This is a genomic window from Neorhizobium sp. PAMB6630, assembly GCF_058242775.1.
The window spans coordinates 421817-477080 of record NZ_CM177836.1 but is presented as its reverse complement, the minus strand read 5'-3'; the positions used below and the strand labels follow the sequence as shown (position 1 = coordinate 477080).

At 61.5% G+C, this 55264-nt stretch carries 57 protein-coding genes (1 of these 57 only partly in view); 28 read left to right on the top strand and 29 right to left on the bottom strand.

The window, feature by feature from the left end:
• The 5 genes from AC4CWF_RS02195 to AC4CWF_RS02175 all read left to right on the top strand — a co-directional run.
• On the top strand, nt 1–304 hold the 3' end of the coding sequence (locus tag AC4CWF_RS02195) for an SDR family oxidoreductase (protein ID WP_491283508.1). 530 nt of this gene lie to the left of the window's left edge; only the last 304 of its 834 coding nucleotides appear in the window; the start codon falls outside the window, past its left edge; its stop codon occupies nt 302–304.
• Between the two features lie 29 nt (nt 305–333).
• On the top strand, nt 334–531 hold the full coding sequence (locus tag AC4CWF_RS02190; protein WP_491283507.1) for a twin transmembrane helix small protein: 198 nt from the start codon (nt 334–336) through the stop codon (nt 529–531).
• A gap of 5 nt (nt 532–536) precedes the next feature.
• The gene (locus AC4CWF_RS02185) at nt 537–1115 is read left to right on the top strand and encodes a cob(I)yrinic acid a,c-diamide adenosyltransferase (protein ID WP_491283506.1); all 579 of its coding nucleotides are present in this window, start codon (nt 537–539) and stop codon (nt 1113–1115) included.
• A 174-nt stretch (nt 1116–1289) separates the two neighbouring features.
• Nucleotides 1290–2039, top strand: a complete 750-nt coding sequence (locus AC4CWF_RS02180; RefSeq protein ID WP_491283504.1) for an electron transfer flavoprotein subunit beta/FixA family protein — start codon at nt 1290–1292, stop codon at nt 2037–2039.
• Nucleotides 2040–2063: 24 nt separating this feature from the next.
• On the top strand, nt 2064–2993 hold the full coding sequence (locus tag AC4CWF_RS02175) for an electron transfer flavoprotein subunit alpha/FixB family protein (protein WP_491283503.1): 930 nt from the start codon (nt 2064–2066) through the stop codon (nt 2991–2993).
• Nucleotides 2994–3086: 93 nt separating this feature from the next.
• Here the strand turns inward: AC4CWF_RS02175 and AC4CWF_RS02170 are convergent, their stop codons facing one another.
• Entirely contained in the window at nt 3087–5570 is a 2484-nt protein-coding gene (locus AC4CWF_RS02170) for a methyl-accepting chemotaxis protein (protein WP_491283502.1), read from the bottom strand.
• A 284-nt stretch (nt 5571–5854) separates the two neighbouring features.
• Here AC4CWF_RS02170 and AC4CWF_RS02165 point away from each other — a divergent pair, with 284 nt between their 5' ends.
• Nucleotides 5855–6727 carry a 3-hydroxybutyryl-CoA dehydrogenase gene (locus AC4CWF_RS02165; protein WP_491283501.1) on the top strand — a complete coding sequence of 291 codons (873 nt, stop codon included), beginning with the start codon at nt 5855–5857 and terminating at the stop codon, nt 6725–6727.
• A gap of 8 nt (nt 6728–6735) precedes the next feature.
• Here the strand turns inward: AC4CWF_RS02165 and tlpA are convergent, their stop codons facing one another.
• A complete protein-coding gene (tlpA, locus tag AC4CWF_RS02160) occupies nt 6736–7407 on the bottom strand; it encodes a thiol:disulfide interchange protein TlpA (protein ID WP_491283500.1) in 672 nt (223 codons plus the stop codon).
• A 23-nt stretch (nt 7408–7430) separates the two neighbouring features.
• Here tlpA and argH point away from each other — a divergent pair, with 23 nt between their 5' ends.
• The 4 genes from argH (at nt 7431) to AC4CWF_RS02140 (ending at nt 13275) form a co-directional block, all read left to right on the top strand.
• On the top strand, nt 7431–8834 hold the full coding sequence (argH, locus tag AC4CWF_RS02155) for an argininosuccinate lyase (protein WP_491283499.1): 1404 nt from the start codon (nt 7431–7433) through the stop codon (nt 8832–8834).
• 97 nt (nt 8835–8931) lie between these two features.
• Nucleotides 8932–9126, top strand: a complete 195-nt coding sequence (gene lptM / locus AC4CWF_RS02150; RefSeq protein ID WP_491283498.1) for an LPS translocon maturation chaperone LptM — start codon at nt 8932–8934, stop codon at nt 9124–9126.
• Nucleotides 9127–9139: 13 nt separating this feature from the next.
• Nucleotides 9140–10408 carry a diaminopimelate decarboxylase gene (lysA, locus tag AC4CWF_RS02145; protein ID WP_491283497.1) on the top strand — a complete coding sequence of 423 codons (1269 nt, stop codon included), beginning with the start codon at nt 9140–9142 and terminating at the stop codon, nt 10406–10408.
• A 191-nt stretch (nt 10409–10599) separates the two neighbouring features.
• Nucleotides 10600–13275, top strand: a complete 2676-nt coding sequence (locus AC4CWF_RS02140) for a TIGR02302 family protein (RefSeq protein WP_491283496.1) — start codon at nt 10600–10602, stop codon at nt 13273–13275.
• An 82-nt stretch (nt 13276–13357) separates the two neighbouring features.
• On the opposite strand, the gene AC4CWF_RS02135 is transcribed toward AC4CWF_RS02140, so the two are convergent.
• The 3 genes from AC4CWF_RS02135 to AC4CWF_RS02125 all read right to left on the bottom strand — a co-directional run bounded on the left by AC4CWF_RS02135 (nt 13358) and on the right by AC4CWF_RS02125 (nt 15184).
• Complete coding sequence (locus AC4CWF_RS02135) at nt 13358–13729, bottom strand: response regulator (protein ID WP_491283495.1); 372 nt, start codon at nt 13727–13729, stop codon at nt 13358–13360.
• Nucleotides 13730–13863: 134 nt separating this feature from the next.
• On the bottom strand, nt 13864–14412 hold the full coding sequence (hpt, locus tag AC4CWF_RS02130; RefSeq protein ID WP_491283494.1) for a hypoxanthine phosphoribosyltransferase: 549 nt from the start codon (nt 14410–14412) through the stop codon (nt 13864–13866).
• A 43-nt stretch (nt 14413–14455) separates the two neighbouring features.
• A complete protein-coding gene (locus AC4CWF_RS02125; RefSeq protein ID WP_491283493.1) occupies nt 14456–15184 on the bottom strand; it encodes a hypothetical protein in 729 nt (242 codons plus the stop codon).
• 198 nt (nt 15185–15382) lie between these two features.
• On the opposite strand from AC4CWF_RS02125, the gene ftsE reads away from it, so the two are divergent.
• The 4 genes from ftsE (at nt 15383) to AC4CWF_RS02105 (ending at nt 18767) form a co-directional block, all read left to right on the top strand.
• The gene (gene ftsE / locus AC4CWF_RS02120; RefSeq protein ID WP_491283492.1) at nt 15383–16042 is read left to right on the top strand and encodes a cell division ATP-binding protein FtsE; all 660 of its coding nucleotides are present in this window, start codon (nt 15383–15385) and stop codon (nt 16040–16042) included.
• A 133-nt stretch (nt 16043–16175) separates the two neighbouring features.
• Nucleotides 16176–17126, top strand: a complete 951-nt coding sequence (locus AC4CWF_RS02115; RefSeq protein WP_491285156.1) for a cell division protein FtsX — start codon at nt 16176–16178, stop codon at nt 17124–17126.
• A gap of 50 nt (nt 17127–17176) precedes the next feature.
• Nucleotides 17177–17908, top strand: a complete 732-nt coding sequence (locus tag AC4CWF_RS02110) for a YdcF family protein (protein ID WP_491283491.1) — start codon at nt 17177–17179, stop codon at nt 17906–17908.
• 67 nt (nt 17909–17975) lie between these two features.
• On the top strand, nt 17976–18767 hold the full coding sequence (locus AC4CWF_RS02105) for a lysophospholipid acyltransferase family protein (RefSeq protein ID WP_491283490.1): 792 nt from the start codon (nt 17976–17978) through the stop codon (nt 18765–18767).
• Here AC4CWF_RS02105 and AC4CWF_RS02100 read toward each other — a convergent pair.
• Nucleotides 18752–19330: a gamma-glutamylcyclotransferase gene (locus tag AC4CWF_RS02100; protein WP_491283489.1), complete on the bottom strand. Its 579-nt coding sequence runs from the start codon at nt 19328–19330 to the stop codon at nt 18752–18754. The genes AC4CWF_RS02105 and AC4CWF_RS02100 overlap by 16 nt on opposite strands.
• A gap of 11 nt (nt 19331–19341) precedes the next feature.
• On the opposite strand from AC4CWF_RS02100, the gene AC4CWF_RS02095 reads away from it, so the two are divergent.
• Nucleotides 19342–20343 carry a DUF2125 domain-containing protein gene (locus AC4CWF_RS02095; RefSeq protein WP_491283488.1) on the top strand — a complete coding sequence of 334 codons (1002 nt, stop codon included), beginning with the start codon at nt 19342–19344 and terminating at the stop codon, nt 20341–20343.
• Nucleotides 20344–20369: 26 nt separating this feature from the next.
• Here AC4CWF_RS02095 and AC4CWF_RS02090 read toward each other — a convergent pair whose 3' ends face one another.
• The 3 genes from AC4CWF_RS02090 to AC4CWF_RS02080 are packed head-to-tail and all read right to left on the bottom strand — an operon-like array spanning nt 20370 to nt 23218.
• A complete protein-coding gene (locus AC4CWF_RS02090) occupies nt 20370–21296 on the bottom strand; it encodes a prephenate/arogenate dehydrogenase family protein (RefSeq protein ID WP_491283487.1) in 927 nt (308 codons plus the stop codon).
• The gene (hisC, locus tag AC4CWF_RS02085) at nt 21293–22399 is read right to left on the bottom strand and encodes a histidinol-phosphate transaminase (protein WP_491283486.1); all 1107 of its coding nucleotides are present in this window, start codon (nt 22397–22399) and stop codon (nt 21293–21295) included. The genes AC4CWF_RS02090 and hisC overlap by 4 nt, the downstream gene beginning before the upstream one ends.
• A 36-nt stretch (nt 22400–22435) precedes the next feature.
• Nucleotides 22436–23218, bottom strand: coding sequence for a methyltransferase domain-containing protein (locus AC4CWF_RS02080; RefSeq protein WP_491283485.1), 783 nt, complete (start codon nt 23216–23218; stop codon nt 22436–22438).
• Nucleotides 23219–23305: 87 nt separating this feature from the next.
• Between AC4CWF_RS02080 and gloB the strand changes: the two genes are divergently transcribed.
• Together gloB and AC4CWF_RS02070 are read left to right on the top strand one after the other, a co-directional pair.
• Nucleotides 23306–24079 carry a hydroxyacylglutathione hydrolase gene (gene gloB / locus AC4CWF_RS02075; protein WP_491285154.1) on the top strand — a complete coding sequence of 258 codons (774 nt, stop codon included), beginning with the start codon at nt 23306–23308 and terminating at the stop codon, nt 24077–24079.
• On the top strand, nt 24076–24498 hold the full coding sequence (locus AC4CWF_RS02070) for a cupin domain-containing protein (protein WP_491283484.1): 423 nt from the start codon (nt 24076–24078) through the stop codon (nt 24496–24498). Before gloB ends, AC4CWF_RS02070 begins: the two co-directional genes overlap by 4 nt.
• Nucleotides 24499–24502: 4 nt before the next feature.
• Here the strand turns inward: AC4CWF_RS02070 and yddG are convergent, their stop codons facing one another.
• Nucleotides 24503–25393: an aromatic amino acid exporter YddG gene (gene yddG, locus AC4CWF_RS02065; RefSeq protein WP_491283483.1), complete on the bottom strand. Its 891-nt coding sequence runs from the start codon at nt 25391–25393 to the stop codon at nt 24503–24505.
• A 45-nt stretch (nt 25394–25438) separates the two neighbouring features.
• Nucleotides 25439–26212 (bottom strand): DUF3108 domain-containing protein, encoded by a 774-nt coding sequence (locus AC4CWF_RS02060; RefSeq protein ID WP_491283482.1) that lies wholly within the window; start codon nt 26210–26212, stop codon nt 25439–25441.
• A 236-nt stretch (nt 26213–26448) separates the two neighbouring features.
• On the opposite strand from AC4CWF_RS02060, the gene rpmB reads away from it, so the two are divergent.
• Nucleotides 26449–26751 carry a 50S ribosomal protein L28 gene (gene rpmB, locus AC4CWF_RS02055; RefSeq protein WP_491283481.1) on the top strand — a complete coding sequence of 101 codons (303 nt, stop codon included), beginning with the start codon at nt 26449–26451 and terminating at the stop codon, nt 26749–26751.
• Between the two features lie 110 nt (nt 26752–26861).
• Nucleotides 26862–27497 (top strand): queuosine precursor transporter, encoded by a 636-nt coding sequence (locus AC4CWF_RS02050; RefSeq protein WP_491283480.1) that lies wholly within the window; start codon nt 26862–26864, stop codon nt 27495–27497.
• A 19-nt stretch (nt 27498–27516) separates the two neighbouring features.
• Here AC4CWF_RS02050 and AC4CWF_RS02045 read toward each other — a convergent pair whose 3' ends face one another.
• From AC4CWF_RS02045 to AC4CWF_RS02025, 5 genes are all read right to left on the bottom strand, one after another.
• On the bottom strand, nt 27517–28080 hold the full coding sequence (locus AC4CWF_RS02045) for an ATP-binding protein (protein WP_491283479.1): 564 nt from the start codon (nt 28078–28080) through the stop codon (nt 27517–27519).
• Between the two features lie 22 nt (nt 28081–28102).
• Nucleotides 28103–29125 (bottom strand): esterase-like activity of phytase family protein, encoded by a 1023-nt coding sequence (locus AC4CWF_RS02040; protein ID WP_491283478.1) that lies wholly within the window; start codon nt 29123–29125, stop codon nt 28103–28105.
• A gap of 8 nt (nt 29126–29133) precedes the next feature.
• Nucleotides 29134–31035, bottom strand: coding sequence for a cobaltochelatase subunit CobT (cobT, locus tag AC4CWF_RS02035; protein WP_491283477.1), 1902 nt, complete (start codon nt 31033–31035; stop codon nt 29134–29136).
• A gap of 31 nt (nt 31036–31066) precedes the next feature.
• The gene (gene cobS / locus AC4CWF_RS02030; RefSeq protein ID WP_491283476.1) at nt 31067–32059 is read right to left on the bottom strand and encodes a cobaltochelatase subunit CobS; all 993 of its coding nucleotides are present in this window, start codon (nt 32057–32059) and stop codon (nt 31067–31069) included.
• 64 nt (nt 32060–32123) lie between these two features.
• Nucleotides 32124–32684 (bottom strand): J domain-containing protein, encoded by a 561-nt coding sequence (locus AC4CWF_RS02025; RefSeq protein WP_491283475.1) that lies wholly within the window; start codon nt 32682–32684, stop codon nt 32124–32126.
• A 167-nt stretch (nt 32685–32851) separates the two neighbouring features.
• Here AC4CWF_RS02025 and AC4CWF_RS02020 point away from each other — a divergent pair, with 167 nt between their 5' ends.
• Entirely contained in the window at nt 32852–33133 is a 282-nt protein-coding gene (locus AC4CWF_RS02020) for a BolA family protein (RefSeq protein WP_491283474.1), read from the top strand.
• On the opposite strand, the gene AC4CWF_RS02015 is transcribed toward AC4CWF_RS02020, so the two are convergent.
• The 3 genes from AC4CWF_RS02015 to AC4CWF_RS02005 are packed head-to-tail and all read right to left on the bottom strand — an operon-like array spanning nt 33134 to nt 36161.
• Nucleotides 33134–34435 (bottom strand): HlyC/CorC family transporter, encoded by a 1302-nt coding sequence (locus AC4CWF_RS02015; protein ID WP_491283473.1) that lies wholly within the window; start codon nt 34433–34435, stop codon nt 33134–33136.
• Nucleotides 34435–35568 (bottom strand): 3-dehydroquinate synthase, encoded by a 1134-nt coding sequence (gene aroB / locus AC4CWF_RS02010; RefSeq protein WP_491283472.1) that lies wholly within the window; start codon nt 35566–35568, stop codon nt 34435–34437. Before aroB ends, AC4CWF_RS02015 begins: the two co-directional genes overlap by 1 nt.
• Entirely contained in the window at nt 35565–36161 is a 597-nt protein-coding gene (locus AC4CWF_RS02005; protein ID WP_491283471.1) for a shikimate kinase, read from the bottom strand. The genes aroB and AC4CWF_RS02005 overlap by 4 nt, the downstream gene beginning before the upstream one ends.
• 166 nt (nt 36162–36327) lie before the next feature.
• Here AC4CWF_RS02005 and AC4CWF_RS02000 point away from each other — a divergent pair, with 166 nt between their 5' ends.
• From AC4CWF_RS02000 to AC4CWF_RS01980, 5 genes are all read left to right on the top strand, one after another.
• On the top strand, nt 36328–36480 hold the full coding sequence (locus AC4CWF_RS02000; RefSeq protein WP_491283470.1) for a hypothetical protein: 153 nt from the start codon (nt 36328–36330) through the stop codon (nt 36478–36480).
• Between the two features lie 13 nt (nt 36481–36493).
• Entirely contained in the window at nt 36494–37444 is a 951-nt protein-coding gene (xerD, locus tag AC4CWF_RS01995) for a site-specific tyrosine recombinase XerD (RefSeq protein ID WP_491283469.1), read from the top strand.
• Between the two features lie 52 nt (nt 37445–37496).
• Nucleotides 37497–38450, top strand: coding sequence for an acetyl-CoA carboxylase carboxyltransferase subunit alpha (locus AC4CWF_RS01990; protein WP_491283468.1), 954 nt, complete (start codon nt 37497–37499; stop codon nt 38448–38450).
• A 167-nt stretch (nt 38451–38617) separates the two neighbouring features.
• Nucleotides 38618–39958: a L,D-transpeptidase family protein gene (locus tag AC4CWF_RS01985; RefSeq protein WP_491283467.1), complete on the top strand. Its 1341-nt coding sequence runs from the start codon at nt 38618–38620 to the stop codon at nt 39956–39958.
• A 17-nt stretch (nt 39959–39975) separates the two neighbouring features.
• The gene (locus AC4CWF_RS01980; RefSeq protein ID WP_491285151.1) at nt 39976–40236 is read left to right on the top strand and encodes a sulfurtransferase TusA family protein; all 261 of its coding nucleotides are present in this window, start codon (nt 39976–39978) and stop codon (nt 40234–40236) included.
• A gap of 18 nt (nt 40237–40254) precedes the next feature.
• Here AC4CWF_RS01980 and AC4CWF_RS01975 read toward each other — a convergent pair whose 3' ends face one another.
• Nucleotides 40255–41436: a CobW family GTP-binding protein gene (locus tag AC4CWF_RS01975; protein ID WP_491283466.1), complete on the bottom strand. Its 1182-nt coding sequence runs from the start codon at nt 41434–41436 to the stop codon at nt 40255–40257.
• A 59-nt stretch (nt 41437–41495) separates the two neighbouring features.
• Nucleotides 41496–42575: a D-alanyl-D-alanine carboxypeptidase family protein gene (locus tag AC4CWF_RS01970; protein WP_491285149.1), complete on the bottom strand. Its 1080-nt coding sequence runs from the start codon at nt 42573–42575 to the stop codon at nt 41496–41498.
• A 227-nt stretch (nt 42576–42802) separates the two neighbouring features.
• On the opposite strand from AC4CWF_RS01970, the gene AC4CWF_RS01965 reads away from it, so the two are divergent.
• Complete coding sequence (locus AC4CWF_RS01965) at nt 42803–43966, top strand: M20 aminoacylase family protein (RefSeq protein ID WP_491283465.1); 1164 nt, start codon at nt 42803–42805, stop codon at nt 43964–43966.
• A gap of 492 nt (nt 43967–44458) precedes the next feature.
• Here AC4CWF_RS01965 and AC4CWF_RS01960 read toward each other — a convergent pair whose 3' ends face one another.
• From AC4CWF_RS01960 to AC4CWF_RS01950, 3 genes are all read right to left on the bottom strand, one after another.
• Nucleotides 44459–45106, bottom strand: coding sequence for an exopolysaccharide biosynthesis protein (locus tag AC4CWF_RS01960; protein ID WP_491283464.1), 648 nt, complete (start codon nt 45104–45106; stop codon nt 44459–44461).
• 329 nt (nt 45107–45435) lie between these two features.
• Complete coding sequence (locus AC4CWF_RS01955; protein WP_491283463.1) at nt 45436–45783, bottom strand: hypothetical protein; 348 nt, start codon at nt 45781–45783, stop codon at nt 45436–45438.
• A 267-nt stretch (nt 45784–46050) separates the two neighbouring features.
• A complete protein-coding gene (locus AC4CWF_RS01950; protein WP_491283462.1) occupies nt 46051–47268 on the bottom strand; it encodes an FAD-dependent oxidoreductase in 1218 nt (405 codons plus the stop codon).
• A gap of 143 nt (nt 47269–47411) precedes the next feature.
• On the opposite strand from AC4CWF_RS01950, the gene dxr reads away from it, so the two are divergent.
• Both dxr and AC4CWF_RS01940 read left to right on the top strand, forming a co-directional pair.
• Entirely contained in the window at nt 47412–48581 is a 1170-nt protein-coding gene (gene dxr / locus AC4CWF_RS01945) for a 1-deoxy-D-xylulose-5-phosphate reductoisomerase (RefSeq protein ID WP_491283461.1), read from the top strand.
• Between the two features lie 55 nt (nt 48582–48636).
• A complete protein-coding gene (locus AC4CWF_RS01940) occupies nt 48637–49008 on the top strand; it encodes a TIGR03067 domain-containing protein (RefSeq protein WP_491283460.1) in 372 nt (123 codons plus the stop codon).
• 28 nt (nt 49009–49036) lie between these two features.
• Here AC4CWF_RS01940 and scpA read toward each other — a convergent pair whose 3' ends face one another.
• The 5 genes from scpA to yghU all read right to left on the bottom strand — a co-directional run bounded on the left by scpA (nt 49037) and on the right by yghU (nt 55233).
• Nucleotides 49037–51175 (bottom strand): methylmalonyl-CoA mutase, encoded by a 2139-nt coding sequence (scpA, locus tag AC4CWF_RS01935; protein ID WP_491283459.1) that lies wholly within the window; start codon nt 51173–51175, stop codon nt 49037–49039.
• Between the two features lie 105 nt (nt 51176–51280).
• Complete coding sequence (locus AC4CWF_RS01930) at nt 51281–53284, bottom strand: acetyl-CoA carboxylase biotin carboxylase subunit (protein WP_491283458.1); 2004 nt, start codon at nt 53282–53284, stop codon at nt 51281–51283.
• 230 nt (nt 53285–53514) lie between these two features.
• Nucleotides 53515–53928 (bottom strand): hypothetical protein, encoded by a 414-nt coding sequence (locus AC4CWF_RS01925; RefSeq protein WP_491283457.1) that lies wholly within the window; start codon nt 53926–53928, stop codon nt 53515–53517.
• A 4-nt stretch (nt 53929–53932) separates the two neighbouring features.
• The gene (locus AC4CWF_RS01920; protein WP_491283456.1) at nt 53933–54310 is read right to left on the bottom strand and encodes a hypothetical protein; all 378 of its coding nucleotides are present in this window, start codon (nt 54308–54310) and stop codon (nt 53933–53935) included.
• An 11-nt stretch (nt 54311–54321) separates the two neighbouring features.
• Nucleotides 54322–55233: a glutathione-dependent disulfide-bond oxidoreductase gene (gene yghU, locus AC4CWF_RS01915; RefSeq protein WP_491283455.1), complete on the bottom strand. Its 912-nt coding sequence runs from the start codon at nt 55231–55233 to the stop codon at nt 54322–54324.
• Between the last annotated feature and the right edge of the window lie 31 nt (nt 55234–55264).

Genomic DNA, 55264 nt, shown 5'->3' with positions numbered 1-55264 from the left:
GCCCGGCCCGATTGCCTCTCAATTTACTGCCAATGCGCTGGCCGCCGTGCGGGAACATATCGACATTGAAAACTCAGCCCATGCCGCCGAATATACCCGCCAGCTTGCGCGCCTTGATGGCAGCGGGCCGGTGAACCGAAACAAACTGGGGCCCGAGGCGGTTTATACTGTTCTGCATCATGCCTTGACCGCCAAGCGCCCGCGTCCGCATTATCTCGTCACCAAACCGGCAAAACAGGGAGCGTTGCTGAAACGTCTGTTGCCCGCCGATCTGCTTTACCGGCTGCTGCGTAAGCTGGACTGACACATCCCTTAAGAAAAGGCATTCATTCCATGTCCAGTTTCACCACCATACTGGCCCTCGTCGTCATGGGGCTTGTGGTTCTGGTTCTGATCCGCGGGCTCTTCAACATGCTGAAGGGCACGGACGGCAACAAATCCAACAAGCTGATGCAGTTGCGCGTGCTGCTGCAGGCCATCGCCATCGGCCTCATCATGCTCACACTTTGGCTCACTGGCGGAGGGCGCTGAATATCATGGTCAAGCTCAACAAGATCTATACCCGCACAGGCGATGACGGCACAACCGCGCTGGTGACGGGACCACGGCGCCTGAAGCACGATCTGCGTGTCGATTGTTACGGCACGATCGATGAAACCAATTCCGTCATCGGTGTCGCCCGCCTTCATACACACGGAATGAGCCTGCTGGACGGCATGCTGTTTCGCATCCAGAACGATCTTTTCGATCTTGGAGCCGACCTTGCGACGCCCGATACCGGCGAAAAGGTGGAATGGGAACCGCTGCGCATCGTGCAGTCGCAGGTGGACCGGCTGGAAGCCGAGATCGACACGCTGAATGCAGAACTTGATCCCCTCACCTCGTTCGTCCTGCCGGGCGGATCGCCGGCGGCAGCGCATCTGCATGTCGCCCGCACGGTGTCGCGCCGCGCCGAACGACTGATGGTCGACCTGTCGAAGATGGAGGGCGAAGTGGTCGGCGCTCCCGCGCTTAAATATGTAAACCGCCTGTCGGATTTTCTGTTCGTCGCGGCACGCCATGCCAATGACGGCGGCAGAGCCGATATTTTATGGGTGCCCGGCAAGAACCGTTAGGTGACAGGCGAACCTTGTGCCCACCAGGAATGGGGACATGATCAAAAGGCACAATGCGACATGGGAAAAGGTTTTGTATTCGGCCTAAAAATGCGTATCCATGTCGCCCATTGACAATCAGCGGTGCGGGAGAAGCCGCATGTTCCCAATTGGTTCGATCTGAGGAAGGACGTCATGAAAATCCTGGTGCCTGTTAAGCGGGTGGTTGATTACAACGTGAAGATCCGCGTCAAGGCGGATGGCTCTGGCGTGGAACTCGCCAACGTGAAAATGTCGATGAACCCGTTCGACGAAATTTCCGTGGAAGAGGCGCTTCGGCTGAAGGAAGCCGGCAAGGCAGACGAGATCGTCATCGTCTCCATCGGTCCGGCAAAGGCCGAGGAAACCATTCGCACCGCGCTTGCCATGGGCGCCGACCGCGGCATTCTCATCGAAACGGATGAGGCCATCGAGCCGCTGGCCGTTGCAAAGCTTTTGAAGGGCGTTGTCGAAGCGGAAGCCCCCGGCCTCGTCATTCTCGGCAAGCAGGCCATTGACGACGACAGCAACCAGACCGGCCAGATGCTGGCAGCGCTCCTCGGCTGGGGCCAGGCCACATTTGCCTCCAAGGTGGAGATCGGCGAGGGTTCGGCCAAGGTGACCCGCGAAGTGGATGGCGGCTTGCAGACCATCGAGGTCAAGCTTCCGGCCATCGTCACGACGGATCTTCGCCTCAACGAACCGCGTTATGCATCGCTGCCGAACATCATGAAGGCCAAGAAGAAGCCGCTCGACAAGAAGTCGCCGGCCGATTTCGGTGTCGACATGACGCCCCGCCTCAAGGTGATCAAGACCGAGGAGCCGGGTGGCCGCAAGGCCGGCATCAAGGTCGCGTCCGTGGCCGAGCTGGTCGAAAAGCTGAAAACCGAAGCCGGCGTGCTGTAACCGGACGACAGGGAGATAACGACAATGGCTATTCTTCTTCTCGCGGAACATGACGGCGCTGCCGTTTCCGACCAGACCGCCAAGGCTGTAACGGCCGCCGTGCAGATCGGCGGCGATATCCATGTGCTGGTGGCCGGCGCCGGCGTTCAGGCCGCCGCAGAATTCGCAGCGAAGCTCTCGGGCGTCGCCAAGGTTCTCGTGGCCGACGATGCGGGCCTTGCCAATGGGCTTGCCGAACCGCTGGCCGATCTCATCGTTAAGCTGTCAGGCGGCTATGACGTTATTCTTGCCGCAGCCACCGCATCGGCGAAAAACGTCATGCCACGTGTGGCTGCCCTTCTCGATGTGATGCAGGTGTCTGAAATCATCGAGGTGATCTCGGCCGATACGTTCAAGCGTCCGATCTATGCCGGCAACGCCCTGCAGACGGTACAGTCGACCGACGCCAAGAAGGTGATCACCGTGCGCACGGCAGCCTTTGCCGCCGTCGAGGCCACCGGTTCCGCCGCCATCGAAACCGTGGCGGCCGCCGCAAATCCGGGCCTTTCCAGCTTCGTTGGCGATGCCCTGTCGTCGTCGGACCGGCCGGAACTCACCTCCGCCAAGATCATCGTATCCGGTGGGCGCGCGCTTGGGTCCTCGGAAAAGTTCAAGGAAGTCATCCTGCCGCTTGCCGACAAGCTCGGCGCTGCCGTTGGCGCCTCGCGCGCTGCGGTCGATGCCGGTTACGCCCCGAACGACTGGCAGGTTGGCCAAACCGGCAAGGTGGTCGCCCCGGATCTTTACATCGCCTGCGGCATTTCCGGTGCTATCCAGCATCTCGCCGGCATGAAGGATTCGAAGGTCATCGTCGCCATCAACAAGGACGAGGAAGCGCCGATCTTCCAGGTCGCCGATTACGGCCTCGTCGGCGATCTCTTCGAAATCCTGCCGGCGCTCGAAAAGGCGCTCTGAGCCTCAAGAATCCTGTACAAGAAAAGGCCGCGCTTCGATTGGAGCGCGGCCTTTTTCATGGGCGTCTTTCAAGGAGCGGTGCGGCGAAGCCGCTTAGAATTCTTCCCAGTTCTGGCTGGCGCCGGGCGCCGCAGGGGAAGATGCCTGTTGCAGGCCAGCCGTCAGCTTGCCCATCAGGGCCCGCGCCGGGGACGCCACCTGTCGGCTGCTTTCGCCCGCAGGCTTGACGGGTGCGAAGCGGCCGCTGGCAGCCTTTGCGGGGCGCGCCGGCACCGAAACCGGCAGCGGCCTGTCTACCCGGCTTTGCGTGGAAGGTCCCGATGCGTGCAGGGCCGAGGTCGCCATGTCGTTTTCCGACAGGCGGAACTGCGAAACCACCTGCGACAGCGCCCGCGCATCCTCGGTCAGGCGCGCCATGTCGGTATTGGTGCGCTCGGCCATCTGCGAATTCTGCTGGGTGGTGTTTTCCATCTGGCGGATGGCCGTGGAAATTTCCCGCACGCTTTCCGACTGTTCGCCGGAGGCTTCCGCGATGGACGCAATCTGGTCATTGATGCGGGTAACCTGGCTGGCAATATCGCCCAGCGCCGCGCCGGTGTTCTGCACGAGGTCGACGCCGGTCTTCACCGCGTCTCCGGATTTGCCGATCAACTGCTTGATTTCGCGTGCTGCGGTGGCGGACCGCTGCGCCAGTTCCCGCACTTCCTGGGCAACCACCGCAAAACCCTTGCCGGCTTCACCCGCGCGCGCGGCTTCCACCCCGGCGTTCAGCGCCAGAAGATTGGTCTGGAAGGCAATCTCATCGATGACGTTGATGATCTGCGAAATTTCCTGCGAGGCCTGTTCGATACGGCTCATGGCATCCACGGCCGAAGTGACGATCTCGCCTGAGCGATCAGTGGACAGTTTTGTGGCGGCAACCATTTCGCGGGCGCTTGCCGCACGATCCGTCGAGGTGCGGATTGCTTCCATGATCTGCGTGATCACGGCCGACGTTTCCTCGATGGCGGCTGCCTGCTGTTCGGAACGGCGCGACAGGTCGTCGGTCGCCGCCATCATGCCCACTGCCGTGCCGTTGATCGAGGCGGTATTACCGGATACCTGCTGCATGGTGGCAGCAAGGTTGTGGATCGAATCGTTGAAATCCAACCGTAACCGGTCGAGGCCTTCCATGAACGGCGTATCGATGGTGGTGGTGAGATCGCCTGAGGCCAGCCGGCGCAGGCCATCGCCGAGCACCTGAACCGTCTGCTGCAACCGCTGAGTTTCCGCATTGCGGGCCGCCTCGCGGTCGCGCCGTTCGGTCTCGGAAAGCTGCCGATCGCGATCGGCGTCGGACTGGATACGGATCTTTTCCAGGGCCGCATCGCGGAAGACCGCAACGGAGCGAACCATATCGCCAATCTCGTCGCCGCGTCCCTCTCCTTTGAGGGCAATCGACGTGTCGCCGCCGGCAAGACGGCTCATGGCCTCCACCAGATCATGGATCGGACGGGTAATACCGCGCGAGACAAGAATGGCAGCGATGACGGCTAGCAGCAGGATACCGGCAGCAAGCCCGAGAATGGTGTTGCGAAGCCCGACGAGACTTGCCAGCGCCTCGTTCTGCGACATCACGGCAATCACGGCCCAGCGGTGCCCGCCGAAGGCAAGTGGCGAAGCTGCCACGTAATTGGTGGTGTTGCGGTAACCGTCCAGCACGCCGGCGGCGACGTTACCATCCGTTGCGGATTTGACCAGCGGCGAATTGAGGGGCTGCGTCAAAGCTTCGTTGTCAGACGTCAGCGGAGAATCGGTCACCACCATATCGGCGGAGTTGACCAGCAGCGTCTCGCCCGTCTCGCCAAGGCCGGTGCGGTTGGAAAACATCGCATTAAGGCGCGTTGCCGGCACGGCAACGACGATCACGCCGACCTTGATGTCTCCCATGAAAAGAGGCGAGGCAAGAAAGGCAGTCGCCTGCTTTGACGGGCCATAAAGCGTGAAATCGGAAAAGGCGTAAAGCTCGCGGTCCTCGCTTTCGGCAACCTTGCGGAAGACGCTGGCAAGGGCGGTGTCCTTCAGGCCGGCATCGGCGAGGTTGGCGCCATATTCGCCGTTTTTCTGCACCGAATAAAGCACAGTGCCCTTGCCATCGATCAGGAAGATGTCCGCATACCCGTAGCGCTTCAGCGAGGCCCGCAGTGCCGGATGGTAGAGATTGTGGTTGCTGTCATAGGTATCGACACGGGCGGTATCGAAATCGAGCCGCTTGCCGGCAGGGTTCGGGTTGTTGGTGATGTAGCGCTCGGTCAGCGTTTCCTTCGGTTTTTCGCCGAGATAACGCCAGTCGCGGCGGAACTTGTTCAGCGCCTCGCCGGTGGTGGCCGTGCCGGCCAGCGCCCGAAGGTTCGTCACCATGTTTTCGAAATAAAGCTGCGCCTCGTTGCGCCGGCCGTCGGCGGTGGCCTCGAGCTTTTCCATCACCTGCTCGCGCAGAACCTCCCCGCTTTTGACCAGACCGGCAAAACTTGCCGCGCCGATCGACAGGATCGTCACCACGGTCACGAACAAAGGCAGCTTACGGGCAATGCGCATCAGTGGTCATCTCCAAGCCATCGGATCGGTTCATGACGAATGTCTCAATTCGCCAGCCGTCCCTCCGGGGTGCATTTTGCCGCGCTACGCTTAAGATTGGCCTAAAATTAGAGTGTGATGGTTTACGGGGCCGGCCGACGGCTTCGATTAAGACTGGAAAATTTTGGTTGTGGGCATTATCAATTCCGGGCAGGCGCAAGGCCCTGGGCCGGCGATGCGACGACCGGATTGAAGCCGCACTTTCTGTGCAGGCCGGATCACCTCTCGATAGGGAATGGGGCGCTATGATCAAGAATGTCGGAATTGTCGGTGCAGGACAGATGGGCTGCGGCATCGCACATGTGTCGGCGCTGGCCGGCTACACGGTGACGCTCTACGACCTGTCCAGCGAACGCATCGAGGCCGGCCTTGCCACCATCAACGGCAATCTTGCCCGCCAGGTTTCCAATGGCAAGCTGACCGACGAAGAACGCCGCGATACGCTGGCGCGCATTTCCGGCAGCGTCGATGTCAACGATCTGGCCCCGACAGATCTGGTCATCGAGGCGGCAACCGAGGACGAAAGCGTAAAACGCAAGATTTTTGGCAAGATCTGCCCGGTGCTGAAGCCGGAGGCGCTTCTGGCCACCAACACATCCTCACTGTCCATCACCCGCCTTGCCGCCTCCACGGACCGGCCCGAACAGTTCATGGGCATCCACTTCATGAACCCGGTGCCAGTCATGAAGCTGGTGGAACTGGTGCGCGGCATCGCGACCGGCGAAAAGACCTTCAAGACGGCGAAGGACTTTGTTGCCTCGCTCGACAAGACGGTCACCGTTGCGGAAGATTTCCCCGCCTTCATCGTCAACCGCATCCTTCTGCCGATGATCAACGAGGCGATCTATACGCTGTATGAAGGCGTCGGCTCCGTGGATGCCATCGACACAGCCATGAAACTTGGCGCCAACCACCCGATGGGGCCGCTGCAACTGGCCGATTTCATTGGGCTCGATACGTGTCTTTCCATCATGCAGGTGCTGCATGACGGGCTCGCCGACAGCAAATATCGCCCCTGCCCGCTTCTGGTCAAATATGTCGAAGCCGGCTGGCTCGGCCGCAAATCCGGCCGCGGCTTTTACGATTACCGCGGCGACGTGCCGGTTCCGACACGCTGAGATCAGGGTTACAGCGCAGAGACCTTGTCCACCAAGGCCTTCGCCTCGTCGCTATCCCAAGCGGCGGGGCCGTTCATCGAGCCGATGAGGCAGCCCTTTTTGTCGAGCACCAGCGTGACCGGCAGGCCGAAGGCAAGGCCTTCCTTTTTGAGCGCGTTGAACACGCCCATGGAACTGTCGCGGTAATAGGCAAGCTTGTGAACGCCGGTCTCGTCGAGAAAGGCTTTCGGCTTTTCATCGCCGCCGGTATCGATGTTGATCGCCACCACTTCAAAACGGTCGCTGCCCTTGGCCTCCTGCAGCGCGTTCAGCGCCGGCATTTCCTCGCGGCAGGGCACGCACCAGGTGGCCCAGAGGTTCAGAAGCACTGTCTTTCCCTCGAAATTAGTCAGCGAAAGCGGGCCGCCATCCGGTCCCTTGAAGGAAAGCGGCTGCAAGGGGCGCGGCTCGGGCGTTGCAACCAGAGCTGCAATCTGCCCCTTCGCCAGGTCCGAGACGGTCTTGGCCTGTGCGACCGCACCGGCGCATTGCGCATCCGCAACGGCTGCCGCACTCTGCGGGCCATTGCCAGACAGGTCCCCCTTCACGTATACCGCCACGGCGCCGGCGAGAATACCTGCGACGGCCGCAATCATGATCAGGCGGACGGATGGCAGACCGATCGGTCTCTTCTTCGACATTTCATACTCCAGGGCGGATAATCATGGGCAACGGCACAAAGGATCAGGCTTCCTCCAACCAGATGTGGGGCGGACGTTTTGCCTCCGGTCCCGATGCCATTATGGAGGAGATAAATGCCTCCATCGGCTTCGACAAGAAACTTTACGCCCAGGACATCCGTGGATCGATCGCTCACGCCACCATGCTGGCGAAACAGGGCATTATTTCCGTCGAGGATAAAGACAAGATCGTACACGGCCTGAACACGATCCTGTCAGAAATCCAGGAAGGCCGCTTCGAATTCTCGCGCAAGCTCGAAGACATTCACATGAACATCGAGGCACGGCTGGCAACCCTCATCGGTCCTGCTGCCGGTCGCCTGCATACGGCCCGCTCGCGCAACGACCAGGTGGCGCTCGATTTTCGCCTCTGGGTGAAGGAAGAGCTGGCCAAGACCGAAGCCATGCTGAGCGACCTGATCGCCGCCCTTCTCGACAAGGCGGAAGAGCACGCCGACACGGTGATGCCTGGCTTTACCCATCTGCAGACCGCCCAGCCGGTAACGTTTGGCCATCACTGCATGGCCTATGTGGAAATGTTCGGCCGGGACCGCGCCCGCGTGCGCCACGCCATCGACCACATGGACGAAAGCCCGATCGGTGCTGCAGCACTTGCCGGCACCGGCTTTGCCATTGACCGCCACATGACCGCTGAAGCGCTCGGCTTCCGCGAGCCCACCCGCAATTCCATCGACACGGTATCGGATCGCGATTTTGCGCTCGAATTCCTGTCGGTCGCTGCGATCTGCGCCGTTCACCTGTCGCGTTTTGCCGAAGAAATTGTCATCTGGTCGACACCGCAATTCGGCTTCATCCGCCTATCGGATGCATTTTCGACCGGCTCCTCCATCATGCCGCAGAAGAAAAACCCGGATGCCGCCGAACTGGTGCGCGCCAAGACGGGCCGTATCAACGGCTCGCTGGTGGCACTGCTCACCATCATGAAGGGCCTGCCGCTCGCCTATTCCAAGGATATGCAGGAAGACAAGGAACAGGTGTTCGACGCCGCCGAAAACCTGGAACTGGCGATTGCCGCCATGGCCGGCATGGTGCGCGACATGACGATCCGCACCGACCGCATGCGCGCTGCCGCAGGTTCCGGTTATTCGACCGCAACGGATCTTGCCGACTGGCTGGTGCGCGAAGCAGGCCTTCCCTTCCGCGATGCCCACCATGTGACGGGCCGGGCCGTCGCCATGGCAGAAGAAAAAGGCTGCGATCTCTCCGGTCTTTCGCTTGAGGAGCTTCAGTCGATCCATGCATCGATCACGCAAAGCGTGTTTGATGTGCTGTCGGTCGATGCCTCCGTTGCCAGCCGCGTCAGCTTCGGCGGCACGGCACCGAGCGAGGTCCGCCGGCAGATCGCTTGGTGGCGCGCGCGCAACTGATCATCGGCGACCGCCCATCGTTCACGAGAATTGACTGCACAAGCGGGCCGAACTTCGCTATGAACAGGCCTTATCGCTGGCTGACAAAGGAATAGGAATGTCCACCTTGCGCACTCTCGCCCGCATCACGATCGTGCTCTGCATCGCAGGCGTTGCCGTTACCGGCTGCGGACGCAAGGGCAAGCTCGACAAGCCGAGCACGCCTGTCGAGCAGCAGAACATCCGCAAGAGCGGCACGCAAAAACCTGATCCGGTGGCCGAAAAGCCGTTCCTCCTCGACCCGCTTCTCTGACCCGAGCACGCCCGTGAACCATTTTCATTATATCGACGGCGTGCTGCACGCCGAAAACGTTGCCGTGCCTGAGATTGCGCAAGCTGTCGGCACGCCTTTCTACGTTTATTCCACGGCAACGCTGGAGCGCCACTACCGGGTGTTTTCCGAGGCCTTTGCGGGTGTGGATGCCATGGTGTGTTACGCCATGAAGGCCAATTCCAACCAGGCGGTGCTGAAGACGCTGGCAAGGCTTGGCGCAGGCGTCGACGTGGTGTCCGGCGGCGAATTGCACCGGGCGCTGGCCGCTGGCATTCCGGCAAGCCGCATCATGTTTTCCGGCGTCGGCAAGACGCCTGTCGAAATGGATCTGGCGCTGGACGCCGGCATCTACTGCTTCAACGTTGAATCCGAGCCGGAGCTTGAGGTTCTCAACAGCCGCGCGGTGAAGAAGGGCATGAAGGCGCATGTCTCCTTCCGCATCAATCCGGATGTGGATGCGCGCACCCATGCGAAAATCTCCACGGGCAAGAAGGAAAACAAGTTCGGCATTTCCTATGAGCGCGCCCGCGCGGTCTATGCCCATGCGGCAACGCTTCCCGGCATTTCGGTTACCGGCATCGACATGCATATCGGCAGCCAGATCACCGAATTGCAGCCCTTCGAGGATGCCTTCCGGCTGCTGCGCGAACTGGTGGAAAAGCTGCGCGTCGACGGACATAGTATCGAGCATGTGGACATCGGCGGTGGCCTTGGCATTCCCTACCGCGAAGACAACAGCCCGCCGCCACTGCCGGATGCCTATGCCACCATCGTCAAGACGCAGCTGCAAAGCCTGAACTGCCGGATCGTCACGGAGCCTGGCCGCCTCATCGTCGGCAATGCCGGTATTCTGGTGACCGAAGTCATTTATGTGAAGGATGCGGGGAACAAGACTTTTGTCATCGTTGACGGTGCGATGAACGACCTCATCCGCCCGACACTTTACGAGGCCTATCATGGCATTCGCCCGGTGGTGGTTCCCGCAGACGATGCGCCGCGCATCAAGGCCGATGTCGTCGGCCCCGTCTGTGAAACCGGCGATTACCTGGCGCTCGACCGCGAGATGGCAGAGCCAAAGCCCGGCGATCTCTTTGCTGTCGCCTCCGCCGGTGCCTATGGCGCGGTGCAGGCCGGCACCTATAATTCCCGCCTCCTGGTGCCGGAAGTGCTGGTGAAGGGCAATGAATTCCACGTCATCCGCCCGCGCGGCACCTATGACGAATTGATCGCGCTCGACTCCGTACCGGGCTGGCTGAGCTAACCGGCATCGGCCAAAGGCGCCTGAAGCACCCATAGGCCGTTCACAATTCAGCGAAGCGGCCAAAAACAGCGGGCAATCCCAAGGGTTGCCCTCGTCTTCGCCACAAACACTGGTATCTTGTTTGCAACGGGTTCGCGTGCTGCGGTGCCCGACGTCGGTTGACGCCGCCACCCCTGCAGGAGACGGACCGCATGAGCCTTAACCGCAAAGGCGCCTTCGAGGGCCATCCAGACCTGGCGCGCCGCGTTGCGCTGAAACGGTCGTTTGCGCGCATCGTGCTGTTTTGCGAACGGCTTGCACCGCTTCTGCTTTTGCCGCTTTGCATTCTTGCGCTGTTTGTGGCCGGGGCATGGTTCGGCCTGTTTCGCCTGATGCCGGACCTGATGCGCTGGGTGGCGCTCGGTCTATTCGTTTTTGCCTTCCTGATGTCGATCCTGCCGCTCGGCCGCCTGCGTTGGCCAGCACCTGCCGATGCCGATCGCCTGCTCGAAACGCGCAACAACCTGCCCCACCAGCCGGTTGCCGTGCAGGAGGAAGAACCTGCCTTCGACACGCCCTTCGCAAGGGCGCTCTGGAAGGAACACCAGATCCGTATGGCCCGGCGCATTGCAGTGCTGGATGCCGGCCTGCCGCGCCCCGATATTGCACGGCATGACCGCTTTGGCCTGCGCGCCCTGCCCGCCCTGCTGCTGGTGGCCGCCTTCGGTTATTCCTTCTCCAATGGCGGTGGCCGCATGGGCGATGTCGTGGCGCCCTCGGCGCCGGTTGCCAGCATCAACCCGGACCTGCGCATCGATGCCTGGCTGACGCCGCCCTCCTATACCGGGCGTGCGCCGATCTTCCTCACCGGCCGGGAAGCGCCCGTGGCCGATACTGTGCGCATACCCCAATATTCCGATCTGACCATCCGGGTAACAGGCGGCGAGGGCGGAGAGGCCGTTCAGTTTGCGAGCGCCAAGGCAGCAGCAGAGGCCGGCGCACCGCGCAGCCTTATTCCGGAAAGCGCGGAGGCAACGGATGCCGCGACAGCACCGGTCGCTGAGCGGCAGGCATCCGCATCCGGCCAGCCGGTTGCGCCGCGCACCTACAAGATGAAGGTGACCGAAAGCGGCAACCTTACCGTCAACGGCCAGCACTGGCTGTTTGATGTGATCGCCGACCGCGCGCCAGAGATCGCCTTCGACAAGCAGCCGCGCCGGGCCGTGAACGGCGCGCTCGAAATCGGTTTTACCGGTAAGGACGACTACGGCATCCAGAAGGCTTTTGCGCTGATCGAACCGGTGGAGCCGCAGCGCGCCGAGGCAACGCCGCTTTATCCGCTTCCCGAATACAAGCTCGACCTGCCGCGCCAGAACGCCCGCGAGGTAAAGGGGCTGACCAGTCGCAACCTCACCGAACATCCACTGTCGGGCAAGCGTGTGCGCATCACCCTTGTTGCAACCGATGGCGCCGGCCAGGAAGGCCGAAGCGCGCCGGTTGAAATGGTGCTGCCGGCCCGCCGTTTCTCCGAACCGCTGGCGGGCGCCGTTGCCGAACAGCGGCAGGTGTTTGCGCTCGATACGCGCCAGATGCCGCGCGCGATCGCCCTCAACGAAGCCTTGGCGCTGCGTCCGGACGAAACCATCCCCAATCTCAGCCATTTCCTGCTGATCCGATCTGCGCTGGAGCGCATGAAGCTGGCGCGCTCCGAAGAGCAGTTGAAGGACACGGCCGATTACCTCTGGGAAATCGCGCTTGGCATCGAGGATGGCCAGCTGTCTGAGGCGGAACGCCGTCTGCGCGATGCGCAGGACGCTCTTTCCGAAGCCCTGCAGAACGGCGCCTCCGACCAGGAAATTGCTCGCCTGATGCAGGAACTGCGCGAGGCCATGAAGAACTTCATGTCGGAACTTGCCCAGCGCATGCAAAACATGCCGCAAGGTCAGCAGAACATGCAGGCCCAAAATATGCTGCGCCAGCGCGACCTGCAGAACATGATGGACCAGATCGAAAACCTGGCCCGCTCCGGCAACCGTGATGCCGCACAGCAGATGCTGTCGGACCTGCAGCGCATGATGAACAACCTGCAGGCCGGCCGCATGCAGCGCCCCCAGCAGGGTCAGCAGCAGAACAGCCAGATGCGCCAGCAGATCGACAAGCTGGGCGAGATCATGCAGGAACAGCAGCGGCTGATGGACCAGACATTCCAGCTGGATCAGGCATTGCGAGACCGCATGCAGCGCGGTGATCCGGATCAGCCCTACGAGCAAGGCCAGAACCCGCAAGGCCAGCAGCAACAAGGACAGCAGGGCCAGCAGCAGCAGGGTCAACAACCGGGCCAGCAGCCGACGGACCAGATGACGGCCGAGCAGCTGCGCGAAGCCCTGAAGCAGCTGCGCGCGCAGCAGGAGGGCCTTGGACAGAAGCTGCAGGAGTTGCAAAAGGGCCTGAAGGGCCTCGGCATGGAGCCGGGCGAAGGGTTTGGCCAGGCCGAGCGTGAAATGGGCAATGCCGGCAAGGCACTTGGCCAGGGCCAGGGCGAACAGGCCGTCGAGGGACAGGGCAATGCGCTCAATGCCCTGCGCCAGGGCGCACAGAACATGATGCAGCAGCTCATGCAGGCCATGCAGCAGGGCCAGGGGCAGCAGGGAGAGGGCCAGGAGCCCGGCGAAGGCATGGCCTCGCAGGGTGGACAGAACGGCCGCGATCCGCTCGGCCGTCCGCGTGCCAATTCAGGCCCGGAATTCGGTGATCAGGTGAAGGTGCCCGACGAGATCGACGTGCAGCGTGCCCGCGAAATCCTCGATGCCATCCGCGAGCGTCTCGGCAACACGCTGTCTGGCGAGGCGGAGCGCCGCTATCTGGAGCGCCTGCTCGATATCCGCTGATCGGCACGTGGCCGGCATCATCATCCGATGCGGCAGTCCGGCCCTGTAAGATGCGCTGAGGCTTCAGCCTGCCTGACGATGATCAGGCAGCCTTTGGCGCAGACAGGGCAAGCGCGACGGCGCGGCGGATGTCAGGAAGCGCAAAAGGCTTGTCCACGACATCGATGACTTTCGCCATAAGGTCGTCGGCGCGTTCGCGCTGTTCGGCATAACCGGTCATCAAGAGGATCTTGAGGGTCGGGAACTGGGCGGCTGCCTTGTGGGCAAGCTCGATACCGTCCATCACCGGCATGCGGATATCAGAGAGGAGCAGGTCAAACGGCCCCTCCCCCAAAAGCTGCAGTCCTTCAGCGCCATCAGCCGCTTCATGCGTCTCATGCCCATCCAGACGCAGCGCCCGTGCCACGAACGAACGCAACGAATCTTCGTCCTCGGTAATCAGGATCTTTGCCATGGCTGTCATTGTCTCCCATGCATCATGCATCAAATCGGGATCCAGATGACCCGGATTTCCTTTGCGAGGAGTAAACGACGCGACCTGCTGATCCTAAATGGTTAACGCGCGGTGAGCATGGCTCACCTTCGCGCTCACGCTTCAGCATCTCCGGTAACCACACCGACGAAGGGCAGTTCGCGGAAGGCATAGGCCACGTCCATGCCGTAGCCGACGACGAAGTAATCGGGGCATTCGAAACCGACATAATCGGCCTCCAGCGCTTCCTGGCGCTTCACCCGCTTGTCGAGGAGGACAGCGATGGTGACATTGCGGGCGCCACGCTCGAACAGCAGTTCCTTTGCAAATTTCAGCGTGCGGCCGGATTCCAGGATATCGTCGATCAGGAGGACGTCGCGATCCTTCACGTCCGAATCGATATCCTTGACGATGCGCACACCCTGAGACACCGTTCCCGCGCCGTAGCTCGACAGGGTGATGAACTCCACTTCCGGGGCAAGCCCGGTTTCGTGCAGGGCGCGCAACAGGTCGGCTGCAAAAATGAACGAGCCCTTCAGCACCGCAATGACCAGCAGGTCCTTCGTCGGGCCTTCGGCGATGCGGCGGGCAATGTCATGATTGCGCTCGGCGATCTGCTCGGCGGTGTAAAGCGGCTCGATGATTTTGCCGCGCACGATGGGCATGGGGCGTCTCCCGGGTGTGACCAAACGCCCGCGATAGCACAGATCAGTCGCCGGATGCACGAGCCGTTGCAAAGGAAAGGCGCAAGTGCGGGCTTTTTCCACCGGGCTGCGGCATGGAGAAGGAAAAACCGTGGCTGTGATTGCCAAGCATTTCGGCAACCGGCGGATCGATGAGGGCATCGGCGACAACCGCGCCATCCACCAGAAGCTCCGCCCGGATCGCCGGAACAGCAAGCGTCAGCGCATTGCGGTTTTCCACCACACCGTTGATGGTGAGGCCGCCACCGGCCCTCTCCGGCGTCAGCGTGACATGGGTGATATCGAGGCCCGGCCCCTGGTGCGCATCAGCCGCCCCGCCCGATATCAGCGAAAAGCCACCGCAAAGGGCAAACACCAGAACGAAAACGAAGGCGACGACAGCGGAAAAAAGATCGGCGGACATGCGCGACAGCAGGGCCTCGCATCGTTCCACCAGCCGTGCCACGCGCGACGCCGGTTCGCCGATCAGGCCGCCCTTAGGTCTTTTGGTTTTCAGGGAAGGGCGTTTGCCGTAAAATGTGTTGTCATTGCCGTAGCCGTGCGAGTGCGCCGGTTGCGCCGGGCCACGCACGGTCACAAATTCCACATCCACCACATCCGCAGGACGTCTTGCAGAGGGCTGTCTTGCGGCGGCTTGTCTTCCATAGGGGTGCGGGCGCGAGGCCCGGGGTTCCGGCGGCAGGATATCGTGGGTTTCGGCACCCTTTGGACGACGCGAGCGGAATGCGTGCATGGCTTTCTCCCCGCCCGTCCACACGAAGGTCGAATTTCGGGCATTGAAACGCAACCCGCTCAGTCGTAAATTCAAATGGTTAATACTTCGCAAAATCACCCCGGAAACGCCTCGTTTTCCGGGTATGATTCAGATTCCATCAACCCTTGCCGTTTACCAAGGGCGCAAATACCATTTCCCAAGCGACTGGACGACGCGTTGATCCATTTCGAAAATGTCGGTTTGCGATACGGGATGGGGCCGGAAATCCTGCGGGATATGACGTTCGATATCCCTAAGCGCTCCTTCCAGTTCCTCACCGGCCCCTCTGGCGCGGGCAAGACCACGCTGCTGCGCCTGCTGTTCATGTCGTTGCAGCCGACGCGCGGCCTCATCCGCATGTTCGACCGCGACCTCTCTCAGATCCCGCGCGGCGAACTGCCAATGCTGCGCCGGCGCGTCGGCATCGTTTTTCAGGATTTTCGCCTGCTCGACCACCTCACCACCTATGAGAATGTGGCGCTGCCGCTGCGGGTGCGTGGCAAGGACGAGGCGAGCTACCGCACCGACGTCATCGAACTTCTGAAATGGGTGGGGCTTGGCGAGCGCATCAACGTGCTGCCACCGGTCCTCTCCGGCGGTGAGAAACAGCGCGCCGCCATTGCCCGCGCGCTCATGGATCGCCCGGAAATCCTGCTGGCGGACGAACCGACGGGCAATGTCGATCCGCCGATGGCACGCCGGCTGCTCAACCTCTTCCTCGAACTCAACCGGCTGGGAACCGCGGTGGTGATTGCCACGCATGATCTTGGCCTGATGGACCAGGTGAATGCGCGCCGGATGATCCTCACCGAAGGGCGGCTCGATATCTATGAATGAGATCAGCCGCCCCACGCCCGCGCAAAAGTCCGGCAAGAAGGCCGACCGGAAGAAAGGCTTGAAAGCGGGCCAGAACGCCGCGCCCAATCCGGGCCAGCCTTCGGCGCAGGGCCAGCAGCCACGGCGCGCGGAAATGCGCGTGCGCCCGACAGGGCCGATCCTGCCGCCCTCCAACATTCAGGGCAATGCGCTTCTGGTGGTGATCGCCATCATGTCGTTTCTGGCCTGCCTGACGCTTGGTGCCGTCAGCATGGTGCGCGCCACGGCGTCTTCCTGGGAAAGCCAGATTTCCCGCGAGATCACCATTCAGGTGAAGCCCGATGACGGACTGGACATGGATGCGACGCTGAAAAAGGCGCGCGATCTGGCGTTGACCTTCGTTGGCACGAAGGAAGGCACCATCATGGACGATGCGGCAACCGCACGCCTGCTGGAGCCGTGGCTGGGCGCCGGGCTCGACCTCAAGGAACTGCCGGTGCCGCGCCTGATCATCATCACCATCGATGAAACAAACCCGCCGGATTTCGCCGCCATGCGCGATCTGTTGCGCACCGAAGTGCCGCAGGCCTTTCTGGACGACCACCGCACCTGGGTGGATCGTCTCGTTTCCATGGCGCACACAACCGTGCTGATCGGCACCGGCGTGCTGGTGCTTGTCTTCACTGCCATGATCCTCACGGTGATCTTTGCCACGCGCGGCGCGCTGTCGGGCAACCGGCACATCGTGGAAGTGCTGCATTTCGTCGGTGCCGAAAGCGGTTTTGTCGCCACCGAATTCCAGAAGCATTTTTTGAAGATCAGCCTCAAGGGCTCGGCGGCCGGCGGAATTCTTGCCGCACTTCTGTTTGCCGTGGCCGGCTTCCTGCAGAGCAGCACGCGCGCCACGCCGCAGACCGATCAGGCGACAGCCCTGTTTGGCACCTTCACCATCAATTTCATGGGCTATCTCGGCATTCTCGCCACCATGATCGTCATCGCGCTTTTGACGACCCTGACGGCACGTTTTACCGTGATGCGCACCATCGACGAGATCGATCTCATTCGCTCGGACCCCTCGCGTTCCGATGGGTTGCCCGGAACCTGAGGGAGCGTTAGATCTGTGGCGATGGCAAATCACCGGCTGAGGACGAGGCCATGGCCCTTGGCCCGACGATGAGCAATAGCGAGATGCCGCCGCAGCAGGGTGGCGAAAAGGGCTGGTTCCGCCGCAGCGGGCCGGTGCGGCGCTGTCTGCGTTATCTCGGCATGGCAGCTCTGCTGGTTGCGGCCTGCGTTTTCGGCGGGTTCCTTTGGTTTGCCGATTCCGTTACCTCTCTTCGCGCCCCCGATGGGGTGAAGGCGGATGCCATCGTGGTGCTGACCGGCGGCTACCAGCGCATCGACCAGGCGCTGGGGCTTTTGCGCGACGGCGCCGGCGGGAGGTTGCTGATTTCAGGCGCCCACCCCTCCACCTCGCCGACGCAGATCCGCCGCACCACGCAAAGCTCGCCCGACCTTTTCAAGTGCTGCGTCGACGTGGGTTACGAGGCCATCGACACCATCGGCAATGCCAACGAGATCACCCGCTGGATCCACGATCACGGCTACCACTCGGTTCTCGTCGTCACCAACAATTACCACATGCCGCGCAGCCTGCTGGAACTGCGCCTGATCGACCGCCAGACAGATTTCATCCCCTATCCGGTGATCAATTCGGACCTGAAGCGCAAGGCCTGGTTTGCCGAGCCGGACGTGTTGCGCACCATGCTGTCGGAATACGCCAAGTGGGCCGTGGCAAGCCTGCGCTCGCTTATCGGCATCCACCAGGGCAAAGGTTTGCGCAGCGAGGAAGAGATCCAGCAGGAAAGCACGCGGCCGGTGCGGTGAGACTGTGCTTCCGTCTGATCGGCGGATGGTGTAGGGAGCCCTTGCCCGCCCACCGGAACCGGCCTTCATGCTCTTTTTGCGTTCAAATCTGTTCAACATCGCCTTTTACGCCACACTGATCCTGCGCATGATCATCCTGGCGCCTGTTTATTTCGTCATGCCGCGCAAGAAGGCGCTGTGGGTGCCCAAGAGCTGGGCACGCTCCAACCACTGGCTGATGCGCAAGATGGTGGGCACCACTTTCGAGATCGAGGGTCTGGAAAACCTGCTGACAACAGGCTGCATCTTTGCACCCAAACATCAGTCGATCTGGGACACCTATGCGCTTCTGCCCTGGGTGGAGGATCCGGTCTATATCCTGAAGCGGGAGCTGACCTGGATCCCGCTGTTCGGCTGGTACCTGATGAAGCAGAACATGATCCCCGTCGATCGCAGCGCCCGCGGCAAGGTGATCGTGGAGATGATGCGCCGCACCCGGGAAGAAATGGACAACGGCCGCCAGCTGATCATCTATCCCGAAGGCACCCGCCGCCCGCCCGGCGCCGAACCGCATTACCGATACGGCATTGCCCGTATCTACCGCGACATGCAGGTGCCGGTGGTGCCGATTGCCATGCATCCCGGCCTGTTCTGGCCGCGCCGCAGCACCATGCGTTATCCCGGCCACTTCAAGATCCGCATCCTGCCGCCAATCGAGCCGGGTCTTGACCCAGACGTGTTTTTTGCACGGCTGACCGAAACGCTGGAAAAGGCAAGCGACGACCTGCTGATCGAAACGATCGAGGCCAATCCCCATGTGCCGGTGCCGCCGGAAGCGGCCAAGCGCATTACCGAGATCAGGGCTCAGGCCACCGCCTGAGGGTTTTTCGCCCTGACGGCTGCCGCAACACCCTCCAGCCAGGCATCGCGAATGCCCATCTCCTTGAGGTGTGCCACCGTGTTGGCGACATAGGCTTCGTTCGGCCCCGACTGGCCGGCAGAAACCTGCACGATACGCGCGGCCTCCTCGACATCGAGGGCGCCGGCATACTGCGGATGGGCGCGGTCGACCACGTAACCGATGGCGCGCACCTCACGCCCATCCTCCAGCGCCAGCCGCAGATGGCGCTCCAGATAAACGTTCGTCACCAGCTCGCGTTTTCGCAAATAATCGAGAACCTCTTCGCGATCTTCGGCGTTCACCTTAAAGGCGGCTCCCCGGCAGGAGCCGCCCCGATCCAGCCCCAGCACCAGGCCCGGCCGTTCCGGCGTTCCGCGATGAACGAAGGAGCGAATGCACAACGAGCGCCTGTAACCGAAGGCGCGCGCGCCTAAACGCACTTGAAATTGAAAGCCCGGATTCCACATCAGGGAGCCGTAGCCAAAGACCCAAAATTCGTCCATATCCCACGCCAAAACCGCACGCACTCGAACGAGCACCATTGGAGATCATCATGGCAGCGTCAAGCCGAAGCGGCGTATCCGCGAAAATTTGGGGGCTTGCCGCCGCCATCGTGCTGGCCATCGCGGTCTATACCGGCGGCTGGTTTTACGCGGCCGCGTCGCTGAAGGCCAATACGCTGGCCATGCTCGGCAAGCAGCAGGAAAACAATGTCATCGCCGAATGCGTGGACGCGACCTATCGCGGTTATCCCTTCCGCATCGGACTTTTCTGCTCGAAGGTGACGATCGACGACCGCACGAACGGTATTTCCGCAAGCGCCGGCGCGCTGCGTTCGGCAGCGCAGGTTTATCAGCCAAGCCATATCGTCTGGGAACTGGACGGCCCTTCGGAAGTGCGCACCAGCCACGGCCTTTCGGTCTCCTCGCAGTGGAAGAACATGCAGTCGAGCCTGATCACGGCGTCGGGCGGCGTGGAACGCAGTTCCACCACCATTGATGGCCTCACCTCCGCCATCCTGTCATCACAGACGGGACAGGCCTTCGACCTCAAGGTCGAGCATACCGAAACGCATCTGCGCCAGAACGGTGCCGATCTTGATGCGGCGATGACGCTTCGCAACACCGACCTGACGGCCAAGGGCCTGCCCTCGCTCCTGCCACGCTTCACGGCCATCGCCGATATCACGCTTGCCGGCAAGGCGGCACTTCTGGAAGGCCGGGATGAAACGGGGCTTTACGGCACCGCCGGCCAGATCCGCCAACTCGGCATCGACCTCGGCGATGGCGAAATCCTCAGCATCAGCGGGCCGGTATCCATCGACACGGAAGGCCGCCTGTCGGGCAAGCTGCGGCTTGAGGTGGAAAAGATCGGCGCGTGGCGCGACCGATTGAAGACAAGCTTTCCGCAGATGGGCCGCACCATCGACACGGCGTCCGGCATGCTCTCGGCGCTGACCGGCGGTGGTGACCGGGCAACGCTGGACCTGACGCTCAACCGCGGCAAGATCCTCGTCGGCGGCTTTATTCCGCTGGGCGAAATCCCGCCGATCTGAGGGTCATCCGCACGGCTCTGACCGGATCAGCTTTTGGCATCGAGGGCGTGGCGGCCAAAGTCCGGCGCGTCCACGTCCTGGCCTGCTTCCACGATGGAGCGGCGAATGGTGCGGGTGCGCGAAAACAGCTCAAACAGCTTGTCGCCTTCGCCCCAGCGGATCGCCCGCTGCAGCGAGGCGAGATCTTCCGAAAACCGCGCCAGCATTTCCAGGATCGCATCCTTGTTGTGCAGGCACACATCCCGCCACATGGTGGGATCGGAGGCGGCAAGGCGGGTGAAATCGCGAAAACCGGAGGCAGAATATTTGATGACTTCCGATTCCGTCACCGTTTCCAGATCGTCTGCCGTGCCGACGATGTTGTAGGCGATAATGTGCGGCAGGTGCGAGACGATGGCGAGCACCTTGTCATGGTGCTGCGGGTCCATCTCGTCGATGCGCGAGCCGAGCGCAACCCAGAAACCGCGCAGGCGGCAGAGCGCGTCGGGATCGGTTTCCGGCAGCGGCGTCAAGATGCACCACCGCCCCCTGAAGAGGCCGGCGAAGCCTGCGTCAGGGCCGGATTTTTCCGTGCCTGCCAGCGGATGGCCGGCAATGAAATGGACGCCTTCAGGCACATGCGGCGCCATCTGCGCAATGACAGAAGCCTTGGTGGAGCCGACATCGGTCAGGATCGCACCGGGTTTGAGGTTCGGCGCAATCTGCTCGGCAACCGTCCCGGACGAGCCAACCGGCACCGACACGATAACAAGATCCGCGCCCTTCACCGCTTCTGCGGCAGAGGCGACATAACGGTCGCCCAGCCCCAATTCCTCTGCACGCTTCAAGGTCGCTTCGCTGCGGGTGGAAATCACCAGTTCGCCGGCGATGCCAAGCTCCCTGATGTCGCGCGCGATGGAGGAACCGATCAGGCCGATGCCGATCAGCGTGATGCGATCAAACAGAATGCTCATGCCCGGCTCATGAACTCGCCGAGCGCTTCGATGACGCCGCGATTGGCCTCTTCGGAACCCACCGTCATGCGCAGCGCATTCGGGAAGCCATAACCCTTGACGGCGCGCAGGATGAAGCCGCGGCTTGTCAGGAATTCATCGGCCTCCGGCGCCCGCTTGCCATCCACATCCGGGAAATGGATGAGGATGAAGTTGGTGACCGACGGCGTGACCGTGAGGCCCATCGTCGTGAACGCGTGGGTGAGCTTGTCGCGCCACAGCGTGTTGTGCTCGATGGCGCGGGCAATGAAATCCTGATCGCGCATGGCAACGCTTCCGGCGGCAATGGCCGGGGCATTGAGGTTGAACGGGCCGCGCACGCGGTTCAGCGCATCCAGAATATCGGCCGGGCCATACATCCAGCCGATGCGCAGGGCCGCCAGACCATAAGCCTTGGAGAAGGTGCGGCACATCACGACGTTCTGGCTGGACGAAATCAGCTCGATGCCTGCCTCGTAATCGTTCTCGCGCACATATTCGGCATAGGCCGCATCCAGCACCAGAATGACGTTTTTTGGCAGGCCGGCATGCAGGCGGCGGATTTCGGCGGCCGGTACATAGGTTCCTGTGGGATTGCCGGGATTTGCGATGAACACCAGCTTGGTGTTTGCCGTGACCGCCGCAAGGATCGCGTCTACATCAACGCGGCATTCCTGTTCCTTGACGGTAACAGGGGTGGCACCGGCGCCCATGATCTGGATCTTGTAGACGAGGAAGCCGTGCTCGGTGATGATCGCCTCGTCGCCGGCGCCGAGATAGACGTGGCAGAGAAGGCCAAGCAATTCGTCCGAGCCGTTGCCGCAGAGAATGTTTGCCGGGTTCAGGCCGTGGGTCGCGGCAATCGCTGCACGCAACTCATTGGCCTGTCCATCGGGATAAAGCTCGAGATGGCCGGCGGCCTGGCGAAATGCATCGATGGCCTTCGGGCTTGCACCCAGCGGCGTCTCGTTGGACGACAGCTTGAAGACGCGCGCCACACCCGGCGCATGCTCCTTGCCCGGAACGTAAGCGGCGATATCCAGAATTCCGGGACGGGGAACGGGCTTCAGCACTGCGGTATCCATGGGGCAAGACCTTTGGGTAAAATCGACCCTTCGCCCTTAATCTCGCGGCAGGCTTTTGTCGAGGGCGAACACGGGTTCGGCGGGCGTGCGGGTGGTCGGAACCCCTTGTCCCGCAAGCACTGGCACAAAAACGCGGCGCGAGGCGCGCGCCGCCACCGGCAGGCCCTGATAGAGCCGTTTCTGCGCTTCGAGAACGAGAACGCCGGAAAAGGCCGGCCACAGACGCCGCCCGATCCGCTCGAAACCATGGCGCAGCTTCAACACGGCGCGGATCTTGGAGGGCGGGAAAAACAGGGCTTCGGCGCTGGCGGCCGGCGTGAAATTGGTTTCGCGGAGCAGATTTGTCAGCTGCCGGCGCGAATAGGGGCGGCCCGAACCGAAGGGCGTGTGTTCCATGCGCGCCCAGACGCCGCGACGATTTGGCACAACGATGACGAGGCGCCCGCCCGGCGCCAGCACCCGCCAGAGTTCCTTCAGCGTCTCACGCGGATTTTCGGCAAATTCCAGCGAATGCACCATCAGCACCCGGTCGATGGAGCTATCGGGCAGCGGCAGTTCCTCCTCGAAAACGAGGGCTGTTGAGGACAGCTCGCCCACCGGCCAGTTCACCGCCCCCTGCCCTGCCGGCATGAAGGCGAAGGTGCGCTCGGTATCGGTGCGGAAACGATCGAGGTAGGGCACCGCATAACCGAGCCCGACGAGCCGCTCTTCCGGCAGCCGCGCCCACAGCGTCGAGAGCGCCATCGTAATCGAATGCTCGGCGAAATGGCCAAGCGGCGAATGGTAAAATTCTCTGAGGTCGACGATATCGGCGTGCATGGCGAAAAGCTATCAGAGGGTGGTTGGACTTCAAAGCCCGGGCCTCTACATTGTGCCGATACGGTTGATACACAATGGGCAATGACGATGAAAACTCTGGCGATTGAAGTGTTTATGTGTCGCAGCGACAATTTTGGCGTGCTGCTGCACGATCCGGAAAGCGGGCTTACCGCCGCAATCGATGCGCCCGAGGAAAAGTCGATCGTGGAGGCGGCCGAACGACGCGGCTGGAAGATCACCCATATCTTCACCACCCACCACCACACAGACCATGTGGAGGCGAACCTTGCACTGAAGGAGCGTTACGGGCTGGAAATCATCGGCCCGGTCAATGAGGCACTGGCCATTCCGGGCCTTGATCGCACCGTCGCCGATGGCGACGAATTCCTCTTCGGTGAACATCCGGTACGCGTCATCGAAACGCCCGGCCACACCGCCGGCCACATCTGCTACCATTTCCCCGAGGACAAGATCCTGTTTGCCGCCGATACGCTGTTTGCACTCGGCTGCGGGCGTCTGTTCGAGCGCACGGCCAGCGACATGTGGCATTCGATGCAGAAGCTGGCGGTGCTGCCGGATGAGACGGCGATCTATTTCGGCCATGAATATACGCTGTCGAACGCCCGCTTTGCCATCAGCATTGACCCCGATAACGAGGCGCTGCAACGGCGCGTGGCGCAGATTGAGGCGCTGCGGGCAGAAGGTGGCATCACCATTCCAACGATGATGGGGCTGGAGAAGGAAACCAATCCGTTCCTGCGGGTTGCCGATCCCGCCATTCGCCGCAACGTTTTGATGGAAGGCGCCACAAATGAAGAGGTGTTTGCCGAAATCCGCAAGCGCAAGGACAATTTCAAGTGACTGCCGACGAGATCATCGCAACGCTTGGCCTGCAGCCGCATCCGGAAGGCGGCTGTTACATCCAGACATTTCGCGACGCGAATGGAAGCGAACGCGGCCAGTCCACCGCGATCTATTACCTGCTGAAGGCGGGTGAGCGCTCGCACTGGCACCGGGTGAAGGATGCCGCCGAGGTCTGGCATTTCTATGCCGGAAGCCCGCTTCGCCTGAGGCTTGCCAAAGACGGCGAGGCCGCACGCGAGGTTATTCTGGGCATCGATCTTCGAAACGGCGAGCGGCCGCAGGCGGTTGTCGTCGCCAATGAATGGCAGTCAGCGGAAAGCCTTGGCGATTTCACGCTGGTCGGCTGCACGGTGGCACCCGGTTTTGAATTTTCAAAGTTCGAGATGGCACCGCCCGGCTGGGAACCCAGCAGTTGAGCTTCTACTCAGCCGCCACGGGTTTCGATGCCTTGGATCGAAAGATCATTTCCTTTGCTGCCAGCACCGCGCCGCCGGTGATGAGCATGCACGCGAGCGCAATGCGAAGGCTAGGCTCGGCAAAACCGAAGAGCGTGAGGATCAGGGTGGAGAGCAGTGGCGCTGCATAACTTGCCGCGCCAAGGATCTGGATATCACCGGTCTTCACACCGAAATCCCAAGCATAAAAGGCAGCCCCTACCGGGAGCAAGCCAAGGCCGACGATCGCAAGCCACTCCGTGCTGCTCTGCGGCCAGACAGTCACCTCAAGCCCGAGGTGGCAGACGAGCGACAGGAGCGAGGTCGCAAGGCAAAAGCCCGTCACCACATCGGTCGAGACCGCCTCGAAGCGGCGTGTCAGCAGCGAATAACCGGACCAGGTGAAGGCGCAGAGGAAAGCGGCGCCATAACCGAGAAGATAGGCACCATCAAAGGCGATGCCGGCCCGCGAGATGATGGCAAAGGTTCCGCCAAGACCGCCAAGCGCCCCTGCCACATGATACCAGCGCAGCCGCTCGCCCGGCAAAAGCGCCGAACCGACCACGATGAACAGCGGCCAGAGATAGGCGATTAGCCCTGCCTCGACGGCCGGCGCGTTGCGAAGTGCTGTGAAATACAAAAAATGATAACCGAACAGCCCACCGATGCCGATCAGCCAGACCTTGGCCGGCTGCTTCAGCAGCGCCAACCGCTTCGGCCGAGCGATCAGCAGGAGAACGCCCGGAAGGCTGCCGATGGCAAAGGTGATGGCCGACAACTGGAATGGCGGCATGGTGCCGGAGGCGGCCGTCAGCAGCGCCAGCAGTGACCACATCAGGATGGCGGTAAAGCCGATCAGCGTGCCCTTGACCTTCATGATCCGCCCCCCTTGCCGATTAACGGGGGCCACAGCAATTGCCGATCAGCCGCCGTATTTCACTGCCGTCACATAGACATCGCCCACCCGCGTCGGAATGCGGGCATAGACAGGAGCATATACATTGACGTTTGCCGCCTTGGCAAACCACACTTCCATGCGCGCCGATTTCAAGAACTCGATATCGCTGCGGCCCTTGCGGAAGCCGGATTTCGGCACGTATCGCACCTCGCAGACAACGGCCTCCCCCTTGAAGCCATCGGTGGAGAAGGGTTTTGTGCCCTTGTTCGACAACACGAGATCCATGCGCGATTCCCCGTCATAGATCGGCAGCCGGCTGGGGCAGACCTGGGCACCCTCCGGAAAGATCAGGCCCGAAAGCGGATCGAGCACGGAGCGCAGGTCGCCGTCGCTGACGGGCACCCAGCTTGGCGGCCGTGGCTTTGGCTCCGGCTTGATCGTGGTGGAGACGACGTTTCCATTGCGATAGCTGATGTCGTAACGGCGGGTCTTCTTGTCCTGCGTGTAGACGAGCGAATAACTGTTGGCCTGGAGCGTCTTGCCGCGGATCGCGCCGTTGACGTTGGTATCGGCCGAGATGCGGCTGAACAGGCTGACGATGCCCGATGACTGGAACGACCCGGTGATCTTGTAATCACTGCTGCCGAATTCACTGGCGAAAGAGGCACGCGCAATCGGCAGCACGCCGAGGGAAATATTATATTCGCTCAGGTGGCGGATGCCAGCCGGCACCGCAGGCGTGGCCGAGAACCCAATAAGAGCTGCAAACAGGACGACGGGACGGCTCCGGCGGAGCATGGATTTCCCCTGGGATTGGAGTGGAGACCAATGGTTATAGACTGCGCACTGTGGCAACAAAATAGCAAGATCCCCAGACAGATCGGCGGAATCTCTTGAGAGCGGCGATGTTTGGCTTGACGCGCGCGGCCCCACTGACTATAGAACCGCAACTTTCCAATCATGACCAGTTGGATCGGCAGGCTGGGCTTTGCCCGAGACCCCGTTCAATTGCTAAGAAGAACAAAGGTGTACACATGTCCCGTATGTGCGAATTGACCGGCAAGGGCGTCCAGTCGGGCAACAATGTCAGCCACGCAAACAACAAGACGAAGCGTCGGTTCCTTCCGAACCTGTGCCACGTCACGCTGATCTCCGATTCGCTCGGCCAGCGTTACCGTCTGCGCGTTTCGGCGCACGCCCTGCGCTCCGTAGAACATCGCGGCGGCCTCGATGCCTTCCTTCTGAAGGCCAGCGAGAGCGACCTGTCGATGCGCGCCCGCCTGCTGCGCCGCCAGATTGCCAAGAAGACTGCTGAAGCTGCAGCAACTGCTGCCTAAGCTCTTCTAGCCCATCATAGATTTCAGTGAAGGCTTGACGGTTTTGCCGTTCAAGCCTTTTCTGTTGGCTTCCGTTTCCTCTTGCTGGTGGCATCACCCAGGGTAAAAAAATGCTTATTTTGCGCACGACAATCCTCTACGTGGCTCTCATGACGCTGGTCGTCGTGGCGTCCAATTTTCTCGTCCAGTTTCCCGTTCTGGGCTCGATTGCCGGCATCCAGCTGAGCGATCTGCTGACCTGGGGCGCCTTCATCTATCCGGCAGCCTTTCTGGTGACCGATCTGACAAACCGCCAGTTCGGGCCAAAAATTGCCCGGCGCGTTGTGTTCGTCGGCTTCCTCGTCGGCGTCACCATTTCCCTTTATACCTCAATGCCACGCATCGCGATGGCGTCGGGCACCGCCTATCTCGTTGGCCAGCTTGTCGATATATCCGTGTTCAACACGCTTCGCCGGCAGAGCTGGTGGCGCGCGCCGCTCGCCGGCTCGCTGTTCGGCTCGGCGCTTGATACGGTGATCTTCTTCTCGTTGTCCTTTGCACCGGCCTTTGCTTTCCTCGGCGCCAACGATGATTTCGCCGTCGGCGCCGCTCCGATCCTTGGTGTCTTTGCCACTGAAGCACCGCGCTGGATCTCCTGGGCCATCGGCGATTTCACCGTAAAAATCATCGTCGGCCTCGTCATGCTGCTGCCCTATGGCGCGCTGATGAGCGTGGTGAAGCCGATGCCGCCGGCAAAGGCTGCCTGATCTGCGGAAAAGACGGCGCTCAGGCGTTCATCTCGGCTTGCCCGACGACAGTATGGGCCAGCACCGCTTCGACCAGATCCTCGACAGCAGCGGCAGAATCCAGCTGCAAGATTGGCGCTGTCTGGGTCAAAAGCCACGCCTCATGGGCAACGCGACTTCGCTGCTCCGGGCCTGCCGTGTCATAACTTGCCGCCCAGTCGAGAAATTTTCGGCTGGTCTCGGCCATGTCGCCGCCGGACAGGATACGCGCGCCATAACGCTCTCTTTCCCGGCTGAGGATGCGCTCCATGCGAAGCGCCGGATCAATCGTCAGAAAAACGATGAGGTCATAGAGCGCCTCAAGCTCCGTTCCCCATTTCAAAGCCGAACCGGTGAGAACCCATCCTTCCGGGCATCCGGCCATTTCCGCCTGCAACAGCGAAAGCCGCTCCGGCACGGGGCGCGGCGTCGTGTAGGGCGGTTCGGTCGGCATCCAGAAAAAGTCGTCGGTATCGAGGTGAGGAATGGCAAGCCGGGCGCCGAGGTGGTGCCCGAGCGTGGTGGTGCCGGAACCGGATGCACCCATGACATGGATCCGCAGCATCGTGGTCCTCCATCCGGACGTGTTATTCGATCAGCTTGAACTCCAGCATCAGGTTGCGCTGGAGGAACGAGTCGTTGTCATCCGATACGAGAATGACATGGGCATGACCATCGGGCCCCACCGTCACATCAATCCCCTCCATATTGTCGATCTCGAAGCTCATATCGGCCTCGATCAGCACCGGCCCGTCGACCAAGGCGCCGGGCTTCAACGTGTCTCCGGCGATACGGCGAATGCGCATGCCGACACCACCGAGCACACTGAAACGGCGCTCCAGCAGCAAGAGGTCGCCATTGGGGAGAAAGGCGCCATCCGTCACATTAAACGGGTCGTTGCGTACCACCTTGAACTGGCCCTTCAACGGGCCTTCCAGAATGGCGGCATAAAGGTTGCCTTCCGTATCAACGCTCTGTTCTGCAATGGTGAGCACCGCGCCCTTCAGGGCACTGCCGAGCGGTGCGACGACCACCGTCTCAAGGCTGCCATTGCTGCGCAATTCCCGCTTCGGAATGAGGATATCAAGGCTGCGCTCTGGCTTTGCATGCTCGAAACCCGGATCGGGATAGGTCTCCACACGGTGGCTGCGCTCGAAGCTGACGATCGCCTGCCCCGGCCGTAGCGCGAGACCTTCCGCATCGATATCGCCCTTCAGGCGCGGTTCCTGTCCGCGTGCGTCCCGCATCGGCGTGACGACTGTATCGTCAAGACCCGCCAGACGCCCCTCAGCATCGCGCACCAGGTGTCCGGTCAGCCAGTGACCGGTATCCAGCACCGAGACGAAATGCACGCCATCGGCCCGTAGGCGAAAACTGGAGAGCGAGCCGAACAAAGGTTCGCGCGAGGTGAATTGAAGACCGCCCAGAAATTCCAACGCACCAAAGCGCGTCTCCCCGGAGCCCGGCTTGAAGGCAGTGATGGGTTTTGCCACCACCGGTGCCGGTAGGCTCTGGGACGTGACGGACGGAGCAGCACTGGGGGCCGGCGCAAAATACACACCGACCGTTGCACACAGGCAGAAGGCACGAAGCGTGCGGCGTAAGATCATCCCGACGGCTAGCTGGCGCGGCGCGTACGGCCACCGGGGCCGCCGGCTGCCTTCTCGTCAAACAGCGAGGCCAGCTGTTCCGTCATCGCACCGGCCAGCTCGTCTGCATCCACGATGGTCACGGCGCGGCGATAATAACGCGTCACATCGTGACCGATGCCGATGGCCAGAAGCTCGATCGGCGAGCGGTTTTCGATCTGGTCGATCACGGCGCGCAGGTGGCGCTCGAGATAATTGCCGGGGTTTACCGAAAGCGTCGAATCATCGACCGGCGCTCCGTCGGAGATCATCATCATGATCTTCCGCTGCTCGGGGCGGGCGATCAGGCGGTTATGCGCCCACATCAGCGCTTCGCCGTCGATGTTTTCCTTGAGCAGGCCTTCGCGCATCATCAGGCCGAGATTGCGGCGCGAACGGCGCCAGGGCGCATCGGCGGACTTGTAGACGATATGGCGCAGATCATTGAGGCGGCCGGGCGTCGGCGGCTTGCCACCGGCCAGCCACTGTTCGCGGCTCTGGCCACCCTTCCACGCCTTGGTGGTGAAGCCGAGGATTTCCACTTTAACGCCGCAGCGTTCCAGCGTGCGGGCCAAAATATCGGCGCAGGTGGCGGCAACCGTGATCGGCCGGCCGCGCATCGAACCTGAGTTATCGATGACCAGCGACACGACGGTATCGCGGAACTGCGTATCGCGCTCGCGCTTGAACGACAAAGGCTGCATCGGATCGATGACGAGGCGCACGAGGCGGGCCGGGTCGAGATAGCCTTCCTCGAGATCGAAATCCCAGGAACGGTTCTGCTGCGCCATCAAACGGCGCTGGAGACGGTTAGCTAGGCGCCCGACGGCACCCTGCAGATGTGCCAGTTGCTTGTCGAGAAAGGCCCGCAGGCGGTCGAGTTCGGCCTCGTCGCAGAGTTCCTCGGCCAGAATCTCCTCATCGAATTCCTGCGTGAAGATGTGGTAATCCACCTTCTCGTTGAAATCGTCGAAGGGCATGTTGGGACGGCGAGTTTCGCCGGGCGTTTCGGACTGGTCGTCGTCATCGTCAGACATTTCGTCATCAGACATCTCGGCGCCGTCCATCTCGCCATCATCAAGCTGCTCTTCGGCGGCCTGGCTTTCTTCGGCGGGTGCGGCATCAGAGCCCGCTTCCTCGTCGACCTCTTCGTTTTCGGTCTCGTTGCTGCGCGGCTGCTCTTCCTCGTTCTCGTTTTCCATCTCCTCCGTCTGGCTTTCGTCGTCGCCATAGTCTTCCGCCATCTGCATGGAGGAGAGCATGTGACGCACGAGCTTGCCGAAGGCTTGCTGGTCTTCGATCACGGTCTTCAGGTTGTCGAGGTCGCCGGCCGTCTTCTCCTCGAAGAAGGGCCGCCAGAGATCCAGCACCTTGCCGGCGCTCGCCGGTGGCTTTTCGCCGGTCAGCTTTTCGCGCACCAGCATGGCCATGGCCTCGCCGATCGGCGCATCTTCCTGCCGCTCGACGCCGGAAAAATTGGCCTTGGCGTATTTTTCCGTGTTCATGGTCGAAATATTCGTGGCAACGCCGGCCATGCGGATGGAGCCGAGCGATTCCACCCGCGCCTGCTCCACCGCATCGAAGACGGCGCGGGCATCGGTGCCCTGCGGCGCCATCGTGGCGTGAATGTTGCTGTCATGGCAGGCGAGACGAAGCGCCATGGAATCGCCGAGCCCGCGGGTCACCGCAAGCTCGTAAGCCGTTGGGCGCTTGGAGATTTCCGGCAGGCGAATGCGTTCGCCCGCCATGCCCGGCCGCTCGTTGGCGAAGGAGACCTCCACCTCGGCGCTGCCGGCAATCGAGCGCACGCATCCGGTAATGGCCCGGCGCAACGGCTCGGTGTCCACCGGTGTGCCAGCCTTTGCTGTGGAATTGTCGCCGCGCCCTGCCATATCGCTTATCCTGTCCGTCTGCCGTCCTGCCTCAGGCGCCGAGAACCATGTTCACGGCGCTTTCCTTCAGCTCGACGCCGAAGGCGCGCTGGTAATGTTCGGCCACCAGCGTGCGTTCCAACTCGTCGCACTTGTTGAGGAAGGTGATACGGAAGGCAAAGGCGACATCGCCGAAGATTTCCGCGTTTTCCGCCCAGGTGATGACCGTACGCGGGCTCATCACGGTCGACAGGTCGCCGTTGACGAAGGCCGAGCGGGTCATGTCGGCGACGCGCACCATCTTCGACACGGTCTCGCGGCCTTCGGCCGTCTTGCCGAAGCTCTTGACCTTGGCGGCAACGATATCGACTTCCTTCTGGTGCGGCAGGTAGTTCAGCGTGGTGACGATGGACCAGCGGTCCATCTGCGCCTGGTTGATCTGCTGCGTGCCGTGGTAGAGGCCGGTCGTATCACCGAGACCGACCGTGTTTGCCGTTGCAAACAGGCGGAAGGCCGGGTGAGGACGAATGACGCGGCTCTGGTCGAGAAGCGTCAGGCGGCCGGAACTTTCCAGAACGCGCTGGATGACGAACATCACGTCCGGGCGACCGGCATCGTATTCGTCAAAAACGAGCGCGACATTGTGCTGGTAGGCCCAGGGCAGGATGCCGTCCTTGAATTCGGTGACCTGCTTGCCTTCCTTGAGGACGATGGCGTCCTTGCCGACGAGATCGATACGGCTGACATGGCTGTCGAGGTTGATGCGCACGCAGGGCCAGTTGAGGCGGGCGGCCACCTGCTCGATATGCGTCGATTTGCCCGTGCCGTGAAAACCCGACACCATGACGCGGCGGTTGTGGGCAAAGCCCGCCAGGATCGCCAGCGTCGTGTCCCGGTCGAACAGATAGTCCGGGTCAAGCTCGGGAACGTAGGGGTCGCTATTGGTATAGGCCGGCACGCGCAGGTCCGAATCGATGCCAAAGGCATCCCGAACGGAAACGGTCGTGTCGGGCAGGTTGGAAATATCAAGATCGATTTTGCTCATCACCACTCCATGCCGCACCTCTTCCGGTCCGGCCGCAATTCTTGCTGCCATGAATGGCAACGACTTAGCAGAAACCTGCCTGCTTTAACAATTGGTAGGCCTGTATCACGGCGCGAAAACGTTCTTCCGAACCACGATCGCCGCCATTGGCATCCGGGTGATGTTTCTTCACCAGTTCCTTGTAGCGGCTCTTGATTTCAGCCGCCGTAGCGCCTGCGGTCAAGCCCATTGTGTCGAAAGCTTTCCCTTCCAGCGTCTTCAATTTTCGCACGACCGGTTGCGCCTGGGCATTAGCCCTGCCTTCGCGAACGAAACCGAAGGGATCCTTCACCCGGTTGAAGCTCGCCGCCGAGCCGGACCGCGTGGTCTGCTGCAGCGGTGCATCCTTGGCCGACTTGTTGACGCCCACCGTCCAGGTGGGGCGATGACCGGTGATCGCCTCCTTCTGGTAGCGGGCGATCTCGCTGTCGGAGAGGCCGGAGAAATAGTTGTAGCCCTTGTTGTATTCCTTCACATGCTCAAAACAGAACAGGAAGAACTGGCCTTCGGCATTGCGACCCACGGGGGCGCGATGGACGCCCGGCTTGTCGCAACCGTCCCATTGGCAGGTCGGGGCTTCAGGCACTGTCTCCTGATCCCTTTTCCGGCGCGTCCGGATACGGTCAAAGTATTTGGAATCCAATTTCATGTAAGCCCATTATGGGGTGCCGGAAGAGGCAGGACAAGAATTGACAAAGCGGTTTGTTACTGGTTTCTGGGACGCCCTCCGCGACAGTCCCAGGAACCCTGAAAATGTCCGTTCGTTCCCGCATCGAAGCGACCCTCGATCACAATCTGTCCCCTGAGCGCCTGGAGGTGATCGATGAAAGCCACCACCATGCCGGCCACCAGCCCGATATCACCGGAACCGGGGAAAGCCATATGCGGGTGCGGGTGGTGTCGGAACGGTTTTCCGGCCTTACCCGGCTGCAACGTCATCGTCTGGTGAACGATCTCTTAAAGCCGGAACTGGATGCGGGCCTGCATGCGCTCGCCGTCGAGGCGGCCGCCCCCGGAGAGCCGACGCGCTGGTAATCAGCCCTTCAGCGGCAGATCTTCGGCCGGACGGATGCGCAGCTTGGTAATGCGGTTCTTCTCCCGCTTCATCACGATGAAGCGCTTGCCATAAAAGGTAAACGCCTGGCGCTCCTGCGGGATCAGCTTGGATTCGTGGATGACGAGGCCGGCAATCGTGGTTGCCTCCTCATCCGGCAGCGTCCAGTCGAGCGCACGGTTCAGGTCACGGATCGGCACCGAACCGTCGACCACGATCGAGCCATCCGCCTCCTGGCGCACACCCTGAATTTCCAGATCGTGCTCGTCGGCGATGTCTCCGACGATTTCCTCGAGGATGTCCTCGAGCGTCACGATGCCCTGCACCTCGCCATATTCATCCACCACCACGGCAAAATGCATCTTGCGGCGCAGGAAGGCGTTGAGCTGGTCCTTGAGGCTCGTCGTATCCGGCACAAACCACGGTTTTTGCGCGATTTTGACGATATCGAGATCGCGCGGTTCCATGTCCGGCTCGGCCAGCGCCCGCAACAGATCCTTGGCATGCACGATGCCGATGATGTTTTCCGTCGTGTTGCGCCAGAGCGGCATGCGGGTGAACGGGCTTTCCAGCACCGCGCGCACCACAGCTTCCGGCGAATCGTCGGCATTGATTGCCCGCATCACCGTGCGGTGCTTCATCACGTCGGAGACTTCCAGCTCCTCAAGATCCAGAAGCCCGCCCAGCCGGTCACGGTCTGCCTTGATGAAGGAACCTTCGCGGTGGAGGAGATCGAGCGCCCCACGCAACTCCTCATGCGCCGACAGCATCGACGTGCCCTCGGACAGGTTGATGCCGAAGATCGACAGGATGAACCGCACCACGGCATTAACGCCGCTCGACAGGGGACCTGCAATTCCCACGAACACCCGCACGACAGGTGCGACGAACATGGCAAAGCGGTCAGGTGCTGAAATCGCCCAGCTTTTCGGCAGAACTTCGGAAAAAACCACCAGCAGCACGGTCATCACCACCGTGGCCATGGCAACACCCGTCTGGCCGAACAGGCCAAGGAACAGGCTGGTGGTCAGCGACGACGCAAGGATGTTGACGAGGTTGTTGCCGATGAGCAGCGCACCGATCAGCCGGTCGCGTCGCTCGATCAGCCGCCCGACAAGGCCCGCCCGCTCATCGCCCTGCGCATGCAGCGTGTGCATGCGCGCCCGCGAGGCCGCCGTCAGTGCCGTCTCCGAGCCGGAAAAGAAGGCCGACAGCGCGATCAGCAGAAGCACCGACAGCAGCGTCAGCCAATAGTCGGAGAGAAAGGTCAGAATTTCCTGCATCAACCCTGCCGCATCTCGTCCAGGAACGTTAAAACTTCGGAAGCCGGCACATCATCTGCCACAAAGGACTGGCCGATGCCGCGCGTCAGGATGAAGGTAAGCTTTCCGCTTTTGACCTTCTTATCCTGGGCAATGGCATTCATCAGAACCTCGGTCGGCGGCAGTTCGCCGGGAATATCGGAGACTTCCGTCGGAAGGCCAACCAGTTTCAGATGGCGCTCGACGCGCTTGGCGTCGTCCGGGCTTGCAAGGTTCATGCGTGCGGAAAAACGGTATGCCATCAGCATGCCGATCGACACCCCTTCGCCATGGACGAGACGGCTGCTGTCATACTGGGTGGCTGCTTCCAGCGCATGGCCAAACGTGTGGCCGAGATTGAGCAGCGCGCGGCGACCCGTCTCGCGCTCATCCTCCACCACCACATCGGCCTTCGCCTGACAGCTGAGCGCAATCGCCTCGGCACGAGCAGGGCCTCCGGCAAACACATCCGTCCAGTTGTTTTCCAGCCACTCGAAAAATTCCGGCTTGTCGATCAGGCCATATTTCGCGACTTCCGCATAACCGGCGCGAAATTCCCGTTTGCTCAAGGTGTCGAGGGCAGACGTGTCGGATAGGACCAGATCCGGCTGGTGGAAGACGCCGAGAAGGTTCTTGCCGTGGCGGCTGTTGATGCCGGTCTTGCCGCCGACGGAGGAATCCACCTGCGACAGAAGCGAGGTCGGGATCTGCACGAAACGCACGCCACGGCGAACGATGCCGGCGGCAAAGCCCGCGAGATCGCCGATAACACCGCCGCCGAGTGCAATGATACAATCGTTGCGTTCGATGCGGGCGGCGAGCGCCATGTCGCAGACGGCGGCCAGCGGCTCCAGGCTCTTGGTCTTTTCGCCGGCCGGCAGCGTCAGCGACACGGCCTCGATGCCATCCGTCTGCAGGCTGTCCATCAGTTGTTCGAGGTAAAGCGGGGCGACATGTTCGTCGGTGACGATGGCCGCACGGCGACCTTTCAGGCGCGCGGTGATCTCTCCGCCGGCATGGGAGATCAGGTCCGGCCCGATCAGGATATCATAGGCGCGATCGCCCAGCGGCACATGCACCAGACGTTCGTCGCTGCGGGAGTGTTGCATGTTCATTCCGTGTTGCCTTCCTTGGCAAGTGCCGCGATGGCGGCCAGCACCTCGTTTGCCATGGCCTCCTTGCGCACGTCGCGCGATTCGACGGTCATGTCGGCTTGCGCATAGATCGGGTAACGCTGGTGCATGAGGTTTGCCAGCGTCTGCTTCGGGTTCTCGGTTTTCAGAAGCGGCCGGTTGTCGCGTTTGTTGACGCGCTCCCAGAGGATGTCCAGCTCGGCGCGCAGCCACAAAGACAGGCCGCCCTCGCGGATGGCGGCGCGGGTGCGATCGTTGATAAAGGCCCCGCCGCCGGTGGAGACGACGCGCGGCCCACCCTTCAGCAGGCGTTCGACCACCCGCGTTTCCAGCGCCCGGAACTCTTCCTCGCCGTAGGTTACGAACAGTTCGGGAATGGTCATGCGCGAGACACGCTCGATCTCGGCATCGGTATCGATGAAGGGCATCGCCATCTGCTGGGCCACGATGCGGCCGACGGCGGATTTGCCGGCGCCCATCAGGCCAACGAAAATCAGGTTGCGGCCGCCAAGGGCAGCGCGCGCCCGTTCGGCAAGCGTGCTCGCCATTGTCTGGTGTGTCACAAGATCGGGCATCGCGGTGTCAACACTGTCCTCTCGCGCTCCTTGCATGCGAACCCTATCGACAAATGGCGCCGCAGCGTCAAGCGGAAGACACCGGAAACATGGTCACCTGCCCTGGGTTCTTGCGCTTGTCCTGCGCTTTCCCCATAAGATGACCCGAATTGATGCGGAGCAACCGATGCCAACTCTCTTTCGTTTTCTGTTCATCATCGCCGTGATTTGCGGACTGATCTACGGAAGCATGGTGGCACTGGTCTATCTGGTGGAACCCCGCGAGCGGGACGTGACGGTGCGCGTTCCCTCCGAACGCCTCAACCCGCCGCAACCTTGAAGGACAAGGCCTGATGGCCGATCTCTCCCGCGCCCATGCGGAAGCCTTTCTGGAGATGATGAGCGCCGAGCGGGGTGCGGCTGAAAACACGCTTGCCTCCTACCAGCGTGATCTCGACGATCTCTACAGCTTTCTGGCGGCCCGCAAGACGAGCCTGCTTGCCGCCACGACCACCGATCTCACAGATTATCTCGCCCATCTGACCGCACAAGGTTTTGCCGCCTCCTCGCAAGCGCGCAGGCTTTCGGCCATGCGGCAGTTTTACAAGTTTCTTTATGCCGAAGACCTGCGCGGCGACGACCCGACCTCGATCCTCGACGCGCCGAAAAAAGCCCGGCCGCTGCCGAAGACGCTGAGCGAGGCGGATGTGAGCAAGCTTCTGGCGCAGGCGACCGAAGAAGCCACAAGCCCGGAGCCGGGGGCTCTCGGGCGCGTGCGCATGCTGGCGCTTCTTGAACTGCTCTATGCCACCGGCATGCGGGTGAGCGAACTCGTTTCCCTGCCCGCCAAGGTGCTTGATCATGAAGGCCGCTTTCTGATGATCCGCGGCAAGGGCAACAAGGAACGGCTGGTGCCTTTGTCGCGCTCGGCCATTTCAGCGCTTGCGCTCTACCGGCAAATTCGTGCCGGCGCCGGCGAAGACGAAAAGCACGCCGACAGTGCCTGGCTTTTTCCCTCCAGCGGAAAACAGGGTTTTTTGCCGCGCCAGGTGTTTGCGCGCGATCTGAAAGGGCTTGCCTCGCGCGCCGGCATTCGGGTCGCGGCCATCTCGCCCCATGTGCTGCGCCATGCCTTTGCCAGCCACCTCTTGCAGAACGGCGCGGATCTGCGCGTCGTGCAGGAACTGCTGGGCCATTCGGACATTTCCACAACACAAATCTATACACATGTGCTGGAGGAAAGGCTGAGAGACGTGGTGGAAATGCATCACCCTCTTGCAAAAAGCAGCAAAAACCCTGATTAGAGCGCGTGCGGGAGGGCGGCCATACCGCCAACACGATCGGAAAACGGAGCTCATGCAGACCTATCTCGACTTCGAAAAGCCAATCTCCGACCTCGAGGGCAAGATCCACGAGTTGAAGAAACTCGCGACGGAAGATGAGAGCATCGATACCTCCGACGAAATCCAGCGTCTGGAAGTGCGCGTGCGCGAGGCGATGCTGGACATCTATTCAAAGCTGAACGCCTGGCAGAAGACGCAGGTGGCGCGCCATCCGCAGCGCCCGCACTTCATCGATTACCAGAAGCGTCTGTTTACCGATTTCACGCCGCTGGCCGGCGACCGCTCGTTCGGCGAAGATGCTGCCATCCAGGCCGGCCTTGCGCGTTTCCGCGGCCAGCCGGTGGCCGTGATCGGCCAGGAAAAGGGCAACGACACCAAGTCGCGCATCAAGCACAATTTCGGCAGCCCCCGTCCGGAAGGTTATCGCAAGGCCATCCGTGTGATGGAAATGGCCGACCGTTTTGGCCTGCCGGTCATTTCGCTCGTTGATACCGCCGGCGCCTATCCCGGCGTTGGTGCCGAAGAGCGTGGCCAGGCGGAAGCCATTGCCCGCTCCACGGAAACCTGCCTTGGCCTGCGTGTGCCGATGGTGTCCATCGTCATCGGCGAAGGCGGTTCCGGCGGCGCGATTGCCATTGCGACCGGCAACAAGGTGTTCATGCTGGAACACGCCATCTATTCGGTCATCTCGCCGGAAGGCGCCGCGTCCATCCTGTGGCGCGATTCCACGCGTGCCCGGGAAGCTGCCACCAATATGAAGATCACGGCGGAAGACCTGAAGGGTCTTGGCGTCATCGACGGCATCATTGCCGAACCGCTCGGCGGCGCGCATCGCGAGCCGGAAACAGTGATCGACGCCACTGGTGCGCTGCTCGAAAGCACGCTGCAGGAGCTTGGGCAACTGTCTCCGGACGACGTGCGCAAGGCCCGCCGGCAGAAATTTCTGGAAATCGGCCGCAATCTCTGATCAACTGTCGCTTCGGGTGGGGTCGTGATCAGGCCTCCCCTCACGATTTCGTGCAGGCCGTCCGACCTCGGCGCTTAAGATTCTGTAAAGCCTACCGCTTTATTACGGTGATAGACTGATGCCAGCTGGATCAACATAGGTGTTGATCTTTAAACGTGATTGTCCCGATGCGCTTGAAAAACATCGCCTACATTCTGCTGATGGCAACCGCTCTTGCCGGGTGCAACGATGCCCTCGATACGGCAACGATCGACCTGTCCAAGGTGAAGAACAAGGTCGAACAGCCTCTGCCGGACCGTATTCTGACGGAAATGCAGAAGAAGGACATGCCGCGCAATTCGCCGATCATGATTCGCGTCTTCAAGGAAGAAGGCGTGATGGAGATCTGGAAGGCGAAGGCGGATAACCGCTTCGACAAGATTGCCGAATACCAGATCTGCGCCTGGTCGGGCAAACTCGGCCCCAAGGTGAAGGAAGGCGACCGCCAGGCACCGGAAGGTTTTTATAACCTGACGCCAGCGCACCTGAACCCGAATTCCAAATATTACCTCGCCATCAACACCGGTTTCCCGAACCGTTATGACGCCGCAAACGGCCGCTCCGGTTCCAACCTGATGATCCATGGCGCCTGCTCGTCATCCGGCTGCTATTCGATGACGGACGAGCAGATCCTTGAAATCTACGCCTTTGCGCGTGATGCCTTCAAGGGCGGCCAGTCCACCGTTCAGTTGCAGGCGCTGCCGTTCCGCATGACGGCGGAAAACATGGCACGCCACCGCAACAGCGAAAACATTGCCTTCTGGACCATGTTGAAGGCCGGCTACGACAATTTCGAAGTGACCAAGCGCCCGCCCGAGGTGAATGTCTGCGAGAAGAAATACGTCTTCAACCAGCAGCTCTCCGGCACGCCTTCGCCTGCCGCCGCCTGCCCGCCGATGACGACGCCGCCGGCCCTTGCGGCCTCCCTTGCCACCTATGACAAGGACTACAAGCTCGCTTATACCAAGGCCGTCGACAAGCTGGATGGCAAGGTGTGGTACGAGCCGACCGAGGCTGAGCGCAAGGCGATCGTTGCCGACAAGCGTAAGGGCCGCGATATCGCCTATGCGCCGACGGGTTCGTCGCTGCAGGCCGGCAAGCTGCTGAAGCAGGAAGAATTCGAAGCGCTGATGGCACAGCGCCTCAACAAGGAGGCAAAGCCGGCGGGCACCATGCTTGCCTCGGCAAGCGCCACTCCGGCGGCATCCGGTGCTGCGGCAAAGCAGGATCGCCTGTCTGCCGGCAACACGCAGACGGCAGCCGTTCAGCCGGGCGGCCGCAGCAGCATGTCCGTGACAACAGCGATGAACGCCGGAAGCGCTGGCGCGCCGCATACGACATTCATCGCCCCGACAACGACCGGCGCCATTCCGGTGCCGGCCCCAAACCCGCTGGCCTACGCCTCCGTGCAGACGGTTCAGGATCCGGCAACGGACGAGAAGAAAAAGCCGTTCTGGAAATTGTGGTAGGGCGCCCGATGCCCGAAATGGTCTACGATCTCATCTACGATCTAAAGGGGCTTAAATGCCCCTTGCCTGTTTTAAAGACCCGGCGAAAGCTGAACCGGCTTCCCGTTGGATCCGTGCTCACCGTAGACACCACTGATCCGCTTGCCGGCATCGACATTCCCCACTTCTGCCGCGAGGATGGCCACACGCTTCTCTCCCAGGAAAAGACGGCGGACGGCCACCGTTTTCGCATCCGCAAGGATATGGCCACGGCCATCAGCGAGCCCGCGGCCCCCTGACGGCGCGCGCTAAAAACCTCAGAAGCGAAAACCCGGCACCGCCAGCGGATTGTCTTCGAGCGCTGCCCGGTCTGGCCGGTCAATGCGCGGCTCGCCGGTGAAGGCGGCAAACAGGTCCGTGACGAACTCCTCATCCAACCCTTGCGTGATGAGCACCATCCGCGTGCGCCGCTCGCTGCCTTCGGGCCAGGCCTTTAGCCGCTCCGGCGGATGAAAAATGCTCTGCACGCCATGCAGCACCAGCGGGCGTTCGGGATTGTCCGAAAGCTGCACGATGGCCTTCATGCGCAGCAATTTTTCGCCATGCGCCGAGCGCAAAAGGTCGATGAACATGTCGAGCGCCATCGGATCGATCGGGCGATCATGCAGGAGCGAGAAGGAGCGGATATCGGCGCCGTGGCGGTTCACATCATGATGGGCGTGATGGTGGTGCTGCTCCTCATGATCATGGTCGCCATGGTGGTGATCGTGATGATCGTGATCATGGTGGTGGTGATCGTCGTGATGATGGTGCGCATCCAGCGCCTGCTCCTCGCTCAGCCAGCGCCCGACATCGGCGATCTTGGTGTCGGGATCGTAGAGGCCGTTCACCAGAAGTGCCGCCCCGCCGGCTTCCGTGCTGTCGCCATCCACCCGCCTTGCACGCGGATTGAGCGTGTGGAGACGCTCCATCAGGGCCGAGACCGCCTCTTTTCCGGCCAGTGTCTGTTTCGACAGGACGAGCCGGTCGGCAACCGCCACCTGCTTCAGGGCTTCCGGGTGGCGCGTAAGCGTTGAGAGGCCATGCACCGCATCCACCACCGTTATGACGCCGTCCAGCGTATAACTCTGCGCAATCACCGGATTGCCCATCACGGCCTGCATGACTGGGGCCGGATCGGCAAGGCCAGTGGTCTCGATCACCACCCGGCGGATCGGCTTCAGCCGGCCGGTCTGGATCTGGTCAACGAGGGAGGCCAGCGTTTCCACCAGTTCACCGCGCACCGTGCAGCAGAGGCAGCCATTGGACAGTTCCAAGAGCGTGTCGCCGGAGGTTTCGACGAGGAAATTGTCGATGCCGACCTCGCCGAATTCGTTGATGATGACGGCCGTATCATGGGCTGCGGGATCCTTGAGGATCCGGTTGAGCAGTGTCGATTTGCCCGCACCCAGAAATCCGGTCAGAATGGAAACCGGTATGCGTTCGCCTGGAGAAGGCATTTCTTCGTCCTCGTGATGTTAAATGCCCGCTTGCAACAAGCAGGCTGAAGGCCCCAAGATCAGAATGTCGGGCGCGGGATTGGCAGCGGCACGTTGAGGATCTGGCCAGCACCGGACTGACCGTTGCCAGCCTTTGCCGCAGTCTCGACGGGTGCTGCCGGATTGGTGATATCGGCCAGACTGAACGCCGGCGGACGCGTCATTTCCCGGATATAGGGCGAATGGAGCACCATGCGGCCGGCATCATCGCGGCCTTCGCTGCGCACTTTTGCAGCCTTCGGGTTGCAGATCTCGGCGCTGATATCCACCACCGCATCCTGGTCCGGCCCATAAGGCGCAAGGTTTGCAAGCGCAGTCCCGGGCTTATCGGCGCCGCTAAAGCCGGCCTGCAAGAGATCGGCGGATTCGTCGGAGCGTCCGGCAAGGCTGTCGGAGCCGAGCACCACCGAAATCAGCGTACGCCCACCACGCGTGGCAGAAGACACCTGGTTGAAACCGGAGGCGCAGATGAAACCGGTCTTCATGCCGTCGGCCCCTTCGAAACGGCCAACCAGCATGTTGTAATTGGGATAATCCTTGGCGCCGGTGGTAATGCCCTCCAGCGCAAAATAGCTGGCATATTCCGGAAACTGCCGACGAAGCTGCACGGCAAGCACCGCCAGATCGCGTGCGGTGGTATATTGCCCCTTGCCAGGCAGTCCATGCGGATTGATGAAATGCGAAGACGACATGCCAAGGCGTGCCGCTTCCGCATTCATCATCGCGACGAACTGGTCCGTGGAGCCTCCCACCGTTTCGGCAACGCCGACGGCGACGTCATTGGCGGATTTGACCATCAGGATCTTCAGCGCACTGTCGAGCGACATGGTCGCCCCCGGCTTCAGATACATCTTGCTCGCCGGCTGATCGACGGCCTTGCGGCTCATCACCACCGGGCTCTCCAGGGTCAGTCGACCCTCCTTCAGCGCCTTGAAGGTCACATAGACCGTCATCAGCTTGGTCAGCGAAGCCGGATACCATTTTCGAAACGCTTCCTGATGGGCAAACACCTGGCCGCTGCGCACATCCACCACCAGTTTCGGATTGGCCGACGCCGGAGCCGATAAGGCGGCGGTTGCAAGCGTTGCAGCCACAAGCATGGCAAGCGGCTTTGAGACGGCAGGGGATCGGTTCAGGCTGAAAAGCAAGGCGCGGCCTCGTGATGATCGCGGGAAGCTGCGGCGGTTATATCGCCTCTGCGGCAAAGCAATGGCAAAGATCATTGATTCCGTCAATTCCGCAGCGCAATATCGCTGTCGGCGGGCGCTTCGCCCCAGCCATGCCGCCAGCCTATGCCTGATGACACCAGACGCGACAGGAATTCGAAATGCCGATCTTGAACAGAGCCGCCGAAATGCAAGAGGAAGTCAGTGCCTGGCGGCGTCATATCCACGAAAACCCGGGCCTTCTCTACGATGTTGAGGAAACCGCCGCCTTCGTGGAGCAAAGGCTGAAGGAGTTTGGCGTTGACGAGATCGTGACCGGCCTCGGGCGCACCGGCGTTGTCGGCATCATTCGCGGACGCGGCGAAAGCTCCCGCGTGATCGGCCTTCGCGCCGACATGGATGCGCTGCCGCTGTCGGAAATCACCGGCAAGCCCTGGGCCTCCAAACATGAAGGCAAGATGCACGCCTGCGGCCATGACGGGCACACCGCCATGCTGCTCGGGGCTGCCAAATATCTGTCCGAGACGCGCAACTTCAACGGCGCGGTGGCCGTGATCTTCCAGCCGGCCGAGGAAGGCGGGCGCGGTGCGCTCGCCATGGTCGAAGATGGCATGATGGAGCGCTTCGGCATCACCGAAGTTTATGGCATGCATAATATGCCGGGCATGGCGCTTGGCACCTTTGCCATCCGCAAGGGCGGCATCATGGCCGCGCCCGACAAGTTTTCGATCACCATCAAGGGCCGTGGCGGCCATGCGGCCGAACCGCATCGCACAGCCGATCCCATCGTCATCGGCGCCCAGATCGTCGGCGGTCTGCAGATGATTGCGGCGCGCAACGCCAACCCGCTGCGCTCGGTCGTGGTCTCCATCACGCAGTTTCATGCCGGCACAACGCATAACATCATTCCGGAAGAAGCGGTTCTCACCGGCACCGTGCGCAGCCTGGACGAGGCCGTGCGTGACCTTGCCGAACACCGCATCCGCCAGATCGCCGAGGGCATTGCGCTCGCCAATGATGCGGTTGCCGAAGTCGATTACGAGCGCGCCTGCCCGGTCACGGTCAACCACCCCGAGGAAACCCTGCATGCGGCGCGCGCCGCCATCGACATCGTCGGTGCGCCGAACGTCAATACCGAGGTTGATCCCAGCATGGCGGGAGAGGATTTTGCCTTCATGCTGCAGGCCCGCCCCGGTGCCTATATCATGATCGGCAACGGTCCGACGGCGGCCCTGCACAACCCGGCTTATGACTTCAACGACGAGGCGCTCGGTTATGGCATTTCCTACTGGGTGAAGCTTGCCGAACAGCGCCTGACAGATTGAGGCATCCCGCAAAGAGGGCGGGTGATCGGCAAGATTGCCCCGCCTTCGCACTTGCCGACCGGCAAAGGCTGGGTTATGAAACCGCCAACCTAGTTGTCCACGTAGCTCAGCAGGATAGAGCACAGGATTCCTGAAGATAATTGGGAGTTGCGGTCGGAAACGCCGCAATTGATCTGCTCAAAGTCGGGGAACGCTACGCTGGGCTTCCAGCTTGCCAATCCCGAGCCAAGCTCCGGATGAAAATCCGGTGAAGGTGTAGAGACTGGATGGGCAGCACCTAAAGGCCGCAAGGTCCATGGTGAAGGGACAGTCCAGACCACGAACGTCTACCTTTAGAAGGTGGATCGGCGGCGAAAGTCGAAGTGGTATGAATCCTGGGGTCGGAGGTTCGAATCCTCTCGTGGACACCATTTTCTTCATTGCAGAATGATGCATGAGCAAGCCCTGCAGACAGGGCTTTGCTTTGCGGTCGCAGACGTCCTCTCCTGCCGCCTATGGGATCGGGGTCGGGCTGCTGCCCCAGCCGAGCCAGTCGCTGATCAGCCACCAGCCGCCCAGCAGGATGAAGGCGGTAAAGGCGATGGCGGCAAGGCCGAGGAGAAGGCCGCCGCCAATGGCAAGCCCGTCCCGCTGGGCAAGACCAAGGGCGATGAAGAAGATGGCAAAGCCGGGCAACACGTTGCCGAACGGGATCGGCAGGGCAATCAGCACCGCCATGACGAAAATGAAGAGGCCAAGCGGTCTCAGCGCCCCCTCGCCGCTCAGCACCTTTCCGCGTGGCTTCAGCCAGGTTTCCAGCACCGCTAATTTGGGCCCAAGACGCTCAGCCATCGCCTGCAGCAGGCGGTGCGGAACGTTGACGCGCGCAAGCCTTGCGGGGAGGAAAAAGCGATCGGCGCCGATGACGAGTTGCGCCGCCAGAAGTGCCAGCGCCGTGCCGAAGACGAAACCTGCCGGAATGCCGGGTGTCGGGATGATGGCGGGGATGGAAAATACCAGCAGCACAAGCGCGGTCGCATGGTCGCCGAGCAGAGCCAGCAATTGGCCAAGCGTCGTGCGCTCTCCTTCAAGCTTCAGGGGAAGCGCCTCGATAATCTCCGCAAGGCTCGGCTTGCGACCGTCTCCATCCGGATCAATCATGCGTGGGGGTTCCGATCCGAGACGTGCCGGAACAGCGAAGAGATAGTCTGGGCCTTGAAGTCGTCACGAAAAGTCCATCGGTTGGCAAGGAAGGCAGATGCCGCAGCAGCGCTTCTTGGTGATCGCCAGAGCCTGCCTCTGAGCCACCGCGCATCGGCGACACCGAAAACGCTGAAAAAGCTTGCCTCCATATGGGACGTTCGTCTGTAAAACGAAGAGCGGCCGCTCCAAAATTCCGCCAGCCCTCTTCACCGATTGTGGGAGACGGCGCCTGCCACGCCGGGCTGGCTTGGCAAATGCGAAGAAAAAGACAGCGCTAACAGAAGCGGCTAAGTTCGATCGCCGCTGCGAATGGCATCCAGGAACACCACGCTCTGCTGGCTGAGACGTGCTTCGTCCATGAAAGCATCCAGGCATTCGAGCAGCCGGTTTCGCCTGACGGCCACCTCCGTTTCCGGCAGCGGTGACATGTTGAAGGCACCGACACCGGCCAGAAAGGACTGCATTGCCGCCGTCAGCGATGGCAGGAGGTCGATCAGATAGACGCTGGGCTGTCGCGCGTCGATCATCCCTGCGGCATAGTCGAACAGGGCCTTTGGCAGTGACAAGGCATCGCGCCAGTCACAGTTGGCGACGAGGTCTCTGACGATGATTTCATCCATATGGTGCATTGTCATGGCCATTCCCTGCCAAGAAGTGGTGGAGTTCAAGCAGCGTGTCTCTTTTCAAAATGAAGAACCGAGACGAGGTTCTGGTGTCACCGACCACGAAGAACCGTCAAAATATCTATCGGCTTCATCTCGTCATCAAATTTAGTTGAATGGCAAGAACATCTGGAAGGATCGTGGCAACACTACGGCGAAAAGCATGAGCGAGGCTTTCCACCAGCCTCACCTGGCGATTAAAGCGGGATCAGCCCTTAAAATCAGGCGCGACTAATGCCCTTAAGCCTGCCCGCGCACATGCTCCATACGAAAACCAAGCCCGATCAGGCGCCCTGCCAGATGCGACAACAGCGGAAAGCGGGCAAGGCCCCGGATGAAGGCCGGTGGGCCCTTGCTTTTCTCCTCCACCGCCTGATCCTTGCGGCGGCTGGAGCGCATCATCAACTGAAGCTTCTGCGTAGCGCGGGTGGGAAACAGCCGACGCTTTTCCACGGCGGCCAGATCCGCATCCGTCAACCGTCCTTCCCGCAACGGCTGGGCCAGCCGGTTGGCCGCAGCGACTGCATCCTGAATGGCGAGATTAACGCCGACGCCGCCGATGGGCGACATGGCATGGGCCGCATCGCCAATGGCGATCAGCCCCGGCCGCCACCATGTCTTCAGCCGGTCAATGCGCACCTGCAGCAGGCTCACATCTTCCCAGCTGCGGATCTCCTCCATGCGGGCGGAGGGCAGCGGCGAGACGTCGCGCACCTTGTCGCGAAAGGCTTCCAGATCGCCCGCCTGGAATTCCGCAAAGGTGCCGCGCCGGATGATATAGCCGCACTGCCAGTAGTCGCCGCGGTCGATCAGCACAAAACCCTGGCGTGGACCGGCGTGGCCCATGGTCTCCTTCGGATCGCCCTCCTGCTTGGATAGCTTCATCCAGACGACTTCGCTTGGCGTGCCAAAAGTTTCCACCTCAAGCCCCGCCTTCTCGCGTACCACCGAATGGCGCCCATCAGCGGCAACGACCAGCGTGGCATCCAGCCGGATTTTTCCCTCCGGCGTTTCCAGAAGAAGTCCCGACACCCGATTGCCCACCGTCTGAACGTCCGTCACCTTCGCCTGCAGAATCAGCCGGAAATTGGGGTAGCGCCGCGCTTCGCCCGCCAGAAAATCGAGAAAATCCCACTGCGGCATGAATGCGATGAACTTGTTGCGCACGGGAAGCCGCGAAAAATCCGCGATGGTGACGGGACGTCCGCCAATTTCCGCCGACAGTTTTGGGGCACGCGTGTGGGGAAGTTTTAAAAAGGCCTCTTCAAGACCCAGTTCATAGATGACCTCCAGCGTTGACGGGTGAATGGTATCGCCGCGAAAATCGCGCAGGAAATCGGCATGTTTTTCCACCACGGTCACATCGACACCGGCACGCGCCAGAAGCAGGCCGAGCATCATGCCGGCCGGGCCGCCGCCGGCAATCGCGCAGGTGGTGGTGATTGTTCTGTCCGTCATGATCGTCTCCCGCGCCGCTGTCGGCTGCCATCATAGACTGCAAGTGGCGGGTGCCGGCGTAAAAATCAATGCGGCCAATCGGCTTGTGAGCGAGAGGCTTGCCCTGTACATGAGCGACACCTGACATCGGATTGTTTTTTGCAATGACCATCACCGACAAGCGCAGCATCAGCATACTCGGCTCGACCGGCTCCATTGGCACCAATACGCTGGACGTGGTGCGTTATCTGGGTGGCCGCGACGCCTTCGACGTGATGGCGCTGACAGGTGCGGGCAATATCGAGCTTCTGGCCGAGCAGGCGATCACCCATGGCGCAAGGCTTGCGGTGACGGCTGACGAGAGCCAGTACATCGCGCTGAAGGATGCCCTTTCCGGCTCCGGCATAGAAGTGGCGGCTGGCCAGAGCGGGCTTCTGGAGGCGGCAGAGGCGGACGCACAGGTGGTGATGGCCGCCATTGTCGGCACAGCCGGCCTTGCCCCGACGCTTGCCGCGGCCCGGCGCGGCGCCGATATCGCGCTTGCCAACAAGGAATGCCTGGTTTCGGCCGGGGATCTTTTTCTGAGCGCCGTCCGGCAGGGTGGCGGCCGGCTGCTTCCTGTCGACAGCGAACACAATGCGATCTTCCAGGTGCTGGAGGAAAACCAGCGCCATGCCGTGGAGCGCGTCATCCTGACCGCCTCCGGCGGGCCGTTTCGCACCTTTTCCCGCGCCCAGATGGCCGATGTGACGCTGGAAACGGCACGCGCCCACCCCAACTGGTCTATGGGGCTCAAAATCTCCATCGACAGCGCCTCGATGTTCAACAAGGCGCTGGAGATGATCGAGGCACAGCATCTGTTTAACCTTGCGCCGGACCAGGTGGAGGTGATCGTGCATCCGCAATCGATCATCCATTCCATGGTCGGTTATTCGGACGGATCGGTGCTGGCCCAGCTTGGCGCGCCCGACATGCGCCACGCCATCGGTTACGCCCTGCAATATCCGCGCCGTGCAAAGCTTCCTGTCGAGCGGCTGGATTTTGCAAAACTGGCGCGGCTCGATTTCGAGGCCCCGGACGAGACACGTTTCCCGGCGCTCCGGCTGGCGCGGCTTGCCATGACGCGCGGCGGCGTGCAGGGGGCGGTGCTGAACGGCGCCAAGGAAGTGGCGCTGGAAGCCTTCATTTCCGGCACGACCGGGTTTCTCACCATGGCCGAAGTAACGGAGACGGTGATGGAAGACTTGTCCCATCTGGCCCCGGCCACCACCATGGACGACGTGTTTGAGGCAGACGCCGAAGCACGCCGCGCCGCCCGTCGCCTGCTGGGCTGATAACTGCCATTTGGCCGAGAAACCTTACCCCGCAACAGTGACGACAGGTGAAGGCATGGCACCGGATCTGGACCTGCTGCAGGGGACATGGCGACAAATAAGCTTTGAGGAGAACGGCCTCGCAGACCCTCCCGATAGCCACGGCGCCCCCGACGCGATCCTCACAATCAACGGCACAGGCTTTCATGTCGCCGTTCCCGGTGGCGAAACTCTGGTCGAGGGGCGCTTTGTCCTGCACCCCGCGACATCTCCCAAGGGCATAGACTGGATCGACAGCATTGGGCCGGATGCCGGGACACGATTGCCCGCCATCTATACGCTCGGCGCCCACACATTCGCGTTCGCAGCTGCAGACGCCGACAGGGAGCGGCCGAGCGACTTTTCGGGTGGCGCGGGAATAACCGTTCGCGCCTTTGTCAGGACCTGACCCCGGCCATCGTCTCGCAGCCGTTCCCTCAGGTGTTGCGGCGACGCCCTTCCATAAGGTCGAGGATTGCGCGGGCAGCATCGAGCACATTGGTACCGGGGCCGAAGACGGCAGCGATACCGGCGTCGAGCAGGTGCTGGTAATCCTGGCGGGGAATGACGCCGCCGATCACCACGATGATGTCCTTTGCGCCTTTGGCACGCAGGGCTTCGACCAGTTGCGGGCCAAGCGTCTTGTGGCCGGCGGCAAGCGAGGACATGCCGACCACCTGCACCTGTTCGCGAATGGCAAGGTCGGCCGCTTCCTGCGGTGTCTGGAACAGCGGACCGGCAATGACTTCGAAACCGATATCGCCAAAGGCGGACGCAATCACCTTGGCGCCACGATCATGCCCATCCTGGCCAAGCTTGGCGACCAGCATTTTCGGCTTCAAAGCGGTGGCCTCGGCAAACTGCGACAGGCGCTGCACCAGCATCTGATATTCCGGATCGCCTTCATAAGCGGCGCCGTAGATGTCGTGCACGACCTCAGGCACGGCCGAATGATCGCCGAAGACCTGACGCATGGCATCGGAGATTTCGCCAACAGTTGCGCGGGCGCGTGCCGCCTCTACGGCTGCCGCCAGCAGATTGCCCTCGCCGGTTTCAGCCACTTCGGTCACAAGTGCAAGCGCTGCGGCCACACGAGACGGATCGCGCTGGCGGCGCAGGCTCTCCAGCCGGCGGATCTGCGCATCACGCACGGCCGTATTGTCGATGGCGAGGATATCGATTGGCTCTTCGTTTTCGAGCCGGTATTTGTTGACCCCGACGATGATCTCTTCCGCCCGGTCCACGGCGGCCTGACGGCGGGTGGCGGCTTCCTCGATCAGGCGTTTGGGCAGGCCATCGGCCACCGCCTTGGTCATACCGCCCAGGCTTTCCACCTCTTCGATCAGCGCCCAGGCTTTATCAGCCAGATCCTTGGTCAGGCTTTCCACGTAATAGGAACCGGCCAGCGGATCGACGACCTTGGTCACACCCGTCTCGTGCTGGAGGATCAACTGCGTATTGCGGGCAATGCGGGCGGAAAATTCGCTCGGCAACGCCATCGCCTCATCCAGCGCATTGGTGTGCAGCGACTGCGTGCCGCCGAGCACCGCCGACAGCGCCTCGTAGGCCGTGCGGATGACGTTGTTATACGGGTCCTGTTCGGCAAGCGACACGCCCGACGTCTGGCAATGGGTGCGCAGCATCAGCGAACCGGCCTTCTTCGGCTCGAACTCGGCCATGATCTTTGACCAGAGCAGGCGCGCGGCCCGAAGCTTTGCCGCTTCCATGAAAAAATTCATGCCGATGGCAAAAAAGAACGACAGGCGGCCGGCGAATTCATCGACATTCAAGCCCTTGGCGAGCGCCGCACGCACATATTCGCGCCCATCGGCCAGCGTGAAGGCAAGCTCCTGGGTGAGCGTCGCACCGGCTTCCTGCATGTGGTAGCCGGAGATCGAGATGGAGTTGAAACGCGGCATCTCGGCCGCCGTATAGGCAATGATGTCCGCAATGATCCGCATCGAGGGTTCCGGCGGATAGATATAGGTGTTGCGGACCATGAACTCCTTCAGGATGTCGTTCTGGATGGTTCCGGAAAGCTCTGAGCGTAAACAGCCCTGCTCCTCGCCCGCCACGATAAACGAGGCAAGGATCGGGATGACCGCGCCGTTCATGGTCATGGAAACCGACATGTCCTTCAGCGGAATGCCGTCGAAGAGGATCTTCATGTCCTCGACACTGTCGATGGCAACACCCGCCTTTCCGACATCGCCCTCGACGCGCGGATGGTCGCTATCATAGCCGCGGTGGGTGGCGAGATCGAAGGCGACGGAAAGACCCTTCTGCCCGGCGGCGAGATTCTTGCGGTAAAAGGCGTTGCTTTCCTCAGCCGTCGAAAAGCCCGCATATTGGCGGATCGTCCAGGGGCGACCGGCATACATGGTGGCACGCGGGCCGCGCACGAAGGGGGCAAAACCCGGCAGCGTCTCCAGATGTTCCATGCCAGCCAGATCGTCTGCCGTATAGAGCGGCTTGACGTCAATGCCTTCGGGCGTGTGCCAGACAAGGGTCTCCGGTGCGGCCTTCAGCTCCTTTTCGGCAAGCGCCTGCCAGTCTGCAATCGTTTTCCTGGACATCGGGTCCTCCTCGGTATTGGCCGGTTTCATCTGCGCCGGTTAGCGCCGCTCAGTCTCACGGACGTCGGATAAAGCATCGAGAGCGGGGGCAGCCCCTTATGGCGATCACTCGAACTCCATGATCAGCTCATCCACCGCCAGCGACTGGCCGGCAGAAGCTGCCACGCGCTTCACCACGCCGCGCCGTTCCGCCTTCAGCACGTTTTCCATCTTCATCGCCTCGACGGTTGCCAGCGTCTGGCCAGCCTCCACCGTCTCACCGGTCTGAACCGCAACGGCGGTGATGACGCCGGGCATCGGGCAGAGCAGCATTTTCGACGTATCGGGCGGCAGTTTCACCGGCATCAGACGCGCCAGTTGCGCCACGCGCGGCGAGCGCACGCGCGCCAGAATATCCATGCCGCGCAGGCGAAGGCGGATGGCCGAGCCGACGAGATCGACTTTTACGCCGAGCGTCTTTCCCGCTACGGTAAAATGCGCATGGCTTTGACCGGGCTGCCAGGCTGCAACCACAGAAAGCGAGCCACCATCTTCAAAGGCCACGACATGCGTATCCTGGCTGCCTGACATGCCGACGGCATGATGGTGATCGCCAAACGACACGACCCAATCGGCCCCGACGCTTCGGGCATGATTGCCGATCGTGCCGGAAATCCGCGTCGCGCGGTGCTGGATCGTCTGGTTGATGACAGCGGCAATCGCAGCAAGGTTTTTGGCACCCGCTTCATCGGGCGAAACGCCGGAAAAGCCATCTGCAAATTCCTCGGCGATATAGGCCGTGGTGATCTTGCCCGAGCGAAACCGCTCCTGGTTCATCACCGCCGACAGGAAGGGCAGGTTATGGCCGATGCCTTCCACCTCGAAATCATCGAGCGCTGCCGACATGGCATCGATGGCGGCAAGCCGCGTTGGAGCCCAGGTGCAGAGCTTTGCGATCATCGGATCGTAAAACATCGAGATGTCGCCGCCCTCGAAGACGCCGGTATCGTTGCGCACGACAGAACCGTCCGGCGCCTTTCCTTCTGCCGGCGGGCGGTAACGCGTGAGGCGGCCGATGGAGGGCAGAAAGTTGCGGAACGGATCTTCGGCATAAAGCCGGCTTTCGATGGCCCAGCCGTTGAGCGTCACATCCTCCTGGCCAAAGGACAGCTTTTCGCCAGAGGCCACCCGGATCATCTGCTCGACCAGATCGATGCCGGTCACCAGTTCCGTCACCGGATGTTCCACCTGCAGGCGGGTATTCATTTCGAGAAAATAGAAATTGCGATCGCCATCGACGATGAATTCCACCGTGCCGGCGGAATGATACCCCACAGCCTTTGCCAGCGCGACGGCCTGCTCGCCCATGGCACGGCGGGTCTTTTCGTCAAGAAAAGGCGATGGCGCCTCCTCGATGACTTTCTGGTTGCGGCGCTGGATGGAGCATTCACGCTCGCCGAGATAAAGCACGGTGCCATGTTTATCGCCCAGCACCTGAATTTCGATATGACGCGGCTGGGTGACGAATTTCTCGATGAAGATACGGTCATCGCCAAACGAGTTTTTTGCCTCGTTTTTCGAGGACTGAAAGCCTTCGCGGGCTTCCGCATCGTTCCAGGCGATGCGCATGCCCTTGCCGCCGCCGCCAGCCGAGGCCTTGATCATCACGGGATAACCGATGGAGGCGGAAATCCTGACCGCCTCCTCGGCATCCTCGATCAGCCCCATATGGCCGGGCACGGTGGACACGCCCGCCTCTGCCGCAAGCTTCTTGGAGGTGATCTTGTCGCCCATCGCCTGGATGGCGCCCACAGGCGGGCCAATAAAGGTCACGCCGGCTTTTTCCAGCGCCTGCGCAAACAGCGGATTTTCTGACAGGAACCCATAGCCTGGATGCACCGCATCCGCCCCCGTCTTGCGGATTGCATCCAGGATCTTGTCGATGACGATATAGGACTGGTTCGAAGGCGCCGGCCCGATATGCACCGCCTCATCGGCCATGGAAACATGCAGCGCACCGGCATCGGCATCCGAATAAACGGCAACCGTCTTGATGCCCATGCGCCTGGCGGTCTTGATGACCCGGCAGGCGATTTCACCCCGGTTGGCGATGAGGATTTTCTGGATCATTTAGGCTTGCCTCCCGGGACCGGGTTTTCGATGAGTGTGAGAAAGACGGCCCGTACGTGGTTGATGGGCCAGACGCCGTTTTCGGCCTGGAAGACGGTGTGAACGCCTTCCGCCATTCGACGAGGCAGGACAGAACTCAGCATCTGCGGGTCCATTCCAGACCCACCGGCACCCCGTCTTGCAAAACAATCATTCCCACACCCTCCCCAATCGTCTGTTTTAGTCCACGGCTAGTCCTTGATCGCCTTCTTCAAGCCCTTGGCCACGCTCTGCTCGCTCTTGACGTCGCCGAACGCCTCCGGAAAGTTCTTGCGCGCCATCGGTTCGTTGAGCTTCAACAGGGCGAAATAGGATTGCGGGTCAAACCCGCGTTCGGCCGCGATGATTTCGCGCCCGAACAGGCGGCACAGCCGCTCGCCATCGAGATTGCCGCGCTCGAAGGGTTCCGTGCCAAAAAACTGCCAGAGCGCCTGGACAAAACCGAGGTCGGCCAGCGCCACCGTCTGGTCCATGGTGCGATGTCGTGGCCAGTTGGTGAGCGGCGTCACCTTGGAATTGGGCCGGCGCAGCGTGTATTGCCACTGCGTGCCCGGCAGGCCCGGCGGAAAGCCCTGGTGTTTGGGCATAAGCGGTTCTTTTGCCATGGCGTCAGACCTCGAACACGTCGTCGAAGGATTCCGGAAAGCTCTTGCGCGCCACCCGCTCGTCGATGCGCAGCATGGCATCGTAAGAGGTTGGATCGAACTCCGGGTCGACAGAGACCACTTCGCGCCCGAACAGCAGGTTGAGACGCGCGGCATCGAGGTTGCCGCGCTCAAACGGCTCGGCGCCGAAATGGTGCCACAGCGCGTGCAGGAAGGCCGCATCGATGCGATGCTCCTTGCTGCCCGGCCGCGCCCTGCGCGGCATGGCCTTGACCGGCGTCGCCCCCTTGGCATTGCCGCGGCGGATGGTGAACTGGACACCGGTGCCGGGCATGCCGGAGGGAAAACCGCGATGTTTGGTCATGTCGGGCAGGTTTGCCATCACGGTGTCCTTTATGCCTTTGCGATCTTGTCTTCGGTCTTCGTATCGAAGTCCGAGGCGTCGTGACGCTCGCGCAACTGCGTCGAAGGATCGCCCGAGGTGCGGTTGACCATGGCGCCGCGTTTGACGCCAGGGCGTTCTCCAACCTGCTTTGTCCAGCGCTGCACATGCTCGTATTCATCGACCGACAGGAAGTCGCCGGCGTCGTTATAGGCATCCTTCAGGGCCAAACGGCCGTACCAGGGCCAGATCGCCATGTCTGCAATCGTATATTCGCCGCCTGCCATATATTCGTTGTCGGCAAGATGGCGATTCAGCACGTCCATCTGGCGCTTCACTTCCATGGCGTACCGATCGATCGCATATTGGATCTTGATCGGCGCATAGGCGTAAAAATGGCCAAAACCGCCGCCGAGGAAGGGCGCAGAGCCCATCTGCCAAAACAGCCAGTTCATCGCTTCCGTGCGGGCGCGAAGCTCCGTCGGCAGGAAGGCGCCGAACTTTTCAGCGAGATAGGTGAGGATCGAAGCGGATTCGAACACTCTCAGCGGCTTGCCCCCATCCTTCGGCTGATGATCCATCAAGGCCGGGATTTTCGAATTGGGGTTCACCTCGACGAAGCCCGAACCGAACTGGTCTCCCTTGCCGATATTGATCAGCCAGGCATCGTATTCGGCGCCGGAATGACCGGCCGCCAGCAACTCTTCCAGCAGGATTGTCACCTTCACGCCGTTCGGCGTTCCAAGCGAATAAAGCTGCAACGGATGTTTGCCGACCGGCAATTCCTTGTCCTGCGTCGGCCCGGCAATCGGGCGGTTGATGCTGGCGAATGCGCCGCCATTACCGGGCTCCCAGGTCCACACCTTTGGCGGCTGGTAGCCGGCAGGCAAATTGTTTTCGGGCGGAAATTTGGTGTCGGTCATAAAATTCTGTCCTTGTTCTAGAACCCGGCGC

Excerpts from the sequence above, each read along its gene's own strand:
- yghU (WP_491283455.1), bottom strand. The coding sequence starts at position 55,233 with ATGACCGACACCAAATTTCCGCCCGAAAACAATTTGCCTGCCGGCTAC.
- AC4CWF_RS01930 (WP_491283458.1), bottom strand. The coding sequence starts at position 53,284 with ATGATCCAGAAAATCCTCATCGCCAACCGGGGTGAAATCGCCTGCCGG.
- AC4CWF_RS02005 (WP_491283471.1), bottom strand. The coding sequence starts at position 36,161 with ATGCCCGATCTTGTGACACACCAGACAATGGCGAGCACGCTTGCCGAA.
- AC4CWF_RS01960 (WP_491283464.1), bottom strand. The coding sequence starts at position 45,106 with ATGATTGATCCGGATGGAGACGGTCGCAAGCCGAGCCTTGCGGAGATT.
- AC4CWF_RS02110 (WP_491283491.1), top strand. The coding sequence starts at position 17,177 with ATGGCCCTTGGCCCGACGATGAGCAATAGCGAGATGCCGCCGCAGCAG.
- tlpA (WP_491283500.1), bottom strand. The coding sequence starts at position 7,407 with ATGTCGAAGAAGAGACCGATCGGTCTGCCATCCGTCCGCCTGATCATG.
- lptM (WP_491283498.1), top strand. The coding sequence starts at position 8,932 with ATGTCCACCTTGCGCACTCTCGCCCGCATCACGATCGTGCTCTGCATC.
- gloB (WP_491285154.1), top strand. The coding sequence starts at position 23,306 with ATGAAAACTCTGGCGATTGAAGTGTTTATGTGTCGCAGCGACAATTTT.
- AC4CWF_RS01985 (WP_491283467.1), top strand. The coding sequence starts at position 38,618 with ATGCGCTTGAAAAACATCGCCTACATTCTGCTGATGGCAACCGCTCTT.
- dxr (WP_491283461.1), top strand. The coding sequence starts at position 47,412 with ATGACCATCACCGACAAGCGCAGCATCAGCATACTCGGCTCGACCGGC.
- AC4CWF_RS02020 (WP_491283474.1), top strand. The coding sequence starts at position 32,852 with ATGTCCGTTCGTTCCCGCATCGAAGCGACCCTCGATCACAATCTGTCC.
- xerD (WP_491283469.1), top strand. The coding sequence starts at position 36,494 with ATGGCCGATCTCTCCCGCGCCCATGCGGAAGCCTTTCTGGAGATGATG.
- AC4CWF_RS01940 (WP_491283460.1), top strand. The coding sequence starts at position 48,637 with ATGGCACCGGATCTGGACCTGCTGCAGGGGACATGGCGACAAATAAGC.
- AC4CWF_RS02125 (WP_491283493.1), bottom strand. The coding sequence starts at position 15,184 with ATGCACGCATTCCGCTCGCGTCGTCCAAAGGGTGCCGAAACCCACGAT.
- AC4CWF_RS01980 (WP_491285151.1), top strand. The coding sequence starts at position 39,976 with ATGGTCTACGATCTCATCTACGATCTAAAGGGGCTTAAATGCCCCTTG.
- AC4CWF_RS01990 (WP_491283468.1), top strand. The coding sequence starts at position 37,497 with ATGCAGACCTATCTCGACTTCGAAAAGCCAATCTCCGACCTCGAGGGC.
- AC4CWF_RS01920 (WP_491283456.1), bottom strand. The coding sequence starts at position 54,310 with ATGGCAAACCTGCCCGACATGACCAAACATCGCGGTTTTCCCTCCGGC.
- argH (WP_491283499.1), top strand. The coding sequence starts at position 7,431 with ATGGGCAACGGCACAAAGGATCAGGCTTCCTCCAACCAGATGTGGGGC.
- AC4CWF_RS02185 (WP_491283506.1), top strand. The coding sequence starts at position 537 with ATGGTCAAGCTCAACAAGATCTATACCCGCACAGGCGATGACGGCACA.
- AC4CWF_RS02100 (WP_491283489.1), bottom strand. The coding sequence starts at position 19,330 with ATGGTGCTCGTTCGAGTGCGTGCGGTTTTGGCGTGGGATATGGACGAA.
- rpmB (WP_491283481.1), top strand. The coding sequence starts at position 26,449 with ATGTCCCGTATGTGCGAATTGACCGGCAAGGGCGTCCAGTCGGGCAAC.
- AC4CWF_RS01970 (WP_491285149.1), bottom strand. The coding sequence starts at position 42,575 with ATGCTTGTGGCTGCAACGCTTGCAACCGCCGCCTTATCGGCTCCGGCG.
- AC4CWF_RS02060 (WP_491283482.1), bottom strand. The coding sequence starts at position 26,212 with ATGCTCCGCCGGAGCCGTCCCGTCGTCCTGTTTGCAGCTCTTATTGGG.
- hisC (WP_491283486.1), bottom strand. The coding sequence starts at position 22,399 with ATGGATACCGCAGTGCTGAAGCCCGTTCCCCGTCCCGGAATTCTGGAT.
- AC4CWF_RS02015 (WP_491283473.1), bottom strand. The coding sequence starts at position 34,435 with ATGCAGGAAATTCTGACCTTTCTCTCCGACTATTGGCTGACGCTGCTG.
- AC4CWF_RS02140 (WP_491283496.1), top strand. The coding sequence starts at position 10,600 with ATGAGCCTTAACCGCAAAGGCGCCTTCGAGGGCCATCCAGACCTGGCG.
- AC4CWF_RS02000 (WP_491283470.1), top strand. The coding sequence starts at position 36,328 with ATGCCAACTCTCTTTCGTTTTCTGTTCATCATCGCCGTGATTTGCGGA.
- AC4CWF_RS02180 (WP_491283504.1), top strand. The coding sequence starts at position 1,290 with ATGAAAATCCTGGTGCCTGTTAAGCGGGTGGTTGATTACAACGTGAAG.
- cobS (WP_491283476.1), bottom strand. The coding sequence starts at position 32,059 with ATGAGCAAAATCGATCTTGATATTTCCAACCTGCCCGACACGACCGTT.
- AC4CWF_RS01925 (WP_491283457.1), bottom strand. The coding sequence starts at position 53,928 with ATGGCAAAAGAACCGCTTATGCCCAAACACCAGGGCTTTCCGCCGGGC.
- AC4CWF_RS02090 (WP_491283487.1), bottom strand. The coding sequence starts at position 21,296 with ATGAGCATTCTGTTTGATCGCATCACGCTGATCGGCATCGGCCTGATC.
- AC4CWF_RS02105 (WP_491283490.1), top strand. The coding sequence starts at position 17,976 with ATGCTCTTTTTGCGTTCAAATCTGTTCAACATCGCCTTTTACGCCACA.
- AC4CWF_RS02190 (WP_491283507.1), top strand. The coding sequence starts at position 334 with ATGTCCAGTTTCACCACCATACTGGCCCTCGTCGTCATGGGGCTTGTG.
- AC4CWF_RS02045 (WP_491283479.1), bottom strand. The coding sequence starts at position 28,080 with ATGCTGCGGATCCATGTCATGGGTGCATCCGGTTCCGGCACCACCACG.
- AC4CWF_RS01965 (WP_491283465.1), top strand. The coding sequence starts at position 42,803 with ATGCCGATCTTGAACAGAGCCGCCGAAATGCAAGAGGAAGTCAGTGCC.
- hpt (WP_491283494.1), bottom strand. The coding sequence starts at position 14,412 with ATGCCCATCGTGCGCGGCAAAATCATCGAGCCGCTTTACACCGCCGAG.
- AC4CWF_RS02050 (WP_491283480.1), top strand. The coding sequence starts at position 26,862 with ATGCTTATTTTGCGCACGACAATCCTCTACGTGGCTCTCATGACGCTG.
- AC4CWF_RS02170 (WP_491283502.1), bottom strand. The coding sequence starts at position 5,570 with ATGCGCATTGCCCGTAAGCTGCCTTTGTTCGTGACCGTGGTGACGATC.
- scpA (WP_491283459.1), bottom strand. The coding sequence starts at position 51,175 with ATGTCCAGGAAAACGATTGCAGACTGGCAGGCGCTTGCCGAAAAGGAG.
- AC4CWF_RS02175 (WP_491283503.1), top strand. The coding sequence starts at position 2,064 with ATGGCTATTCTTCTTCTCGCGGAACATGACGGCGCTGCCGTTTCCGAC.
- AC4CWF_RS02080 (WP_491283485.1), bottom strand. The coding sequence starts at position 23,218 with ATGCACGCCGATATCGTCGACCTCAGAGAATTTTACCATTCGCCGCTT.
- AC4CWF_RS02095 (WP_491283488.1), top strand. The coding sequence starts at position 19,342 with ATGGCAGCGTCAAGCCGAAGCGGCGTATCCGCGAAAATTTGGGGGCTT.
- aroB (WP_491283472.1), bottom strand. The coding sequence starts at position 35,568 with ATGAACATGCAACACTCCCGCAGCGACGAACGTCTGGTGCATGTGCCG.
- AC4CWF_RS01955 (WP_491283463.1), bottom strand. The coding sequence starts at position 45,783 with ATGACAATGCACCATATGGATGAAATCATCGTCAGAGACCTCGTCGCC.
- AC4CWF_RS02165 (WP_491283501.1), top strand. The coding sequence starts at position 5,855 with ATGATCAAGAATGTCGGAATTGTCGGTGCAGGACAGATGGGCTGCGGC.
- AC4CWF_RS01950 (WP_491283462.1), bottom strand. The coding sequence starts at position 47,268 with ATGACGGACAGAACAATCACCACCACCTGCGCGATTGCCGGCGGCGGC.
- cobT (WP_491283477.1), bottom strand. The coding sequence starts at position 31,035 with ATGGCAGGGCGCGGCGACAATTCCACAGCAAAGGCTGGCACACCGGTG.
- yddG (WP_491283483.1), bottom strand. The coding sequence starts at position 25,393 with ATGAAGGTCAAGGGCACGCTGATCGGCTTTACCGCCATCCTGATGTGG.
- AC4CWF_RS02040 (WP_491283478.1), bottom strand. The coding sequence starts at position 29,125 with ATGATCTTACGCCGCACGCTTCGTGCCTTCTGCCTGTGTGCAACGGTC.
- AC4CWF_RS01975 (WP_491283466.1), bottom strand. The coding sequence starts at position 41,436 with ATGCCTTCTCCAGGCGAACGCATACCGGTTTCCATTCTGACCGGATTT.
- AC4CWF_RS02135 (WP_491283495.1), bottom strand. The coding sequence starts at position 13,729 with ATGGCAAAGATCCTGATTACCGAGGACGAAGATTCGTTGCGTTCGTTC.
- AC4CWF_RS02115 (WP_491285156.1), top strand. The coding sequence starts at position 16,176 with ATGCGCGTGCGCCCGACAGGGCCGATCCTGCCGCCCTCCAACATTCAG.